The organism is Pseudogemmobacter sonorensis (assembly GCF_042762395.1).
GTDB classification, from domain to species: domain Bacteria; phylum Pseudomonadota; class Alphaproteobacteria; order Rhodobacterales; family Rhodobacteraceae; genus Pseudogemmobacter; species Pseudogemmobacter sonorensis.
Map to the genome: position 1 here is coordinate 166,750 of NZ_JBEFZE010000003.1, position 57,287 is coordinate 224,036.

Here is a 57,287-nt window from a genome sequence, read left to right on the forward strand (position 1 = left end):
GCGTCAACGACCTCGTCCTCAACGGCGATGCGGTGACCGGTGCGGTGATCGATGTCGGCGGCTTTCTCGGCATCGGCTCGAAAAGTGTCCTCGTGCCGGTCGACGATCTCACCGTCGTTCGCGACGCCGATCACGCGATCTTGCGTGTCGAGACTTCCCTGACCCGCGAGCAGCTTGAAGCCCTGCCCGAACATGCGGGCTGAGGTCCTCTGACCTGATCGGATGCGCGCCCGCGCGCATCCCTCATCGCGTGGCCGCAGGCGGCCCCGCACGGGTGCGACCCCATGCGCTGACCGGATGAGGCGCCCTCGCAGGCCCCTCCCCGGAACGAACCACCCCCAGCAACCCAAGCCCTCGAAAGGGAAAAGACAGATGAGCAACATCGTGGCTCCGCAAACCGAAACCGGCACCGCCCGTTTGATTTCGGGCAAGGATGACATCAAGGGCACAAAGGTCTACAGTCCGGCGGGCGACGACCTTGGCCATATCGACGATGTGATGATCGACGCCGCCTCGGGCAAGGTCGTCTATGGCGTGCTGCAATTCGGCGGCTTCCTGGGCATCGGCTCGGACCATCACCCGATCCCCTTCGGCAAGCTGCGCTATGACAGCGCCCGGGGCGGCTATGTCACCGATCTGACCAAGGCCCAGCTTGAAGGCGCCCCGGCCTATGCCGATGACTGGCGCTCGAACCGCGACTGGCAGCGCCGCTCCTACGATCACTACGGCGTCAGCCCCTACTGGCTGTAAGACTTCGCGGCGCGGACGGAGCCGACCCCTGCGGGGGCAGGTCTTCCGTTCGCGCTAGGCCAGGGTGGCGGCGCGGGCGGCGGCGACATTCACCGCGATCGCGGCCGCGCTGACCGGCTTGCGGATCACCGGCACATTGCGGAACGCCCCTTCCGGCAGGATCCGGTCGCTGTAGCCGGTCACGAAGATGAACGGGCTGCGGCGGCTAACCAGGGCGGCGGCGACCGCCTCGGCGGTCTCGTCGCCCAGGTCGAAATCCAGGACCGACAGGTCGGGGCGGAATTCGTCCAGGATCGACAGGGCCTCGCGCCCGCTCGCCGCGATCCTGATCTCGGCCGCGCCAAGCTGGCGCAGGGTTTCCGCTGTGTCCATTGCGATCAGGCTCTGGTCCTCGACCAGCAGGACCGACAGCCCGTCGAGCGAGGCGGGATGCGCCGCCCGCCCGGTGTCATTGCTCCTGTCATCGCGCTCGGGGCGCTCGGCCAGCGCGACATGCTGCGGCGGGATGGCGATCCGCGCCACCAGCCCCTCTGGGTCGAAATCGATCTCGGCGCGGCCGCCAAGGTCGTGCTCCACCGAGTTTCGGATCAGCCGCGAGCCGAAGCCGGTGCGGCGCGGGGGAAGGACCGGCGGCCCGCCGCGCTCGCGCCAGTCGATCACCAGGCCCGCGCTTTCGTCGAAGGACCAGCCCACGCGCAGCCGCCCCCCCGGCACCGAAAGCGCGCCATATTTCGCGGCATTGGTCATCAATTCATGCAGGGCGAGCGCCAGCACCCCATAGGTCTTGTCGGAAAGCAGAAGATCGGGGCCCTCCGCCACCACGCGGTCGGGCGTGGATTTGCTGCGATGAAGCGCCGCCTCGGCCTCGATCAGCGCACCGAGCGCGCCGCTGCCCTCTTCCAGCGACTGGTCATGCGCCGAGGCCAGCGCCTGAAGCCGCCCCTCCAGCAGTTCGGAATATTCGTCGACGCTGGCGGCGCCCGCCCCGGTCTGCAGCGTGATGGACCTGACCAGCGACAGCACGTTGCGGATGCGGTGGTTCAACTCCTCGTTCACCAGGCTGCGACGGCGGCCCGCCTCTTCGCGCGCATGGGCATCCGCCTCGGCCTCGGCCAGCATGGCGTCGCGCAGCCAGGAGCGCAGCGCCTCGGCTATGGCCAGATCGTCCCCGCTCCAGGGCGCGGGGGCCGCCTCGTGCCGCTCGGCGATGCCAGGGGCGGCGCTGCGGCGAAACAGGAAGAACGCATCCTGGTCGGACAGCGGGATGACCATGGCACCCGCGATGCCGCCGGGCGCGGTCAGCCCGTCGACCTCTGCGGCGATCCGCGCGCTTTGCCAGATCTGCCCCGGCCCGACGCCAGTTGCGGCCTGCAACAGGCGCGCGCCATCCTCGGGTGAAAGCGACAGCGGTGTCGCGGACCACTGCCCGCCGCGTCGGAACGCGGCCCCCGCGCATCCCATCAACTCGGCGATCCGGGGCAGGCGTTCGGCGATGCCGATGGTCGGCAGATTTTCGAAGGGCACACCCTCCATGAGCCGGTCGAGCCGGGCCCGGGTCTCGCCGCGCCTCCGCTCGGCCTCGCGTCGCTCGGTCGCGTCGAGCTGAAGCGCGAAGCAATGGCCGAACAATTCGGCCGCGATCCGCAGCGCGGGCGGCACCGCCTTCGGCTGCCGGTTGTGGCAGGCGATCAGCCCCCAGAGCGCGCCCTCGACGACGATCGAGATCGAAAGCGTGGCCCCGACCCCGATGCCGCGCAGATATTCGCAATGCCCGGGCGAGGGGGCGCGCAACTGTGCATGCGACATGTCCACGGCGGGCGCGTCCGGTTGCGCCGCCGCGATCAGCGGCACCGGCACGCAGGCGGTATCCGGGATGGCACGGACCGGATTGGCCAGGTAGAGCGCCTGCGCCCGGGGCGCGATCTTCCCGGTCGGAAGGTGATGGCCTGTCGGGCCGTCGGTGCCCGGGAGCCGCGCCTCGGCCACGGGTTTGCACCCGCCGTCGGGCATGAGGCGATAGACCGTTGCCCGGTCGAACCCCAGCATCGCCTGCGTAAGCCGCGCGCCAAGTTCCAGCAGTCGCGCGCCGTCCTTCGCCGCCTCCAACCGGCCGACCAATTGCCGCGTCAGGTTCAGCGCCGCCCTGTCCCGGGCGGGGCCGTCCCTGTCCGGCGCGGGGTCCGGCGCGGGCTCCAGCTCGATCAGTACCGCGCCCGCATGGCGGTGCATCGTCACGTCGAAAGCCGCGTCGGACCAGGGCAGCCGCAGCCCGGGCACCATGCCCGCGGGTCCGCGCGCGCCCGACATGCCGCCGCTTGTGGCCAGCGCATTGTGCAGATCGTGGATCGCCTGCCGCCCCAGCAGATCGGCCGCGCCAAGCCCGGGGAACATTTCGCCGGGGTAAAGCGTTAGCCCGACGAAATTGCGGGAATAGCAGCGGAGTTCCAGCGTGACGGGATCACAGGCCAGCATCGCGCCATGGGGAAGGATCGCACCGGAAACCGGGATCGGTTCGCTTGCGCGGGCGGCTGTCGCCGCCCCGAGGGTTTCGTCATCCATCGGAAATCACACACCCTTTCGCGGCCATCCCGCCGTGGCAGCCTGGCGGCCGCCCCCGGATCCGGGGCCATCGGCCCGTCGCGCGCCCGCCGACCATCGTGCGGGCCTCCGACATCGCCGTTGTGTTCGCGAGTAACATATCTTCCGCCCCCTATCTGTCCACAACTGGACACAGGACCGAAATCAGCAGGTTGAATCCGATGGCCCAAGGCGCTCCAGGCATCCCCGATCCGAAGTTGAACCAGTTGCTTTCCTGTCTCGGCCCCCGGGACTGGCAGTTGATCGCGCCGCATCTGCAGTCGCATGTGCTGTTCCCGGGCGATGTGCTGCACAAGGCGGGCGACGAGGTCACCCATAGCTGGTTTCCCTGCGGTCCCGCCAGCGCCGGTTTCCAGATCGGCGACGAGAACGGCAATGCCCCGGTGGCTGTGGCCACCATCGGGCGCGAGGGCGCGGTCGGCGGCATCGTCTCGAACGGGCGCGTTCCGGCCTATACCAGCGCCGAGGTCCGCGACGGCGGCCCGTTCTTCTCGATCCGCACCGCGCAACTCGAATCCCTCAAGGCGCTTTCGGTCGATCTGCGGCACTGGTTCGCGCGCTATTCGGATTGCCTGCTGGCCCAGATCTTACAGAACGCCGCCTGCAACGCCCGGCACACGATCCGGCAGCGGGCGGCGCGCTGGCTGCTCGACGCCGCCGCGCGCACGGGCGGCGCGGAGATCCGCCTGACGCAAGAGCAACTGGCCATGATGCTGGGCGTCGGGCGCACCTTCCTGACCCGCACGGTGCGCGAATTGCGCGAAAGCGGCCTGGTCGCCACCCGGCGCGGCGTCTTCATCCTGAAGGACGAACCGGCGCTGCGGGCCGCGGCCTGCACCTGTTCGAGCCATGTCGCCGACCATTACCGCGAGGTGATGGGCGGCATCTATTCGCATCCGGCGAACGGGGGGAGATAGCCATCGTGCCAAACCCGAGGCGGCCGAGCGGCCGGATCCTGCGGATCGCGATCATCGGCGCGGGACCGCGCGGTCTGGGCGCCATCGAGGCCGTGCTGCGCCACGGGCCGCCGCCCGGCCTTCGGGTCGAGATCACGCTCCTGGACCCGCTGCGCCCGGCCGGGGCGGGGCCGAATTTCGCCCCGCAGGACAGCCCGCTTTGCCTTTTGAACATCGCCTTGCGCGATCTCGACCTGCCGCCCTCGCCGGTGGGCTTCCCGGATTTTCGCGACTGGCTGGGCCCGGAAGGGCGCGACCCCGACCATTTCGCCCCCAGGGCGCGGTTCGGGGCCTGGACGGCGGCGCGGCTTGAGGCGCTTTGCGACCGGCTGCCCGGCTGGCTCTCGCTCAGCCGTGCGGGGGCGCGGGTCGATGGCATCGCGCCGGCCCAGGGCGGCTGGCGGTTGCGGGCGGCGGGGACCGCCCTTCCGGTGTTCGACGAGGTGTTGCTGGTCGCGGGCCAGCCCCCGACGCGCCCCGACCGCCAGATCGCGCTTTGGCAGCGCCATGCCGCGCGGTCGGGGGCGGAACTGCACGCGGCCCTGCCTGCCGAGGCCCTGCTTGCGGCGGCGAAGGGCTGGCGGGGCCGGACGGTGGCCATTCGCGGGCTCGGCCTTGCCACGCTCGACGCGCTGCGGGTGTTGACGCTTGGCCAGGGCGGAAGAATGGCGGCGGGGGGCTATATCGCTTCGGGCGCGGAACCGGCGCGGATCCTGCCTTTTTCGCGCGATGGGCTGCCGCCCTGGCCAAAGCCCGGCACCGCCGCGCTGGACCGGCGTTTCGATCTGACCCCGGCTGAAATCGCCGGTTTCGAACAGGCCTTGCGCCAGGCGATGGAGCGGCCCCGCCGCCAGGTGCTGACCACGCTTTGCGCCGCGCTGGCGCCGCCCGCGACCCGGATCCTGGGGCTTTGCGACGCGCAGGCGGGCGCCCGCAAGGTCGCCACCTGGCTGAGGGTCGAGCGCAACCGCCCCGGCACGCAGGAGACCCGCCCGGGCGAGGCCGTCCTGGCCCATGCCATCCGAATGGCCGAGGGCGCGGAGCCGCCCGATCCGGGCTTTGTCATCGGCCAGATCTGGCGCAAGTTGCAGCCCGCCTTTCGCAGGCATTTCGACCTGCGCCAGCCCGAGGGCCGGGTCGCCGCCGCCCTGATCGGCTTCGACGAGGGGCTGAAGCGCTATTCCTACGGGCCGCCGCTGTCGGTCGCGCGCGAGCTTCTCGCGCTGATCGAGGCCGGGCTGGTCAGCCTGCGGGTGGCCGAGGACCCGGATATCGGCATGGTGCCGGGGGGCTGGCGGCTGCGCCAGGGCCGCGATCATGTCGACGCCCCGGTGCTGGTCGATGCCGTCCTGCCCGCCCCGGTGGTCGAGACAGTTACCGACCCGCTGTTCACCGGCCTGCGCAAGGCGGGGCATCTGCATGCCCTGCCCGAGACCGGGGGCGCGCGGACCGATTGCTCGGGTCGGTTGAGGGATCCCGAGGGAAAGCCGCGGCCCGGGCTGTCGCTGCTCGGTCGGCTGGCGAACGGCAGCGTTGCGGCCTCGGATTCGCTGCACGACTGTTTCGGCGAAGGCGCGGACCGCTGGGCCGCGCGGGTGATGGCGGAGGCAGGCACCGCCGCTTTGCCGCAGGTCTGACGGCGCCCGGCCCGACCGCCCGCAGGCACCGCCGGAGCCGCTGCGAAAAAAACCTGCGACCCGACGGAACCTTTCGCCTTCGACGGGGTTCTCCCCTGATGGCCGCAGTCCGAAGGGTCCCCGTGACGACGGGGGCAATGCAAAATGAGTAGAATGAAATCAGGCGTCTACGAGGCGCTGATCTGTCTCGGCATTGCGGCGATCATCGCCGGGACCTTCCTGCTGGACGCGATCGTGCCGCTTGGGCGCAACGTCTGGCTTGCCTATTTCCTTGCGCTTGTCCTCAGCTTCAGCTCGCGCCGCTTCTGGATGCCTTTCGCCGTGGCGGGGGTGGTGGCGGTTCTGCTGGCCGTGGGCGTCGTGGTGGGGCCCGAGGGGGCGGACCCGAGCCTTGCGGCGCTGAACCGCAGCCTGGCCGGGGTGGTGGTCGCCATTCTGGCCGGGGCGGGGGCGCTGATGATCCGCAGCCGCCTGCGCCTGACCGAGATGGACTGGGAACAGCGCGCCGAGATGCGGCTGGCCAAGAAGCTGGAAGGCGACCTGTCGCGCGCCGAGATCGCGCGGCGCGGCCTTGAGGTCGTCGGCGACGAAACCGGCGCCCGCGTCGCGATCCTGTGGGAATTGCAGGGCGAAACGCTGCTTCGCGCGGGAGATTGGGGGGTGGCGACGCCGCCCGACCAGCCCCATGGCCCGGGCGGGCACCTGTGGCGCGCCCTGCGCGAGGGGCGCGGCATCGCGCTTTCGGCGCCGGGCGAGGCCGCCCTTGCCTGGGGCTCGGGCATCCTTCAGGGGCGCGCGGCGCATTCGGTGATCCTGCCCACGCGCGAGAACGGCCGGGTGAACGGCGTGATCGAGATCGGCTTCGACGCCGCGCCGCCGCAGCGGGTCCTGCATATGCTGGAGGATGCCGCCGCGAAGATCGGGGTCGAACTTCGCTCGGCCGGGTATCGCGAGGAACTGACCGCCCTTCTCGACGAGAGGCGGCTGCAGGCCGAAGAGCTGCAAAGCCATGCCGAGGAACTGGCCGCCACCAACGAAGAGCTGGAAGAGCAGACCCAGGCGCTGCAACAAAGCGAATCCCGGCTGCGCGACCAGCAGGCCGAACTGGAAGAACAGAACGCGCGACTGGAACAACAGACCGTGCAGCTTGAGGAACAGCGCGACGCCATGGCGCGTTCGCGCCGTCAACTGGCGGACCAGGCCGAGGAACTGGCGCGCGAAAGCCGCTACAAATCCGAATTCGTCGCCAATATGTCGCATGAGCTGCGCACGCCCTTGAACGCCCTTCTGATCATGGCGCGGCTTCTGGGCGAGAACCGGCAGGGCAATCTGACCGCCGAACAGCGGCAATGGGCCGAGACGATCGAAAGCTCGGGCAAGGACCTGCTGGGGCTGATCAACGACATCCTGGATCTGGCCCGGATCGAGGCGGGCCGCGTCGAGGTCACACCTGAGCGGGTCAGCCCCGGGGATATCGTGAACCGTATGGGCCGCGCCTTCACGCCCCTCGCGACCGAGCGGGGGTTGACCTTCCAGGCCGCCGCCGCGCCCGACCTGCCGGGGATCACCACCGATCCGGCCCGCGTCGAGCAGATCTTGCGGAACTTCATCGCCAATGCGTTGAAATTCACCCAGAGGGGCGGCGTGACCCTGGCCGCCCGCCGCGAGGGGGGCGGCGGGGGCATCGCCTTCAGCGTCGCCGACACCGGCATCGGCATCGCCACCGAACAGCACGAGGCGGTGTTCGAGGCCTTCCGCCAGGCCGATGGCTCGATCTCGCGGCGCTTCGGAGGCACAGGGCTCGGCCTTTCGATCTCGCGCGATCTGGCCGGGTTGCTGGGGGGGCGCATCACGCTCGACAGCACGCCGGGCCAGGGCAGCACCTTCACGCTGCACCTGCCGTTGCAGTTTGACGCGCAGGTGCCGGTCTCGCACCCCATGCCGTCCGGTCCGCCGTCCTCCGGCCTCCTGTCTTCCGGCCCGGCCCCGCTGCGCGGGCCCGCCGTGGGGGCGGAAGACGACGGCACCTTCGGCACCATCGCCGGGATCCAGGACGACCGCGACGGCATCGCCCCTTCGGACCGAAGCCTGCTGATCGTCGAGGACGATCCTGCCTTCGCCCGGATCCTGCTGGATCTGGCCCGCGAACTCGACTTCCGCGCCATCGTCGTCTCGACCGCCGACGATGCGATCCGCGCCGCGCAGCGCCACCGGCCGCGCGGCATCGTGCTGGATGTGGGCCTCCCCGACCATTCCGGCCTTACCGTGCTCGACCGGCTCAAGCGTGGGCCCGACACCCGCCACATCCCGGTCCATATCGTCTCGGCCGAGGATCACACCCGCGAGGCCTTGGCCCAGGGCGCGGTCAGCTACCTGATGAAACCCGTCGCGCGCGAGGCGCTGATCGGCGCGCTGGAAAGCATCGGCCAGCGCCTGAACCAGCGCCCGCGCCACCTGCTGATCGTCGAGGACGACCCGACCCAGCTTTCGGGCCTGAAGGCGCTGCTCGGCTCGGACGAGGTGGTCGTGCAGGGCGCCTCGACCGCCGCCGCGGCGCTGGCCGCCTGCCGCGAGACCACCTTCGACTGCATCGTGCTGGACATGACGCTGCCCGATGGCTCGGGCTTCGACCTGCTGGAACGGCTGAGCGCGGACGAGACCGCGCCCTTCCCGCCGGTGATTGTCTACACCGCCCGCGCCCTCAGCGAGGCCGAGGAACAGCGCCTGCGCCGCTATTCGCGCTCGATCATCATCAAGGGCGCGAAATCGCCCGAGCGGCTGATCGACGAGGTGACGCTGTTCCTGCATCAGGTGGTCTCGGACCTGCCCGAGCGCCAGCGCGAGATGCTGGCGGCGTCCCTCAACCGCGACGCCCAGCTTGAGGGGCGGCGCATCCTTGTGGTCGAGGACGACATCCGCAACATCTATGCGCTGAACGGCGTGCTGGAGCCGCATGGCGTCAAGGTCCAGATCGCCCGCAACGGCCGCGAGGCGCTGGAGGTGCTGGCCCGCGCCGCCGACGGGGCCGAGCCCGCGGTGGATCTGGTCCTGATGGATGTGATGATGCCCGAGATGGACGGCCTGACCGCCACGCGCGAGATCCGCCGGATCGAACGGTGGCGCAACCTGCCCATCATCATGCTGACCGCCAAGGCCATGGCCGACGACCAGGCGCAATGCCTGGCCGCCGGGGCGAACGACTACCTGCCGAAACCGCTCGACGTCGACAAGCTCTTGTCGCTGACGCGGGTCTGGATGCCCAGATGACGGGGGTGCTGCCCCCGGCCGCGACCCCGGACGAGATCGAGATCGACCTGTTCCTTGAGGCGCTGAACCGGCGTTACCATTACGATTTCCGGTCCTATTCCCGCAATTCGCTGATGCGCCGGGCCGAGGTCGCGCGCGACCGGCTGAATTGCCGCACCATCTCTGAACTGCAGGGCAGGCTGCTGCGCGAGCCCGATGTCCTGCATGAGGTGATCGACGCCATGACGGTGCAGGTCAGCGATCTCTTTCGCGATCCCTCCTACTACCGCGCCCTGCGCGACGAGGTGGTCGCGCATCTGCACACCTTCCCCTCGCTGAAGGTCTGGGTGCCGGGCTGCGCCAATGGCGAGGAGCTTTACTCGCTTGCGATCCTGTTCGCCGAGGAGGGCCTGCTGGAGCGCACCATGTTCTACGCGACCGAGATCAACCGGCGCGCGCTGGCCAAGGCCTCCAGCGGGGTCTACGACATATCGCGCATCCCGGGGTTCACCGCCAATTACCAGGCGGCGGGCGGAAAATCCTCGCTTTCCGACTACTACACCGCCGCCTACAGGGGCGCGGCCTTTCAGCGCGAGTTGCGCGCGCGCACGCTGTTCTCCGAACATGACCTTGCGACCGATCAGGTCTTTGCCGAGGTTCACCTGGTTTCCTGCCGCAACGTGATGATCTATTTCGACGAGACGCTTCAGAACCGCGTCGTCGGGCTTTTCGCCCAATCCCTGGTCCGGGGCGGGTTCCTCGGGCTCGGCGCGCATGAGACATTGCGCTTTTCCGTGCATGGTGACGCCTTTTCGGCCTTCAACGAGCGCGAGCGCATCTGGCGCCGAACGAACAGCACGGAGCTTCCCGATGCCTAACCGCCCGATCCGCTTCCTTCTGGTTGACGACATCCATGAGAACATGGTCGCGCTTGAGGCGCTTCTGCGTCGGGATGGGCTTGAGATCCACATGGCGCGCTCGGCCAGCGAGGCGCTGGAGATGATGCTGGTCGAGGATTTCCAGCTTGCCTTCGTCGATGTGCAGATGCCGGGGATCAACGGCTACGAGCTGGCCGAACTGATGCGCGGGACCGAGCGCACGCGCGAGATCCCGATCATCTTCGTCACCGCCGCCGACCGCAACGAGGCCCGCCGCTTCCGCGGCTATGAGGCGGGCGGCGTCGATTACATCTTCAAGCCGATCGACCCGGTGATCCTGAAATCCAAGGCCGAGGTCTTCTACCGGCTCGCGCGCCAGGCCAAGGACCTCGAATTGCAGCGCGACGAATTGCGCGAGATTGCCCGGGCCCGCGATCTTGCCAGTGCCTCGCTTCGCGCGCATGCCGACAATTCGCCGCTGGCGCTGGTGGAATGCGATGCCGATCTGACCGTGCGGGGCTGGTCCGGCGGCGCCGAGCGGATCTTCGGCATCCCGGCCGACAGGGTGATCGGCCGCTTTCTGGGCGATGCCGGATGCCTCCATGCCGATACGATGGCGATGCTGGCGGGCTGGATCGGCTCGCTCGACAGTCTGGCGCGCCACACCGCCGAGGTGGTCGCCCGCCGCGACGACCGCGACATCCATTGTGAGCTTTACGGCTCGGTCCTTGTCGATCCGGCCCAGGGGCGGCCGTCGCTTTCCCTCCAGATCCTGGACGTGACCGAGCGGCACCAGGCCGAGAAGGTGCGCTCGCTTCTGGTGGGCGAACTCAACCACCGGATCAAGAATACACTGGCCAATGTCCAGGCGATCATGCGCCAGACCGTCAGGACCTCGGGCGACCTGCGCTCGTTCAGCGAGCGGTTCTCGGGCCGGTTGCAGGCGCTGGCGCGCGCGCATTCCATCCTGTCGGACGTGACCTGGTCCAGCGCCTCGCTGGGGCAGGTGATCGACGACCAGATCGAGGCGGGAACGCTTGACGCCGAGAGTCTGGACCGCAGCGGGCCCGAGGTTTCGCTTTCCCCCGAGAATACGCTGCGGCTGGCGCTCGCGCTGCATGAGATGGGCACGAATGCCGCCAAATACGGGGCGCTTTCGCAGCCCGGGGGCCGCGTCGGGCTGAGCTGGCGCGCCGAAGGCGAGGATCTGGTGCTGGTCTGGCGCGAAAGCGGCGGGCCGAAGGTGGCGGTGCCGGTGGCAAGGGGCTTCGGCTCCACCCTGATCGCGACCGGGATCGGCGACAATCGCGCCGATGTCGTCTGGCATCCCGAGGGCGTGGTCTGGACCATCCGCATCAGCCGCGGCTTCGAGTTGCGGGCGGCGCGCCCGCCCGCCGATCCCCCCGCCACCGTCGCGGCCGAGGGCCGCGATCGCGAGATCCGGGGCTACCGCGTGCTGCTGGTCGAGGACGAGCCGCTGGTCGCGATGGATATCTGTGCGGGCCTGGAGGATGCCGGCGCGACCGTCGTCAGGATCGCGCGCACCGTGGAAGAGGCGGTGGAGGCCGCCAATACCGATGTGGTGGATGTCGCGCTGCTCGACGGCAACCTCCAAGGCGATCCGGTCGACCGCGTGGCGCAGGTGCTGCGCAACCGGGGCGTGCCGTTCTGCTTCGTCTCGGGCTATGGGCGCGAGCATCTTCCCGGCGGTTTCAGCGATGCGCCGGTGCTGATCAAGCCGGTCGATCCCGATGTGCTGATGGATATGGTGCGCAATATCGCGGCGGACCATGCAGCCGACAGCGCGATGCGCCAGCCGGGCCCGGTCGACGCCTGATCCGGCCGGGCCTTCGCTCGCCCGGCGGGGTCGGCAGGGGGCCGGATCGGCGACAGGATGCGGCAATCCGCCGGACATGGCGCGCGCCGGATGCCCGCGAATATGACGGGGGCGCCCGATGGCCAGCGGCGGGGATATTCAGTGGTGAGCCCGACAGGATTCGAACCTGTGACCCACTGATTAAAAGTCAGTTGCTCTACCAACTGAGCTACGGGCCCACTGCGGGCGCGTGTAAGGAAGGTCGAAACCGACGTCAACCCCGCGATTTGACTTATCCGCCCGGCGGCATTGAAAACCGCTGCGGGGCCGGGTCGAAGCGGTCGCAGGCGGCGCGGCCTTTCGGTTTCCGCCATGCGCTGGCGCTTGCGGGCCCCGGCGCCTCCTCCGGCGTCTCCCCCGGCCCGGCCCTCGAAAAGTTGACAGCGCGGCCTGCTGTGATGTAGGCACGATCCCCGGTCTACCCATCTCGTCGCACTTCGGCTCCTTGCGGGGCAGGGGCAGTCCGACGACAGGCAAGAGCCAGTTCCGACGTTCTTGGGAATGGAGCTTGCACAATGGGTTTTCTGCATTCGATGACCTGCACCACAAGCGGGATCCAAAGCACCGCGCCGGTGCAATGGCGTGGCTACGACGCCATCTGCGGCGTCTATTGGCAGGCCGAGGGCCGGGCGGGGGCGACGGGCTATTACCGCTCGCCCGATCCGCGGGTGATGCTGTTCTTCAACGATGTCTCCGACCATATCGGCATGTCGGATCAGGGCGCGGTGGACGATCCCCGGCTGAAGCCGCTTCTGCGCGCGGTCTTCGTGCCGGCGGGCATGCCGATGTGGACGCGGTTCCGCGCCGACCACCGCTTTTCGCATCTGGACCTGCATCTGCGGCAGAACTGGCTGGTCGAGCGGCTGGCTCCGGCACTTGGCGCCCCGGTGGCGGCGGGGCTCTTGATGCAGCCGCACCAGCTTCAGGACGTGGCCTCGGTCGCGGCCATCGGTGAGGCGCTGAAGCAAGAGGTCTGCGGCGCGCCCCGTCATCCCGTGGTGGCCGAAAGCCTGGCGGTGGCGCTGGTCGCGGCGATGTTGGAGCCGCCCCATGCCGCATCGCGCCACGAAGGCCCCTCGGGCGGGCTGACGCCCGCGCAGATGAAGCGGCTGGACCGGCTGGTGGAGCATGATCCGGGGCGTCGCCTGCCCAATGCCGATCTGGCCGAGGCGGTCGGCTTCTCGCCAAGCTGGTTCGCCCATGCCTTCAAGAAGACCACCGGAAAATCGCCGCTGCAATGGCAGCAGGAGCGGCGCATCGAGATGGTGAAGCGCGCGCTTCTGTCCGAGAATGCGGTGATCGCCGAGGTCTCGGGCCAGTTCGGCTTTGCCGACCAGGCGCATTTCACCCGCGTCTTCCGGCAGGTGACCGGCACCACCCCGGCCGCCTGGCTGCGCGAGGTGCGCAGCGGTCGGGCCCGCCCGCCGCAATAGGGGGGGCGGGCCCGTTCGATCTTACCAGCTCTTGCGCAGCGTCAGGCCGATCTCGCGGCCGGGATTATAGTAATCCGCCGTGCCCGAGCCGACGACATGTTGCTCGTCAAGCAGGTTGCTCACGCTCAGTTGCAACGAGGCGGTGTCGCTCAGATCCATCGCCAGCGAGGCATCGACCAAGAGCGCATCGTCGCTCTTGCGGGTATTGGCGGCGTCGAAGAAGTAGGATCCGACATAGCGCAGCCCCAGCCCCAGCGTCACGTCGCCCTGCGGCACCGCATCGGCCAGGGTGTAATTGGCCCAGACCGAGGCGATGTGGTTGGGCGCCGTGGTGAAGGCCTTGCCGTCCATCACCGCGCCGCGCACCACGCCGCGCACGATTTCGCTGTCCATGTAGGAGTAGGATCCGATCACGCTCAGCCGGTCGTTCACCTCGACCCGCGCCTCGAAATCGAAGCCGCGCACGCGCGATTCACCGATGGTCTCGCGGGTGATCGTGCCGTCCGGCTGCACCACGGCGATGGTGACATTCTGCTTCGACAGGTCGTAGAGCGCGGCCGAGAACAGGGCGTTGCTGCCCGAAGGCGCATATTTCGCGCCGATCTCGTATTGCTCGCCCCGCTCGGGTTCGACGCCGATCGAGGGCGGCGCCACCGATTCCACATAGCTGGCATAGACCGAGATTTCGTCGGTGACCTTGTAGGTCAGCGCCGCCCGGCCCGAGGTTTCGGCGAAATCACCGCTGCTGACCGCCGAGGTGAAAAGGTCGGTGCTGGTCACGTCGAGGAAGTCGCGGCGCAGGCCGAAGCTGGCGATCAGCCTTTCGTTGAACGACAGGTTCTGCGTCACGAACAGCGATTTGGTGGTATAGTCGGACTGGCTGCCCGAGTAATAGGACACCGAGCCCGGCGCCCCGCTATAGACCGGATTGGCCAGGTCGATCGGCGCGGCCAGCCCGTAGAAGCTGGCGCTTTTCGAGGTGGCGTCGCGGAATTCCACCCCGGCCAGCGTGCTGCTTGCGACATTGCCGAAGGTGGTGTCGTATTGCACGATGACATTGCCGATCAGCTCTTCGGCGCTGCTGTCGCCGCCGAAGTAGTAGCGCGCCAGTGAGGTGCCGGCCCGCCCGGCGTAATCGTAAAGATAGATATAGCCGAAATCGTCGGTCAGGTCGCTGTAGCGCAGGTTGCCGCGCAGGCTCAGCCCGCCGCCGAAATCATGGGTCAGCAGGACCGTGGCGCTGCTGCGTTCCACCTCGTGATAGTTGAAGTCCGGCTCGCCGAAGAATTCGCTGCGGTCATATTCGCGGTCCAGCGGATAGCCGCCGCTGTTGGGCGTGCCGCTGCGGTCGAGATGGTCGAGGATCAGGCTGAGCGAGGTGAAGTCGCTGGGCCGCCAGGTCACGCCGGCCATCAGGAAGGTCGAGTCGTCCTGGGAATTGGCGTATTCCAGCTCGCTGTCCTTCACCTTGCCGGTGATGCGGAAGGCAAGGTTGGAGGCGCCCGGGATCTCGTTGCCGAAGTCGAAGGTCACTTCCTTGCGCCCGAAGGAGCCGAAGCTGAGCGAGGTGTCGGCGATGCGTTCGAACTTGGGCTGGCGGGTGACGAAATTGACCGAGCCGCCGGGGTCCGCCACGCCGAAAAGCGCCGAATTGGCACCGCGCAGCACCTCGACCCGCTCATAGGCCAGGGGCTCTTCGCGCACGCCGCGCATCGAGCCGAGCGTCAGCCCGTCGCGGTAGGTGGTGGCCTGGAAGCCGCGAATCAGGAAATAGTCGTTGCGGTCGTCGGTGCCGTAATAGTCGGTATGGATCCCCGCCGAATATTGCAGGACCTCTTCGGTGGTCGCGGCGTCGCGCAGCTTGATCTCCTTCTCGGTGATGACCGAGACGGAGGCGGGCGTGTCCAGGATGCTGGTGGCGACCTTGCCGCCCACCCAAAGCTCCGAGGCCACGACGGAATTGGCGTCGTCGTCGGCGATGCCGAAGACTTCGAGGAAGATGGTGCCAAGCCGCACCACGCCGCTTTCGCTGTCCTCGGAGGTCTCTTGCGCCAGCGCGGGCATCGCCATGAGCAGCGCAAGCGCCGCCGTGCCCGATCGCAGCGCATTGATCATCCGGCCGCGGTTTGCGGCATTGTCGTTGGTTTTCGCTTTCAACTTCATTCTCCTGGCGGGGGGACGTGTGGCTGTCGCGCTGCGAAGGCGGATCATGTCCGCGTCCGCGCCACGCCTGTCGCGCCGCGAACCGAACCGAGCCAGGGCGGAGCCGCAGCCACACGGATTTCCGCGCTATAGCAACTCCCCCATCCGGGTTCTTGGATTAATCAACTTTTTTTGTAAGAATTAGTTGAAAACGACCGGTGCCGCGTCGAAAAGCCCGCCGCCCGGCTTGACCAGGGGCGGGGCCAGGCCGCAATCCATGCCCTTAATCGCACGAAAGGCCGTCTCATGCCCCGTCGCTTCAAAGGCGCTCTTCTCGCAATCCTGTGCGCGGTTCTCGTCGGGGTCTCGGCCCCGCTCGTGGCGCAGGATTACCCGATCTCGGTCGACCATGCCTTCGGCACCACGGTCATCGCGGCAAAGCCCGAACGGATCGCCACGGTGAACTGGTCGAACCATGAGGTGCCGCTGGCGCTTGGCGTGGTGCCGGTGGGCTTTGCCCGCGCCAATTTCGGCGATGACGACGGCAATGGCGTGCTGCCCTGGGTCGAGGCCCGGCTGGCGGAACTGGGGGCCGAGGTGCCGGTGCTGTTCGACGAAGGCGACGGCATCGATTTCGAGGCGCTGGCCGCCACCCGGCCCGATGTCATCCTTGCGGCCTATTCCGGCCTGTCGGCGGCGGATTACGAGACGCTCAGCCTGATCGCGCCGGTCATCGCCTATCCGGGGACGCCCTGGTCCACCGGCTGGCGCGACACGATCTTTCTGAATGCGGCGGGGATGGGCATGGCCGAGGAGGGCCGCGCCCTCGTGGCCGAGCTTGAGGGCCGGATCGCGCAGACCCGCGCCGCCCATCCCGAGCTTCAGGGCCGCACCGCGATGTTCGTCACCCACCTTTCGGCGATGGACCTCAGCCGGATCGGCTTTTACACCGACAACGATACCCGGGTGCAGTTCTTCCACGACCTCGGCCTCGTCTCGCCGCCGATGGTGGTCGAGGCGGCGCAGGGCGGCGCCTTCTCGGGCGAGATCAGCGCCGAGCGGATCGACGATCTGGCCGAGGTGGATCTGCTGGTCACCTATGGCGGCAACGATCTTCTGGCCAAGCTTTCGACCGACATCCTGGCCGCGCGGCTGCCCGCGGTGTCGCGCGGCGCGCTGGTCATGCTGGGGAACGATCCGATCGGCACGGCGGCCAATCCGACGCCGCTTTCGCTGCCCTGGGTGCTTGAGGAATATGCGGCGCGGCTTTCGGCGGCGGTGAAACGGGCCGAATGACGCGCAAGGCAGACAACGGCCCGGCCGCCGCCGCGCGGCGGCGCGCTTTGGCCGGGGCGGCGGGCCTGCTGGCGCTTCTGGCGCTGGCGGTCTTCCTGTCCCTGACCTTCGGCGCGCGCGATGTGGCCTGGGCCGATATCGCCGCCGCCCTGACCGGCCCGCCCGAGACCATCGCCGAGGCCGCCGTCGCGGCCCGCATCCCGCGCACCGCGCTGGCGCTTCTGGCGGGGGCGGCGCTCGGGCTTGCGGGGGCGGCGATGCAGGGGCTGACGCGCAATCCGCTGGCCGATCCCGGCATCCTGGGCACCAATGCGGGGGCCGCGCTTGCGGTGGTGATCGGGATGGCCTGGTTCGGGATGGAAAGCGCCACGCTTTACCTGTGGGTCGCCATCCTGGGCGCGGGCCTGGCCGCTGCCGGGGTCTATGCCATCGCCAGCCTGGGGATCGGCGGCGCGACGCCGCTGAAGCTGGCGCTGGCCGGGGCCGCGCTTTCCGCCGCCATGGCCTCATTCACCACGGCGGTCATCCTGCCCCGGGGCGATATCGGGGGGCTCGCGCAAAGCTGGATGATCGGCGGCGTGGGCGGCGCGCGATGGGACCGCATCCTGCTCGTCCTGCCCTTTCTGGCCGGGGGGGCGCTGGCGGCGCTCGTCTCGGCGCGCAAGCTCAACCTGCTCGCGCTTGGCGAGGAGGCGGCGCAGGCGCTTGGCGAGAATATCGTGCTGGCCCGGATCCTGGTGGCGGGCGCGGCCATCGTGCTCTCGGGCGTGACCACCGCGCTTTGCGGCCCGATCGGTTTCGTCGGGCTGGTGGTGCCCCATGCCTGCCGCCTTCTGTTCGGGGTGGATTACCGGCTGATCCTGCCCGCCTCGGCCCTTGCGGGGGGCGTGCTGTTGGTCATGGCCGATGTCGCGGGCCGCCTGATCGCCCGGCCCGGAGAGGTGGATGCCGGGATCGTCACCGCCTTCATCGGCGCGCCGGTGTTCATCTGGATCGTGCGTCGGCGCAGGGTGGCCGCGCTGTGAGCGGGACCCTCCAACCGACCGCGCCCCTGATCGCCGGGCAGAGGCGCGCGCGGATCCGGCGCCGCGCGCGGGTGCTGGGGCTGCTGGCGCTCGCGCTGGCTTTGGGATTTGCTGTGACGCTGATGCTGGGCCAGAGCCGGTTCTCCCCCGCCACCGTCTGGCGGGTCCTGGGCGGAGAGGATGTGGCGGGCGCCGGTTTCACCATCCGCAACCTGCGCCTGCCGCGCGCGGTGATGGCGATCCTGGCGGGCGCGGCCTTCGGGCTGGGGGGCGCGGCTTTCCAGACGCTCTTGCGCAACCCGCTGGCCAGCCCCGACATCATCGGCATCACCGCGGGCGCCAGCGCCTCGGCCGTGTTCTGCATCGTCGTGCTCTCGGTCACCGGCCCGATGGTCTCGATCTATGCCGTCGCGGCGGGGCTGGGGGTCGCGCTGCTGATCTACCTGCTGGCCTGGCGGGGCGAGGTCAGCGGCGCCCGGCTGATCCTTGTCGGCATCGGCCTGTCCGCCATGCTGCAAAGCATGACCGCCTATGTGCTGTCGCGCGCGCCGTCCTGGTCTTTGAACGAGGCGCTGCGCTGGCTTTCGGGCAGCGTCAACGGCGCGCGGCTGGAACAGGCGCTGCCGCTTGGGCTGGCGCTGGCCCTGTGCGGCGCGGTCCTGCTGTCGCGGGCGAGGGACCTTGAGATGATGCGGATGGGCGACGATGCCGCCGCCGGGCTGGGCGTCCGGCTGGGGCGGGTGCGGATCGCGACGATCATGGCGGGGGTGGGGCTGGTCGCCCCCGCCCCCGCCACCGCCGGGCCCGTCGCCTTCGTGGCCTTCCTGTCCGGCCCCATCGCGGCCAGGCTGACCGGGCGCGACGGCCCGGTCCTGCTGCCCGCCGCCGGGATCGGCGCGCTTCTGGTGCTGGTCTGCGATTTCACCGGCCAGTTCCTGCTGCCCGCCCGCTATCCGGTGGGGATCGTCACCGGAATCCTGGGCGCGCCCTATCTCGTCTATCTGATCCTGCGGGAAAACCGGAAAGGAACCGGGGCATGACGGTGCCGCTTTTGCAGACCCGGGACCTTGCCGTCGGCTACGGCGCCGCGCCGGTTCTGTCGGGGATCACGCTTAAGATCGCGCCGGGGCGGATCACCGCCATCGTGGGCGCCAATGCCTGCGGCAAATCCACCCTGCTGCGCAGCCTGGCGCGGCTGCTGCCCCCGCGCCGGGGCAGCGTGACGCTCGACGGCGTCCCGGTCCAGCGCATCGCGCCCAGGGCTTTTGCCCGCCGCCTCGGCTTTCTGCCGCAAAGCCCGGTCGCGCCCGAGGGGATCACGGTTCTGGACCTCGTCAGCCGGGGGCGCCACCCCCACCACGGCCTCTTCACCAGATGGAGCGGGGCGGACGACGCCGCCGTCGCCCATGCGCTTGAGGCGACCGGCACCGCCGATCTGGCCGAGCGCGACGTGACCGGGCTTTCGGGCGGCCAGCGCCAGCGGGTCTGGATCGCCATGGCGCTCGCGCAGGAGACCGAGATCCTGCTGCTGGACGAGCCGACGACCTTCCTCGACGTAAGCCACCAGATCGAGGTGCTGGAACTGCTGGCGGCGCTGAACCGCCGCCGCGGGACCACCGTGGTCATGGTCCTGCACGAATTGAACCTTGCGGCGCGCTATGCCGACCGCATCCTTGGGATCCAGGACGGCGGCGTCCATGCCGTCGGCACCCCGGACGAGGTGTTGACCGAAACCCATATCCGCGAGATCTTCGGGCTCGACAGCCTTGTCATGCCGGATCCCGTAAGCGGCCGACCGATGATGGTGCCGCGCGGCGCGCTCGCCTCTGCCCGCAGGAGGGAAACCCGATGACCTTGCCCCATATCGAGGCGCTTCTGCCGATCGCGCCGGAAACCGCGTTGCCGGTCTTCGACCACCGTGCGCGCGAGATCGGCTTTCTCGTCGAGCCGCGCGCGGACGGGATGGCCATCGCGCTGGCGGGGGGCGACATGCTGGTGCGGGCCGAGGGCGGGGCGACGCGGATCCGGGTCACCGCAGAGGATGCGCCGCATCTTCAGATGCTGCGCGACTACCTGACCGAAGAGCTTGCCGCCGTGGGGCTCGTGCCCGAATGGCAGGGCCGGCCCGCCACCGGACGGCCCGAGAACCACGCGCTGGCCCGCGTTGTCTCGTCCGAGCGGATCTCGCCCTCTTATTGCCGGGTGACGCTGGCGAGCGAGGATCTGGCGCGCTTTGCCTCGGGCGGGCTGCATTTCCGCCTGCTTCTGGGGCCCGAGGGCGCCGATTGGCCAGTCCTGGACGCCAATGGCGTCACCGAATGGCCGCAGGGCGCCGCCGCCTGGCATCGGCCGGTCTATACCACGCGCGAGATCGGGATGCGCGACGGCGTGACTCATCTGGATTTCGACGTCTTCCTGCATGATGGTGGCCGGGTCACCGATTGGTGCGGCGGGTTGCGCGCGGGGGCCGAGATCACGATTTCCGGGCCCGGCGGGCGCGGACCGCAAGGCGCGGGCTGGCAGGGCTTCGTCGGGGACGAGACGGCGGTGCCGGTGATCGCCCGGCTGCTGGCGCTGCTGCCGCCCGAGGCATCGGGCGAGGCGGTCCTGGTCGTGCCCTGCGCCGCCGATGTGCAGGATCTGGCCCATCCGCCGGGCGTCGCGCTTCGCTGGGCCCTGCGCGAGGCCGGGGAGACGCCGCTTTCCGCGCTGGAAGGGCTGCGCATTCCGGGCCGCGACGGCAATGGCGACCGGAGTGTCGAGCGGGCCCCCGGCGGCGACCGGATCGTCTTCTTCGCCGCCGAAGCCGCCGAGGCCCAGGCCGCGCGCAAGGCGCTGGCCGCCCGAGGCCTGGAAAAGGCCGAGATCAGCGCCGCCGCCTACTGGACGAAGGAATAGCGCGGCGGGGCCGTCTTTCCGGCTTTTGGACCCCTCGGTTCTGGCCTCGCCCGGCGGTGCGGAGGCTGCGGGGCGGGCCTGTGCCGATTTCCCGCAGGTAAAAGCCCCGCATCATGCCATCCGCTTCGGTGCCGAGCGCGGCCGGGCGGCGACCGGGGCCGGACCGGCGGCGGCTCAGAACAGCGGAACCTCTCCGACATAGCCCGATCTCGCGATCCAGGGCGTCTGCCGACCGCCGGTGGCCTCGACCACATCGCGTTTGATCGCAAGGTAAAGCTCGGCCAGCTCCAGCGCGCCATTGCCGTTGCCATCCGTCTGCGGCGCGGCGAAGGCGCGGACCAGCGCGGCGGTGAAGGCGCCGCCGCCAAGGGCGGCGGATTCGTAGCTGGGCTGGCGCGCCTTCGAGGCGGCGATCACCGCCACATGCGCTTCGGCGCCGGTCAGGCTGTCCAGGATATCCTCGTTGCGCGCCGCATCCGCCGCCCCGGAATGGCAGGCATCGACGAAGACGAAGACCCGCCCCGGCAAGGCGCCAAGCTGTCGCGACAGCGCATCCATGCCAAGTGCGGTGCCGGCGCGGCTGGCGCCGTCGGTCAGGAACAGCCGCCCGGTGCCGCCGCGCTCGTCCAGGACGCCATGGGTCGCGATGAAGACCATCAGCGTATCCTGCGGCGCCATCGACTGCGCCAGTTCGGCGATGCGGGCGCCCAGAGGCTGAAGCCCGTCCTCGGGTGCCAGCACCGTCACCGTGGTTTCGGCGTAAAGCCCGCCGCGTTCGGCGGCCCCGGCCGCGGCGGCGGCAAAGGCGCGGGCATCGCTTCGGGCGAATGACAGGTCGGGCAGGCGCGGGTCGGCGAAACCGTCGATGCCGATCGCCAGCACATGCAGCCGACCCGAGGGCGCGGCCCCGTCCGCTTGCACCCGCAGCGAAAGGCCGGGGCTGGTCAGCCCCCCGGCATCGCGCAGCCGAAGCGGGATCCAGCGCGTGCCGGGCGGGGGATCCGGCGTCAGTTCCAGCGCGGCCTCCGCGCCCGAAAGCGTGATGCGCTGGCGCAGGGCGCCGTCGTGGAAGATGTCGATCCCGGCCAGCCCGGCCTCGGCCGTGGCACGGATGGCAAGGCTGCCCCCGCCGCTCCAGGACGCGTCGAGTTGCGGCGGCAGCGCGTCGAGCAGGCTGGCCGCCGCCACCTCCGCATCCGGGCCATGCCCGGCGGCCAGCACCTCGGCGACCAGCCCCGGCACATGCAGCCTCGCGCCAAGCTGGTCCAGCGCATAGGCCGCCGTCTGGCCCGGAAAGCGGGCCGAGACGAAGGTCGCGCCCTCGGCCGTGGCATCGAAGCGCAGCGCGCTGTCGAAGGCCACCACCTCGTCGCCGACGTAATAGCCGTCGATCAGCCGATCCGCGCCGGTCCGGACATGGACATTGAAGCGGCCATCGAGCTGTTCCTGCAGCAGATGCCCGCCGGTCTCGGTCAGGGACAGCCGCCGGACCCCGCCCGGATCGGGCAGGGTGAAATGCCGGACCGGCGCCGCCCGCGCGACATCGACGAGCATCGCCCGGCCGTCGATCCCGAGCAGCACGAGAAGATCCTGCGACAGACGCTCCAGGTAAAGCGGGGCATGGGCGGCCAGGGGCGCGGTCTCCTTTGCTGGGCTTTGTTGCGCTATTCCTCTGACTTGCGGAATCATGTTTGTGGGTCAGGGGTTTGGGATAGGCATATGAGCAAGGCCGTCCCCCTTTTCCGCACGACGAACTGGTCCAGCTACGGCCAGGCTCTGAAGCGCCGCGGCTTGCTGCTGGTATGGCTTGACCCGCAGATGTCATGGTTTGCGGCCCCGAGCGGCAAGGCGGGTCATCCTGAGAGGTTCTCGGCGGCGGCCATTCAGTTCTGCCTCTCGATCAAGGTGCTGTTCGGGCTGCCGCTCCGTCAAACGACGGGGTTTGTGGAGAGCCTGCGGGCTCTGAGCGGGCTCGACTGGCCGGTGCCGGATTACACGGACGCTCTGCCGTCGGCAGAAGCACCTGAAGGTGCAGATCCCGTATCGTGCCGCGCCCGGGCCGCTGCATCTGCTGGTGGACAGCACGGGGATCAAGTTCTCGGGCGAAGGCGAGTGGCCGGTCCGCAAGCATGGGGCCAGCCGCCGCAGGCAATGGCGCAAGATCCACATCGGTATCGATGCTGAAACGCTCGAGGTGCGCGCCGTCGAGATGACCAGCAACCGCATCGGCGATGCGCCCGTTCCGCCCGGCCTGCTGGCGCAGATCCCGATGCAAGAGCGGATCGGCAGTGTCACCGCCGATGCCATCTATGACACCCCGGGCTGCCATGCCGCCATCGCGGCCCGGGGTGCCGATGCCATCATGCCACCACGACGCAATGCCAGGGCCTGGAAGGGCCACGATCCCGGCCTGCAGGCCCGCAACGAGGCCCTGCGCGCCTGCAAGCGCTTCGGCCGGGCGAGCTGGAAGAAATGGTCCGGATATCACCGACGAAGCCCCGCGTGGAGGCCAGGATGAGATGCCTCGAACTCCTCGGCGAACGCATCATGGCCAGAGACTTCGACAGGCAGCATGCAGAGGTTCAGATCCGCATCGGGTCGCAGGTTCTCTCGAACCAATGGCGTTCACCTGCTCCACATGAACCGCTTCACATCCCTAGGCACGCCCGAGACTGTCCGAATGCGCTGAAGACAGCCGGGAAAGGGAGACCTGCCGCCTCAATCCGAATTGCGCAACAAGGCCTCTTCGAATATTGCATCGCCGCCGGGCGGATGCGAGGGCGGCTCGGGGTGTCGGATTTCGAACTCCGCGCGGTTGCCGAGGATGCGGTGCGCGCGCTTTTCGAACGCGTCTCGCTGCATGAGCGGGTGGCGGGCGGCGATGCGCCGGATATCAGGATCACATTGACCGACGGGCAGGTGCTGGAGCGCCGCTTCGACGAGCCGCGCGGCGGGCTGGCCCGACCCCTGTCCGCCGATGAGATCGCCGCCAAGTTCCGCGATTGTGCGGGCGACATCCTGGGCGAGGCGGCGGTCACCTGCCTGATCGCGTGGATCGGCGGCCTGGCCGGGATCCCGGACATGGCCGACCTGCTGGGTGACATGGTGCCCGCCGCTTCCGGTCCGGGGCATCGGCGATGACGGTCACGGGCCATGCCGCCGATACGATACGGGGCGCGCCACCGGGATCGCCGCTCCGCGCCTTGTGCGAGGGCAGGGCCTGCCGGAGGCGCGCTTCACCCCCGCCTCGGGCGGCGCGGCATGCGGCGCCATGGAATCGGATCCCGCGCCCGCGACGGGCGGTCGGCTGGTGGAGGTTGGAGTTGAGCGATGAAAAGCGCATGCGCGGCCGCTGCGGTGCCGATGACGGGGGCAAGCGCGGGCCTGGGCCTGGCCTGCGCGCTCCGGCTGGGGCGGGCCGGGCGCGGGTGCGATCTGCGGGCGCGATCCCGACCGGCTGGCGGCGGCGCAAGCCGCGCTGGTCGCGGCGGGCGCGCCCGATCCGCTGGCCTTGCAGGCCGACCCCGGCAATGCCGCCTCGGTCGGGCGGCTGGTGCCCGAGGTGGCGGCCGCTTTCGGCGGGCTCGACGGGCTGGTCGTCAATTCCGTCCATATCGCCTTTGGCGGGCTTGAGGATCTGGAGGAGGCCGATTGGGAGGTGGCCTTCGACCTGCTGTTGATGAGCGCGGTGCGCCTGTCGCGCGCGGCCATCGCGCCGATGGCAGAAGCGGGCGGCGGCGACATGGTTTTCCTGACCAGGCCACCTTGCAGCAGGCCTCAAGCCATCTGCTTCTGTCCAGCGTTTTCCGCAACGGCATCGCGGCGCTGGCGAAAAGCCTTTCGCGTTCGCTCGCCGGGCGCGGCATCCGGGTGAACACCGTGGCGCCGGGCTATTTCGATACCGGCCGCGTCGGGGCGCGCATCGACGCCATGGTCGCGCAAGAGGGGATCGCCCGCGACCGTGCGGGCGCGGCCATCGCCGGGGGCGTGCCGATGGGCCGGGCCGACGAGCTTGCCGAACTGGTGGCCTTCGTGATCGAGGGCCGCGCGCCCTTCCTGAACGGCGCCAGCATCGCGATCGACGGCGGGGCGGGGCGGACGATCCTCCGACCGCCGCCCCGGAAACCCGCGCCGGGCGGCGGGGATCAGCCCTTGGCCCGGGCGTGATTCAGCGCATGTTGCAGGTGCTCGCGCAACTGGCTGGCGGCACCCTCGCGGTCCCCGGCCGAGATCGCCTCGATGATCGAAAGATGCTCGCGGCACCATTCGCGCACCCGGCGCCGGTCGACATAGGTCGCGAATTCCAGCAGCTTGCGCAGCCGGTTCTGCTGCTGCACGGCCTGCGTGAAGAAGATATTGCCCGAGAAATCCGCCAGCATCTCGTGAAATTCGGAATCCGTGCTGAAAAGCTGCGCGGGATCTATCCGGTTTATGTCGGGATGCGACAGCAGATAGACATGGTGCAGGCGCACCCGCTCCATCACCTCGGATTTCACCGTGAAGCCGGGTTGCAGGATCCCGGCGGGCTCCAGCACAAGGCGGAAGGCATAGCTGTTGGCCAGCCCGACATTGGTGTCGAGCGTCGGCAGAAAGGTCCAGCCGTGGCCCTTGTTGCGCGCGACCAGCCCGTCGTCGGCCATCCGCGCCAGCGTGCGCAGGATGACGATGCGGTCGGCCTCGTAGATGCGGGCGATGTCGCTTTGGGTGACCGAGCCGGGCAGCTCCCCGGCGATGCGGTCGCGCACCAGACGCTCGTAAAGGTCCTGCTCGGCCGAAGGGGGGACGTCGATGTCGAATTCGTGCAGTTCGATATAGGGCGTGGTCAGGAAGAAGCCCTGGTTGCGCCGGGCCTCGACCACGCCATGTTCGACCAGAAGCGACAGCGCGCTGCGGATGGGCGTGCGCGAGACGTTCAGAAGCTCGGCGAACTGCTGTTCGCGCAGGTGATGGCCGACGCCCATCCGCGCATCGCGGATGACGTTCAGGATCTGGTTCGCCAGGCGGAAGCGGTTCAACTCCGCCGATTTGCGGCCCGGGCCGTTGCGGTTCTGACCCTCGGGCGCGGAATCCCTGGTTTGCGCAGGATCTTCAGAGTGCATTATAATTCATCTTCTGCAATTCTGTCTTGCGGCAGGGGGGATCGTTGCCCCGGCCAAGCCCCCATTCCTTGCAACGGTATCGTCATGTTTGCAATGAATTTCATGCGATCTTGCCGATTATGCCGCCTGAGGCGCGGCGCTTGCCTGCCGGGATCTGTTTTTTGGTCATGTATATAGTGAATATAATTATACAATAAAATCGACGCATCCGGGGACGGCTAGCGCCTCGGGGCGATCGTTCCGGCCGCAGCCCGGGCGGTCGCCTGCGCGGGCGGGATCGGCCTGTCCGTCGGTTGCGGGCGACGCCGCGCCCGGGCAGGCGACCGCCTGGGCCTGCGACCGGCGGGGCGGCAATTCCGTGCCCGGTCCTGCGGTTTTCGTGCAGGGGAAGGACTCGGGCGAATGGGCGAGGGTTTCGCGGCTGTGCCATTGCTTAGTATTTTGTCATCAAGAGATACATTGTGAGGCGCGGGAGTGCGAGGCATCTCCGGCGTGCAGATTTGACGGTATCGCAAGGATTGTGCAAAAATAGCCGGATATGACGCAGCTTCGCGTCTGCGATTGCCATTTATGATTAATTTTTAATCTAAACTTGCGGAATCTCGCCCGCCCGGCTGCCGGATCACATCGGAATGACTTGCTATGGATCGTATAAAGTGAATCAAATAAAATCATTCGCGCCGTCCGATGCGATTCCCTGCCGAGACCAGCCATGATCACCAGGACCGCCCCGCCCGTATCGAACCGCCTGCCCGCGCCTGACATGGCCCTGGCGGAGCGGATGTTCGACGAGTTGCTGGCGCGGACCGGCGATGGTCCGGGTGTCACGCGCGAGGCCTTCGGCCGGGGCGAGCAGATCGCGCATGACATGCTCGCGCGTGAGGCGCGGCTTCTGGGGCTTGAGGTCACGGTCGATGCCGGGGGCAACATGCTTGTCACCCTGCCGGGTCGCGCGCCGGACGGAAAGCGGGTCCTGATGGGCTCGCATCTCGACTCGGTGCCGGTCGGCGGCAATTTCGATGGCGCGGCGGGCGTTCTTGCCGGCCTGGCCGTGCTGTCGGGCTGGTGCAAGGCCGGTCTGCGGCCGCGACGTGACGTCTCGGTGATCGCGATCCGGGCCGAGGAAAGCAACTGGTTTCCCTGGTCCTATGTCGGGTCCAAATCCGCGCTTGGCCTGCTGCCGGCCGAGGCGCTTGAGGTCAAACGCTCGGACACCGGGCGCAGCCTGCGCGATCACATGGCCGATCTTGGCCTCGATCCCGCGCAGGTCGCGGTCGGCGTGCCGCAACTGCGCCCCGAGACCCTGGCCGCCTATGTCGAGTTGCATATCGAACAGGGGCCGGTGCTGATCGGCGCCGATGTTCCGGTTTCGCTGGTCACCGGGATCCGGGGCAGCTTTCGCTACCGCGAGATGAAGGTGATCGGCGAATACGCGCATTCCGGCGCCGTGCCGATGGCCTGGCGCCACGATGCGGTGGTGGCGGCGTCGGAACTGGTCGTCTTCCTCCAGCAGGAATGGGAGCGGATGGAGGCCGAGGGCCATGACATGACCGCCACCGTCGGCATCCTGACCACCGATCCGGCCCAGCACGCCTTTTCCAAGATCGCGGGCGAGGTCTCGATGTCGATCGACATCCGCAGCCACGACAAGGCGACGCTCGACGAGATGCGCCGCCGCCTGCACCTTGCGCTGGACCGGATCGCCGCCGCGCGCGGCGTGCGGTTCGAGACCGGGCCCCTGACCACTTCGGCGGCGGCCCTGATGGATGGCCATCTGCTGAAGGTCTTCGGCGATGCGATGGCCGAACAGCGCCTGCCGCATCATGCGATGGCCAGCGGGGCCGGGCATGACGCGGCGGTCTTCGCGGGCGCGGGCGTTCCGTCGCTGATGTTGTTCGTTCGCAATCAGAACGGCAGCCACAACCCGGATGAGGCGATGGAAATGGCTGATTTTGACAAATCGGTCCAATTGCTCGGGGCTGGTGTCTGGGCGCTGGCCGAGGAATGCGACAGCGGAGAGAAGCCTTGAAACCCGGTCCCGTCATTGCCGTCATCGACCCGACCCCGGTCCCGGCCGAGGATTGCCGCGCCGCCGCCGCGGTGCTTGCCGCCTGGCGGGCGGGCGGGGTTCCTGCGCGTGGCCTCAGGCTTGTCGCCGCGCGCGATGCCGATTTCCCGCGTGGCGCGCGCGAATTCGTGACCGCCGACCGGCGTCCGATGCCGAATGGCTGTTTCTGGTTGGAACGCGCCACGGGCGGGGTCTGGCTGCCGCCAATGTCCGAAACCCCGCTGTCGGGGCCTGTGGTGCTGGCCGCCGCCTCGGAGGCGGATCTGCCCGAGGGCGTCGATCTGGTCTTGCGGCGCGATGAAATCCCGCTTGTCGTCGACGAATTCGGGCGCCCTTGGCTGGAGGGGCCGGTGCCCGGCCTGCCCGAGGCGATCCCGCAGGCGCGGCCCATCCCCCGGGGTGCTGCGCTGCGCATCTGCGTGATCGGCTTCGACGACCATCTGCGCCGCGTCAATCCGACCGTGATCGCGCGTCTTGCCGATGCCGCCGATGCCGGGGGCTTCCGGCTGGAGATCTCGACTGTCCCGGCGGAAACCGTCGTGGCCCTGGGCATCCCCTCCGGTATCGACGGGCTGGTCCTGCCCGGCGGCGGCGACATGGGACAGGTCGAGGCATTGGTGCGCGGCGCGCAGGACGCCTGGGAGACGGACCTGCCGCTTCTGGGTCTTTGCCTCGGCATGCAGGGGATGACGCTTGCGGCCCTGCGGCGCGGCGGCTGGCCGGATGCGAATCTGGAAGAGATCGTGGGCCCCGGCCCCGGCAACAGCCGCAACGGCTTTGTCCGCATGAAGGATGCGGGCGGCAACGACCGCGACCGCAAGGGCGATGCGACGCTTGTTCCCGCGCCCGGCAGTCGGCTTGCGGCGCTGCTCGGCGGGCCGGTCGCGGTGCGCATGCACCACCGTTTCTGCATGAACCCGGAGGGTTACGGCGTGGCCGCCGCCGCCGGTCAGCTTGCCACCGCCTTCGACCCGCTCGGCGTGGTCGAGGCGGTCGAATTCCCCGGGCGGCGCTTCCAGATCGGGTTGCAGGGCCATCCCGAGATCAGCGTGTCGCCCGGGCTTGAAGGGTTGTGGCGCGGCTTCCTGCGCGCTTGCGCCGAACGGGCCGCCACCGCGACGGCGGCGCGCTAGGCCCGGACAGACGGCCCTTCGCGCCTCGACGCGCGAAGGGAAACCATAAAACCAAAATGCGGCCCCGCCGCCCCCAACAGAGGAAAACCTGCCGTGAAAAACCTGACTTCTCTTGCCCTTGCCGCGCTTGGCGCGATCGGCGTCCCGGTCGCGCCGGTGCTGGCGCAGGACCTGCTGGAGCGCGTCACCTCCGGCGCGACCATCGCCGTCGGCACCGCCAACGAGGCGCCGTTCTCTTCGATCAACGCCTCGGGCGCGCTGGAAGGCTCGGACATCGCGCTGCTCGAGGCCATTCTCGCCCAGATGGGCCCTGCCCAGACCGAGGGCAGCCTGACCGAATTCGGCGCGCTGATCCCGGGCCTTCTGGCCAGCCGCTTCGACATCATCGCGGCGGGCCTCTACATCAGCCCCGAACGCTGCCAGCAGGTCGCCTTCGCCGAGCCGGTCTTCGCCATCGGCAACACCTTCATCGTGCCTGCGGGCAATCCGAAGAACCTGCACAGTTTCGAGGATCTGATCAACGACCCGTCCCTGAAGGCGGGCCATACCATGGGCTCGCGCCTGCGCACCACCGCGATCGAGGCCGGTGTCCCCGAGGACCAGCTTACGCCCTTCCCCGACGGCCCGGCGCTGATCGCCGCCGTGAAGGCGGGCCGCGTCGATGCGGTGCTGTTCCCGGCCCTCTCGGCGCAGACCCTGCTCGACAAAGCCAACGATCCCGCGGTCGAGCGCGCGATCCCCTTCCATGACCCGATCATCAACGGCAAGCCTGCCGTGTCCTACGGCAGCTTCGCCTTCCGCAAGGAGGATGCCGCCTTCGTCGAGGCCTTCAACGCCATCCTGGTGCCCTTCGTGCAATCCGAGGAATATGCCGAGATGGTGCGCCCCTTCGGCTTTACCGCCGAGGACCTGCCCGTCGACGTCACCACCGCGAGCATCTGCGCGGGCTGATAGGGCGCGATCCGCCGAGGCAACAGGACGGAACCATGGAAATCCTTTGGGAATACCGCGAGCAACTCTGGCGCGGCCTGATCGTCACAGTGACGATCACGGCGGCGGCGGCGGTGCTGACCATGGCCATCGCCCTGCTGCTTGGCGGGCTGGCCTCGGCCCGGGCGCGCTGGATCGCGCGTCCGGCCCGCGTGCTGATCGAGGTGTTTCGCGGCATACCGGCGCTGGCGCAACTGTTCTGGCTGTTCTTCGTGCTGCCCGCCTTCGGCATCCGGCTTTCGCCTTTCTTCTGCGGGGTGGTCGGCCTGTCGCTGTGCTTCGGCGCCTATGGCGGCGAGATCGTGCGCGGTGCGGTCGCCGCTTTCGGCAAGGGCCAGCGCGAGGCGGCGATCGCGCTGAATTTTCCGCGCTGGCGCTTCGTGCTGACGGTGATGGCGCCGCAGCTTGTGGTCACGCTGACGCCGATGTTCGGCAACCTGCTGATCGAGCTTCTGAAGGCCAGTTCGCTGGTTTCGCTGATCACGCTCAGCGATCTGACCTTCCAGGCCAAGAGCATCATGCGCATCCAGTTGAACAGCACCGAGGTCCTGATCTTCCTTGTCGTGGCCTATTTTCTGCTGGCCCGGGTGATCAGTCTTGGCACGCTGCGGCTGGAACGGCTGGCGGGCGGCACCTGGCGGGGAAGGGGCTGAGCGATGAATTTCTCCTGGGACGTTGCCGCCGCCGCCTTTCCCAAGCTGATGGCCGGGGCTGTCGTCACGCTTCAGGCGACGGTGTTGGGCTTTGTGCTGGCGCTGCTGATCGGGCTGGGGCTGACGGCGCTGCGCCGCAGCCGCCTGGCCTTCATCGGCGCGACCGCCTTCTGGGTGATGGAGGTTCTGCGCTCGACCCCGCTTCTGGTGAAGGCCTATTTCCTGTTCTTCGGCCTGCCCGCCTGGGGCATCACGCTGGAGCCGCTGACCACCGGGGTCATCGCGCTTGGGCTGCATCACGGCGCCTTCGCCTCCGAGACGATGCGGGCGGGGATCGAATCCATTCCCCGCAGCCAGTGGGAGGCGGCGGCCAGCCTGAACTTCCCGCGCGGCGCGCTTTACCGCCGGGTGATCCTGCCGCAGGCGCTGCGCCCGGTGCTGCCCGCCTTCGGCAACATGATGATCAGCATGATGAAGGACACGCCGGTCCTGTTCTCGATCTCGGTCACCGAAATGATGTTCGTGGCCAATGAAATCGGCGCTCTCGAATTCCGCTACACCGAGGCGACGACGCTCGCCGCGCTGATCTTCCTGGCCTTCAGCCTGATCGGCGGGACGCTGGTGCGGATGCTGGAGCGTCGGCTGCAACGCAAGGGATATGCCACATGACCGAGGCGACCACGCCCCCGGCGATCGTCTTCGACGACGTTTCCAAACGCTTCGGCGAGACCGTCGTGCTGGACCATTTCGACCTGACGGTGCCGCAGGGGGAAAAGCTGGTGCTGATCGGGCCCTCGGGGTCGGGCAAGTCGACGCTGTTGCGTCTTCTGATGACGCTCGACACCATCGACGCGGGCCGGATCCGGCTGGGGGGCGAGTTGCTGGCCGACATGACCGGCGGGGTCGAGCGGCTGAAATGGACCAACGCCCATCTGCGCCGGATGCGCAATCTGGTCGGCATGGTCTTTCAGCAGTTCAACCTTTTCCCGCATATGACCGCGCTGGAAAACGTGGCCTCGGGGCTGCGCTACGTCAAGGGCGTGGCGAAAGAGGCGGCGCAGGACCAGGCGGCGCAGCTTCTGGGCCGGGTGGGGCTTGCCGACAAGCTGGGCCATTACCCGATCCAGCTTTCGGGTGGCCAGCAGCAGCGCGTGGCCATCGCACGGGCGCTGGCGCTGTCGCCGCAGGTCATGCTGTTCGACGAGGTGACCTCGGCGCTGGACCCCGAACTGGTGAGCGAGGTGCTCGACGTGATGCGCGAACTCTCGCGCGAGGGCGGGCTGACCATGATCGTCGTTACCCATCAGATGGGGGTCGCCCGCGCGCTGGCGGATCGGGTCTGCTTTCTGGAAAAGGGCAGGCTGGTCGAGCAGGGCCCGCCCGGCCAGGTGCTCGACGCGCCGCAGAATCCCCGGACCCAGGCCTTCCTGCGCGCGGTCCAGTTGACTTGATCCGCCCCCCGCGCCGGGCGGGGCGCGCGCATTCCCGGACCGGCGCGACCGGCGGTCCGCAACACTCCGGGCGCTTTGGCGGCCCGATCACCCATGAAAGGTCTGACATGACGGACAGCATCCTTGCCTCATTGCCGCTTGGCGCGGAATCGGTGTTTCCCAAGGCCGAATACGACCGGCGCGTCGCCAAAGCCCAGGCGGGCATCGCCGAGGCCGGGCTGGACCTGCTGCTTCTGTCGGGCGCCGAGAACATCTTCTATCTCTCGGGCCAGCAGACCCCGGGCTATTACATGTTCCAGTGCCTTTGCGTCCCGGCCGTCGGCGCGCCCTTCCTGGTCCTGCGCGGGCTGGAATCGATGAATGCCCGGGTGAACAGCTATCTGGAAGACATCACCGGCTATGCCGACGACGTTACCCCGGCCCAGGCCCTGGGCGATGTGCTCAAGGCGCGCGGCTGGGTCGGCAAGAAGATCGGCGTCGACCGCAACAGTTGGTTCTTCACCGTCAACATCCACGACCAGCTTGTCGCCCAGATCGGCGCCCTGGGCGACGGCTCGGGCATCGTCGAGAAGCTGCGCCGCATCAAGTCGCCGCTGGAGCTGGAACAGATGGAGCTGTCGGCCAGGGCCAATGACGCAGGCATGCTGGCCGGTCTCGCCGCCTCGCGCGCGGGGGTCAGCGAGAACGACATCGCCGCCGCGATCATGTCGGCCGCCATCGCCGCCGGGTCGGAATATGTGGGGATGGAGCCTTTCGTGACCTCGGGCCCGCGCTCGGGCATCCCGCATTCGACCTGGCGGCGGCGCAGGATCCTCCAGGGCGACCTGATCGCGCTTGAGACCGCGGCCTGCTACAACCGCTATCACACCGCGCTGTTCCGCACGGTGGCCGTCGGCAAGATGCCCGAGGACGCCAAGCCGATGTATGACACCTGCGAAGAGGGCCTTGCCATGGTGGAGACCATGCTCCGGCCCGGCAACTCCTGCGCCGATGTCCACAACGCCGTGCAGGCGATCATCGACAAGGCGGGCTATGCCGAGGGCTATCGCAAGCGCACCGGCTATGGCATCGGCATCTCTTTCGCGCCCGACTGGGGCGAGGGCAATATCATCGGCCTGTTCCGGGGCATCGACATTCCGCTGGAGCCGGGGATGACCTTCCACGCGCCGATCACGCTGCGCGCCTACAACCGCTTCACCGTCGCGGTCAGCGAGACCTTCGTCGTGACCGAGACGGGTTGCCGCGCGCTCGGCTCGGTGCCCCGGGGGATCTACGCGGTCTGACGGCAGGGGCCCGCGTTCCCCGAACGCGGGCCTTCGCCACGGCGGGGTTCCGGCTTAGAACATCCGTCCGCCAAGCGGCAGGTCCAGATCCGGCCGGATCAGCACCACCTCGCCCGCCGCATCGGGCAGGCCGAGCACCAGGACCTCGCTTTTCACCGGGCCGATCTGGCGCGGCGGCATGTTCACCACCGCCAGCACCTGCCGCCCGGGCAGATCCTCCAGCCGGTAATGCGCGGTGATCTGGGCCGAGGAGCGCCTGACGCCGATCTCCTCTCCGAAATCGACCCACAGCTTGTAGGCGGGCTTGCGCGCCTCGGGAAAGGGTTCGGCCTTGACGATGCGGCCCAGCCGGATGTCGATCTTCAGGAAGTCGTCGTAGCTGGCGTCGCTCAACGCCCCAGCTCCCGCCCGCGATCGGCGGCGGCCCGCACCGCGCGGCGCAACAGCGGGGGAAAGCCGGTGTCGGGATCCATCAGCACCGCCAGCGCCGCCGCCGTGGTCCCGCCGGGCGAGGTCACGTTGACGCGAAGCTGCGCCGCGCTCTCGGCGCTCTGGAACGCCAGTTCGCCCGCGCCGCAGACGGTCGCGCGGGCAAGCTTCATCGCCACTTCGGGCGCCAGCCCCTCGGCCTCGCCCGCCGCGGCCAGGGCCTCGATCAGGTGGAAGACATAGGCCGGGCCCGAGCCGGAAACCGCGGTCACCGCGTCGATCTGGGCCTCGTCCTCCAGCTCGACCACCTCGCCCACGGCCTGCATCAACCGGCGCGCCTGCGCGATCTCCGCCGCCGAGGCATGGGCATTGCCGACCAGGCCCGAGATCCCGCGCCCGACCATGGCCGGGGTATTGGGCATCACCCGCACGATGGGCGTCGCGGGGCCGAGCGCGGCCTCCAGCGTGGCGATGGTCGTCCCGGCGGCGATCGAGATGAACAGCGTCTTGCCGCCGCCAAGGGCGCGCAGCGCGGGCAGGGCATCGGCCATCATCTGCGGCTTGACCGCCAGCAGCGCGATATCGGCGCGGGCGGGAATGGCTTCGTTCAGATGCGTGCCCGCCGCCTTCAGCCAGTCCGAGGGGCGGGGCTCGACGACATGGATGCTGTGCGCCGGAACGCCCGCGCCCAGCCAGCCGTCCAGCAGGGCCGAGCCCATCTTGCCGCAGCCCAGAAGCAAAAGGCCGTTCTCCAGCCCGATTTCGGAGGACATCTTCCCGCCTTTCCCTGTCTTGCTGCCCGCCGCCCGCCGCGCCGCGTTCAGGCGCGCCCGTAAGCCTCGGCGATGGCGACCTTCAGCGCGGTTTCCGGGGTCTTGTCGCCCCAGAGCACAAGCTGGAAGGCCGGATAGAACCGCTCGGCCGCCAGGACCGCGCCGCCGATCAGCCGGTCGATCTGCTCGGGGCAGGCCATCTGCCCGCCCGCAAGGCACAGGCCATAGCGCCAGACCATCAGCTTCTGCTCGCCCCACCAGGTGAAGGCGCCGGTCCAGACCATGTCGTTGCAGCGGTTGATCAGATCGTAAAGCGCGCCCATCCGCCCCTCGGCCGGGTCGATCTCGAAGGTGCAGATCAGTCGCAGCGTCTCATCCTGTTCCGACCAGGCGAGGGTCAGCGAATAGGTGCGCCACTGGCCCTCGACCGCCATGGCGATCTGGTCGTCGGTGACGCGATCAAATTCCCAGGCGTGATGCTCTGCCAGGGTCTCGACGATATCGATGGGATGCAGTTCATCCGACGAGAGATAGTCCTGCGTGAACGCCATGCCCTGCCCGTTTCTTGCGCCCCGGTGGGTGGAAACCCCCAGAAGCTGGGTTTCCGGCAAATTGCAGCGGAGCGACGCGAACAAATCACCAGATATTGATCGCATCGTGGAAGCAAAGCCGAATCCTGTAAAGTGGTTTCTTGTGGACGGAGCTGTGGAAAACACCGCTTCTTGTGGGTGAAATGGAAAATCCACCCATATCGAGGCGCTTTCGCGCGTTCTGCGGGTGGAAAAAGCCCCCATGCGCGCGGCGCATGGGGGCAAGGCAGGACGGGGTCGGGTAAGGCAGACCCGAAGAAAGACAGCGCCAGGCACGAGGGGGACAGGCCCGGCTCGGGGACCGAAGGGGACAGACCACCGCCGCGACAATCAAGACCAGCCCGAGGATTCATCCATATGACAGTCGGGCGCATGAAAGCCGGGATCCGGGCGGCCTTCCGGCGCTTTCTTTCGGCATCGACCCGGCCCGCGGCGGCCGCCCCGGGAAGCCCTGTCCAGCGCGGCCCCGCCAGAGGGGGCGACGGCGACCGGGGCCTGCGGTCGGGCGAAGGGCCGGGCCGCAGGGAATCGGCGGCAAGCCGCGATCCGCTTTACGCGCGGGTCTTCCGGCTCGCGTCTTTTCGAGACGGCCAGGTCATCCCCGCGATCCGCTTTGCGCGCGGGCCTTCCTGTCGGCCCGGCCCGCGCGCCGCCTCAGCCCCTGCGCGAGCGGATGAAGCCGACGATATCCTTGGTGCGGTCGAGGATCGGCGCGGCGATGGCATCGGCGCGCCCGGCACCCTCGCCCAGAAGACGGTCGATCTCGGCCGGGTCCCGCATGAGCCGGTTCATCTCGGTCGAGATCGGCGCCAGCACAGACACCGCCAGTTCCGCCAGCTTCGGCTTGAAGCTGCCGAATTGCGCCCCCGCGAATTCGGCGATCACCGCCTCGGGCGTGGTGGCGGCAAGGCCCGCGTAGATATTGACCAGGTTGCGCGCCTCGGCCCGGTCCTTCAGCCCCTCGACGCTTTCGGGCAGGGGCGCGGGATCGGTCACCGCCTTGCGGATCTTCCTGGCGATGGTGTCTGCATCGTCGGTCAGGTTGATGCGGCTTTGATCCGAGGGGTCGGATTTCGACATCTTCTTCGCGCCGTCGCGCAGCGACATGACTCGGGTTCCGGCGCCCTCGATCACCGGCTCGGTGATCGGGAAGAATTCCTCGCCGTAATCGTGATTGAACTTGGCGGCGATGTCGCGGGCAAGCTCAAGATGCTGCTTCTGGTCCTCGCCCACGGGGACATGGGTGGCGTGGTAGAGCAGGATGTCGGCCGCCATCAGCGAGGGATAGGCCAGCAGGCCGAGGCTGGAATTCTCGGCGTTCTTCCCGGCGGTCTTGTCCTTGAACTGGGTCATCCGATACATCCAGCCGATGCGGGCGACGCAGTTGAGGATCCAGGCCAGCTCGGCATGTCCCGTCACCTGGCTCTGGTTGAACAGGATCGAGCGCGCGGGGTCGATCCCGGCGGCGATGAAGGCGGCGGCGGCCTCGCGCGTCTGGTGGCGCAGCCGCTCGGGGTCCTGCCAGACGGTGATCGCATGCAGGTCGACGAGGCAGTAGATCGTCTCGATCCCCTCTTCCTGCTTCTCGACGAAGCGCCGCAGCGCGCCGAGGTAATTGCCCAGGGTCAGCCCGCCCGAGGGCTGGATCCCGGAAAAGATCCGCGGCGTGAAGGATTTCGAGGTCTGGACTGCGGGGTGGACCGCCGGGGCACCTTGCGAGGCCATGTTGCTCTCCGTCTGGAAAATTCGCTCGGCCCGGCGTAAGGCAAGCGGGAATGGGCGTCAACGTCCCGGCCGGGGCGGCGCCGCCCGGGCCGGATCGCGAAGGCCGCCGGAACAGCGGACAGCCCCAGAGACAGCGGAAGGCCGAAGATGAACCAGATCCAGACCCCCGCCCCGGTGAACCCGCTGCCCTGGATCGTCTGGGCGCTGGCCCTGCCGATCATCGCGATGGAGATCGTGGTCTCGCTCGGCGCCTCGGGGCTGTTCGGCACGCCGGGCGATGCAAGCTGGCGGATCGAGGCGCTTTACCGCCTGGTCTGGATGCCGCAGTTCCTGACCCAGGCCCTCGCCGACGGCCGCTGGATTCCCTACGAGCCCTGGCGGCTGGTCGGCTATACGCTGATCCACGGCAGCAGCATGAGCGCGATCTTCGCGGTGGTGATCCTGCTGGCCATGGGCAAGGCGGTGGGAGAGAGCTTCGCCTGGTGGGCGGTGCTGGCGGTCTGGTTCGGATCGGCGGCGGTCGGCGTTCTGGTCTACAGCCTTGCCGTGCCGGGGGCGCAGGCGCCGGTCGCGGGGGCCTTCCCCTCGGCCTACGGGCTGATCGGGGCCTTCACCTTCCTGATCTGGATGCGGCTGGCGGGGACGGGCGGCAACCAGTATCGCGCTTTCACCATGATCGGCTTTCTGATGCTTGCCCAGCTTCTTTTCGCGCTGATCTTCGGCAACAGCTATATCTGGGTGGCCGAGCTTGCCGGTTTCGCCACCGGCTTCCTGCTGTCCTTCCTTGTCAGCCCCGGCGGCTGGGGCCGGGCGGTGGCCTGGCTGCGCCGCCGCTGATGGGGCATCAGTCCCCGGGTGTCCCGGTGGGCGCCTTGGGAGGCTTCCTCTTGCCGCGCCGCATCGCCGCCCGGATTTCCGAGGGCTGCATCGCGCCGGTCAGCGCGGCGGCGGCGAAATAGACCGCCATCCCCCCCGAGATCATCGCCAGCAGCGCAAGGCTGCGCGTGCCCTGGGCCAGCGCCCGTTCCCCGAACGCCGCCCAGATCCCCCAGAGCACCAGCCCCATCAGCGCCGCCGAGACCAGGATCCGGGGCAGGCGGCGGCGGAACCGCGCGTCCAGCCGCACCGCCTCGCCCATCCCGCGCGAGCCGCGCCAGAGCTGCCAGACCATCACCCAGGACGAGATCGTCGTCCCCGCCGCCGCCGCCAGAAAGCCGATCAGCGGCATCAGCCCGAAGGCGAAGACCACATTCACCGCCATCGAGACCAGGGCATAGTTGAACGGACGGCGGGTGTCCTCGCGCGCGTAGAACAGCGGCTGCAACACCTTGTGCAGCACGAAGGCGGGCAGGCCGAGCGCATAGACCGCCAGCGCCAGCGCGGTCTGGCGGCTGTCTTCCGCGGTGAAGGCGCCGCGCTCGAACAGGACCGAGACGATGGGCAGCGCGATCACCACCAGCGCGACCGCCGCCGGAACGGTCAGGAACAGCGCGAATTCGGCGCTGCGGTTCAGGCTGGCCCGCCCGCCGCTGGTGTCGCCCGCGCCAAGCCGCCGCGACAGGTCGGGCAGCAGCACGACCCCCACGGCGATGCCGACGACGCCGAGCGGAAGCTGGTAAAGCCGGTCGGCATTATAGAGCCAGGCGATGGCGCCGTCGGTAAAGCTGGCGACCTGGCGACCGACCAGAAGGTTGATCTGCACCACGCCCCCCGCCAGCACGGCGGGGGCGGCGATGATGAAAAGGCGGCGCAGTTCCGGCGTCAGGCGCGGTCGGCGGAAGGCAAGCTGGAACCCGCTGCTGCGCAGGATCGCCCAGACGAAGACCAGTTGCAGCACGCCCGACAGCATCACCGACCAGGCCAGCGTCCGCCCCATGTCCCAGCCCATCCGCTCGGCCGCGATCAGCGCCAGCACCATGAAGCCGTTCATCAGAACCGGCGCCATCGCGTTGGCGCGGAACCGCCCCATCGCGCTCAGCACGCCCGAGATCAGCGCGGTGAGCGAGATGAACAGGATATAGGGAAAGGCGATCCGCCCCAGCACCACCGCCAGCTCGAACCGCTCGTCGCCGCGAAAGCCCCAGGCCATGGCCAGCACCAGCCAGGGCATCGCCAGATGGCCGATCACGGTGAAGGCGGTCAGGAAGGCCGCCATGAACCAATAGGCGTCGCGGGCGAAGCCCTCGGCATCCTGCTGCGCTTCCAGCTTCTTGGAAAACATCGGGATGAAGGCCAGCCCGAACGCGCCCTCGGCGAAGAAGCGGCGGAACATGTTGGGCAGGCTCTGGGCGACGTAATAGGCCTCGGCCACCGGGCCCGCGCCCAGCCACGCCGCGATCAGCACGTCGCGCACGAAGCCCACCACGCGCGACAGAAGCGTCCAGACCCCCACGGTCAGGAACCCCGCGACCAGACGGATCGGCTTCATCTTGCATCCTTTGCGTGGAAAAACGGCATTGCGGGGCAGGGCGGGGCGGGGCAGGGCGGGGTGGCGCCCGGCAGCGGGCGGGCCCGGCGCCGTGATGCGGCAGAAGTCGCCGGGGCGCGGCGGCTCATTCCCGGGCCTTTGCCCGTTCGGCGCCTTCCGAGATCGCCTGGCGCAACTTCTGCTCCAGGCTGTCCTGCCGGGCCTGCTGGTGCAGCTTCAGCCCGAAACTGTCCTTGACGTAGAAGCTGTCCACCACCTGCGCGCCATAGGTCGCGATCATGGCCGAGGCGATCGAGACATTGCTGGCGGCCAGCGTGCGGGTCAGGTCGTAAAGCAGGCCGGGGCGGTCGCGGGTGTCGACCTCGATGATGGTGTAGATGTCCGAGCCGTCGTTGTCGAACATGACATGGGTCGGGAAGCGGAACTCGCGCTCGCGCCGCTTGACCTTGTCGCGGTCCTTCAGGGCCTCGCGCGCGATGACCTCGCCGCGCAGGGTCTTGCCGATCATCTGGCGCAGGCGCGAAAGCTTCGAGGCCTCATAGGGCTTGCCCTCGGCATCCTGGATCCAGAAGACGGCGGTGGCATAGCCGTCCTTCGAGGTATAGGTCCGCGCATCGCGCACATTGGCGCCGACCAGCGCCAGCGCCCCCGCCAGCCGCGAGAAGATGCCCGGATGGTCGGCCAGGGCGAAACAGACCCGCGTCGCGTCGCGGTCGGGGTCGGGATGCAGGTCGATGCGGATCTCGCTGTCTCCGATCCCGCGCAGCAAAAGCGCGAAGACCAGATGGGTGTCGCCGGGCAGGCCCTGCCAGTAGGGGGGATAGTGGCGGGCGATCTCGGCGCGGATCTCCTTGCTTTCCCAGGTGGGGCCCTCCCAGTCGGGGCCTTCCCGGTCGGGGCCCTCCCAGTCGGAAAGCCTTTCGCGCAGGGCGCGCTTGGCCTCGTTCTCGCGGTTGTCGCGGTTCACGCATTCCAGGCCGCCCGACAGCGCCTCGGCGGTGACGTTGTGAAGCTGGCGCAGCAGCGCGGCCTTCCAGTTGTTCCAGGTGCCCGGCCCGACGCCGCGGATGTCGCAGACCGTCAGCACGGTCAGCAGGTCCAGCCGCTTCTTGGTCTTCACCGCCTTGGCGAAGTCGCGCACGGTGCGGGGATCGCCGATATCGCGCTTCTGCGCCATGTCGGACATCAGCAGGTGGTGGCGCACCAGCCATTCCACCGTCTCGCATTCCTCGTCGCTCAGCCCCAGGCGCGGCGCCACGCGGCGGGCGATCTGGGCGCCCAGGATCGAATGGTCCTCGGGGCGGCCCTTGCCGATGTCGTGCAGCAGAAGCGCGACGTAAAGCACGCGGCGGTTGACGCCGCCTTCCTTGAGGATGCCGGTGCTGAGGTAAAGCTCGTCCGCAAGCTCGCCCCGTTCGATCTGCGCCAGGGTCGAGATGCACTGGATCGTATGCTCGTCCACCGTATAGTGGTGATAGACGTTGAACTGCATCATCGCCACGATCGGCTCGAATTCGGGGATGAAGGCGGAGAGCACACCCAGTTCGTTCATCCGGCGCAAGGATCGTTCGGGATTGCCGTGGCGGATCAGCAGGTCGAGGAAGATGCGCCGCGCCTCGGGGTTCTCGCGCATGCCGTCGTCGATCAGGTCCAGATTGGCGGTGACCAGGCGCATCACATTCGGGTGCAGCAGATAGCCGGTGCGCAGCCCTTCTTCGAAGACGCGCAGAAGGTTCAGCTTGTCCGAAAGGAAGGCCTTGGGGTCCTTCACGTCGATCCGGCCCTGGACCATCTTGTATTCTGGCTTGACGCGCTTGCGCATCTTGAAGATGCCGGTGATCGAGGCCTCGCGCTTGGCGTGGCGGGCTTCAAGCTCGGTCAGGAAGATGCGGGTCAGTTCGCCGACGCGGGTGGCATGGCGGAAATAGTCCTGCATGAAGATCTCGACCGCGCGGCGGCCCTTGTGGTCGTGATAGCCCATGCGGGCGGCCACTTCGGGTTGCAGGTCGAAGGTGAGCTGGTCGGTGGCACGGCCGGTGATGTAATGCAGATGGCAGCGCACCGCCCAGAGGAAATCCTCGGCGCGGCGGAAATGGCCGTATTCCTCCTGCTCGAAAAGCCCGGCCTGCACGAGGCCCGCGGCCTTGGGCACGCGGTGAAGGTATTTGCCGATCCAGTAAAGCGTCTGCAGGTCGCGCAACCCGCCCTTGCCCTCTTTCACGTTGGGCTCCAGCACATAGCGCTGGTTGCCCTGGCGCTTGTGCCGCTCGGCCCGTTCGGCAAGCTTGGCCTCGATGAATTCGGGGCCGGTGTTGCGGAAGAGCTCGGCCCAGAGGCGGGTGTCGAGCTCTTGCGCCAGCGCGGTGTCTCCGGCCAGGAAGCGGTGCTCCAGCAGCGCGGTGCGGATGGTGATGTCGGCGCGGCCCAGCCGGATGCAGTCCTTCACCGTGCGCGAGGCATGGCCGACCTTCAGCTTCAGGTCCCACAGCATGTAGAGCATGGTCTCGATCACGCTCTCGGCCCAGGGCGAGATCTTCCAGGGGGTCAGGAACAGCAGGTCCACATCGGAATGCGGCGCCATCTCGGTCCGGCCATAGCCGCCGACCGCCAGGACCGCCAGCCGCTCGGCGGTGGTCGGATTGGGCAGCGGATGCAGGTGGCGCGCCACGGCGAAGGCCGCGCCGACCAGCCCGTCGGTCAGATGGGCCTGGCCGGTGACCAGTTCGCGCGCGGCCAGGGGCTGGGCGAGGAAGGCCTCTGCCAGCGCGGCATTGCCCTGGGCGCGGGACTCGGTCAGCTCGCGCACGGCGATGGCGCGGGCCTCGCGGGTGTCGCGCTGCGCTGCGATGGCGTCCAGGATGCGCCGCGACAGGGCTTCGGCGTCGATGATGCTGTCGGCGGCCAGCAGCATGCCCAGCACCCCCGGCGTCTCGGCATCGGGGGTGGCGGCGGTCGCGGGCAGGGCGGGGGCGGTGGTCATGGCGGCGGCGGCACCCGGCCCGGCCTCAGAAGCCGGAACCGGAGAAGCTTCGGGGTGCGGGATCAATCACGACCACCTGGTTGTTGCGGATTTCGGCGATGGCGAGGCCCCGCTCGTTGGTGCCGTTCGAATGCAGCCGGAAGATGCCCGAGACGCCGACGAAGCCCGACCCCTGGGTCAGCGCGGCGGTCGAGAAGCCGCGCCCCTGGCGGGCCAGCGCGCCGATGGCCGCGATCCCGTCATAGGCCAGTCCGGCGATCGGATGCGGCGGGCTGCCATATGCGGCGCCGTAGCGGGCCTGGAACTGGGCGTAGAGGTTGGGATCGGGCAGGGTGAACCAGCCGCCCTGCACGCCGGGCAGGCCGAGCGTCTGGCTCGGCACGTCCCAGCGGGTCAGGCCGAGGAATTTCGTGGTCTCCCGATCGGCGCCGTTCTCGACCAGAAGCTGGCTCAGCAGCGGCAGCGCACCCGCGGTGTCGGCGGTCAGGAAAAGCGCGTTCGCCCCGGTTTCGCGCGCGGTCCTGACGATGCCCGGCGCGGCCGAGGCGACTCCCGCCTGGCTGAATTCGTAGGAAGAGACCGCGACCACCGTGCCCCCGGCGGCGGCGACGCCGCGCTGGATCGCCGAGCCGCCCAGCTCGCCCGCGGTGTTGCGCTCATGCACGATCATGATGCGGGTCTTGCCGTTGCGCACGGCGTAAGAGGAAAGGCGGCGGGCGGTGTTGTCGAAGGTCGGGCCCAGGACGAAGACATTGCCCCCGGCGATATCGGGGTTGTTCGAGAAGGCCAGCACGTTCAGCCCGCGCCCGGCCAGCGCGACGCCTGCCGCATTCGCCTCCTGCGCGAAGACCGGGCCGAGGATCACCTCGGCGCCCTCGTCCGCGGCCTGAAGCGCCATGGCCCGGGCCTGGGCGGGATTGCCGCCGGTCTGGTAGATGCGCAGGTCGATGGTGACGCCCGAGAGATCGGCCGCCGCTAGCCGCGCGGCATTGACAAGGCTGTCGGCCAGGATCTGGTCGCTGGCATTGCCGGAGCCGCCGGGGACCAGCAGCGCCACCTTGACCGCGCCCGGGCGAGTGTCGCGCGGCGCGGAGGACTCGCCCGCGGGCACGCAGGCGGCGGCAAAGAGCGCGAGGAAGACGAAAAGGAAGCGGCCCAAGGACTTGCGGGCCGAACGGAATGCGGACAACATGGAACTCCCTCACGCAAGGAAAGGCGCGGATATCGTGGGCAAGTTAGTCGGTTCCGGTGCGGAAGTAAACTTGCAGGGGCTGCGGGGGTGACGGGTTTCTTGGCGGTTCGCGGCCTGTCGCGGAGGGGCGGGTCGGCGGTTCCCCGCGCAGCGGCGGCGGAGGGCGGGGCGGGGGAAGCCCCGGGCCCGGCGACGCGGGGACCGGGCGGGGCGGGCATTCCGCCGGGCCTGTGGCTGGTGGCGACGCCGATCGGGGCGGCGCGGGATATCACCTTGCGCGCGCTCGATATTCTGGCCGGGGCGGACATGCTTGCCGCCGAGGACACCCGGACCCTGCGCCATCTGATGGAGATCCACGGCATCGCGCTGGCCGGGCGCCCGCTGCTTGCGGTGCACGACCACAACGAGGCGGCGGTGGCGCCAAGGATCCTGGGCGCGCTGGCGGCGGGGAAATCGGTCGCCTACGCCTCCGAGGCGGGAACGCCGCTGGTGTCGGACCCCGGCTTCGTCCTCGCGCGGGCGGCGGCGGCGGCGGGGCACCCGGTCCATGCCGCGCCGGGGGCCTCGGCGGTCCTTGCCGCGCTGAGCGTGGCGGGCCTGCCGACCGACCGCTTCCTCTTCGCGGGGTTCCCGCCCGCCTCCGGCGGCGAACGGCGCCGGTTCCTCGCCGGGCTGGCGCAGGTGGCGGCGACGGTGGTGCTCTACGAATCGCCGCGCCGGGTGGCGCGGCTGCTGGGCGAGCTTGCGGCCGATTTCGGCGCCGACCGGCCCGCCGCGCTGTGCCGCGAACTGACCAAGCGCCATGAAGAGGTGATCCGGGGCACGCTGGCGACGGTTTCCGTCGCGCTGGAGGGGCGCGAGATCAAGGGCGAGGTCGTGCTGGTCATCGATCGCGCGCCTCCCCGCGCCGCCAGCCCCGAAAGCATCCAGGCGGCCCTTGAAGAGGCGCTGAAATCCATGAGCGTTAAGGATGCGGTAAGTTTCGTGGCGCAAGATCTGGGTGTGACCAGAAAACTGGTCTACCGGATGGCGCTGGACAGAGAGGGCTGAACGGCGCGGCACACGAAAGGTCGGACATGCCGTTTGATTTCATTCTGGACCAGACAGTCCCCCGGACCGCCATCGGGCCGGACCATGCCCGGATCGGGCCCGGCGTGGCCCCTGGCCCGTCGCCGGAAACCCTGCGCCGCGCGGCCCGGGGGCTGGCGAATTTCCATTCCGGCCATTCCGCCGAAGAGGCGGTCGCCCGGCACTACGGCGGGAACGGCGGCGAGATCGCCGCCCGGCGCTGGCGCGCGACCGGAGGAGAGGTGGATCTGATCGTGGACGATGCCGATGGCACGCTGGTTTTCGTCGAGGTGAAACACGCGCCGACCCATGATCTGGCCGCGACGCGGATCGGCCCGTCACAATGGCGGCGGATCGCGGCCACGGCGGATCGCTATCTTGCCCGGCGCTACGGCCATCTCGACGTGGACATGCGATTCGATCTGGCTTTGGTCGACCGGATGGGCCGGGTCGAGATCGTCGAGAATGCCTATATGGCGGGCCTGGCCTGAAACCCGGCCGAAGGGGTGAAAGACGTTCCGCCGAACTGGCTTGACCGGGAAGCCTGTTCCCGTGACGCGGCGTCGTTTGCATCCCCCGGGCGCTTGGTCCATCAAGGACGCCGGAACAGCCGCCGGAGCGCATCATGGCCCTTAAAGTCGCCTTGCAGATGGACCCGATCGGGTCGGTCAATATCAATGCCGATTCGACCTTTCGCATCGCGCTGGAGGCGCAGTCGCGGGGACATTCGCTGTTCTTCTACACGCCCGACAGGCTGGCCTTCGTCGAGGGTTGGGTGGTCGCGCGCGGCTTCCCGATCGAGTTGCGGTACGAAGAGGGCAATCACGTCAGCTATGGACCCGAGACCGAGGTGGATCTGGCCGAATTCGATGTGGTCTGGCTGCGCCAGGATCCGCCCTTCGACATGGGCTATATCACCTCGACCCATCTGCTGGAGCTGATCCATCCCGGGACCCTGGTGGTCAACGATCCGTTCTGGGTGCGCAACTTTCCCGAAAAGCTGCTGGTCCTGCGTTTTCCCGACCTGACGCCGCCGACCGCGATCGCCCGCGATCTGGACACGATCCGCGCCTTCAAGGCCCGCCATGGCGATATCATCCTCAAGCCGCTTTACGGCAATGGCGGGGCGGGGGTGTTCCGGCTGGACCCGAACGACCGCAACCTTGCCTCGCTGCATGAGCTTTTCACCTCGATGTCGCGCGAGCCGATGATCGTGCAGAAGTTCCTGCCTGCGGTCTCACAGGGCGACAAGAGGGTGATTCTTGTCGATGGCGCGCCCGTGGGCGCGATCAACCGTGTGCCCCAGGCGGGCGAGACGCGGTCGAACATGCATGTCGGCGGGCGGCCCGAGAAGATCGGCCTGACCGCGCGGGACCTTGAAATCTGCGCCCGCATCGGCCCCACCCTGCGCGACAACGGCCAGGTCTTCGTCGGCATCGACGTCATCGGCGACTGGCTGACCGAGATCAACGTCACCTCGCCGACCGGCATCCAGGAGTTGGAGCGGTTCGACGGCACCAATGCCGCCGCCCGCATCTGGGAGGTGATCGAGGCCAGACGCGCGGGATGAGCCGGGCCCAGGCCGCGCTGAACCGGCTGGGCCGCGCCGTGCTGCGCCCCCTCGGCGCGCGGCTCGGCGCCCGTCGGGTGCCAATCCGGGCGCTTCGGGTGGCGATGGTTCTGGCGGCGCTTGGCCAGGGCGTGCCGCGCGGCGTCCGGCGGGAGGGCGACTGGTTCCGGCCCGGGGGCGGGAGGCGGGACGGGGCGCGGGGGGATCGGATCATCCTCTGGCTGCACGGCGGCGCCCATGTCGCGGGCAGCCGTTTCACCCATCGCGGCCTGGCCGGGCGGCTGGCGCGCGCGAGCGGCATGGCGGTGGTCCTGCCCGAATATCCGCTGGCGCCCGAACATCCCGCCCCGGCCGGGTTCGAGGCCGTCCTGGCATTCTGGCGTGATCTGCGGCGCAGCCGTCCCGCCTGCTCGATCATCCTGGGCGGGGACAGCGCGGGGGGCGGGCTCGCGCTCGCGCTGCTGTCGCATCTGGGCGGGTCGGGCGAGGATCTGCCCGCGGGGCTGCTTCTCGCCTCGCCCTGGACCGACCTGACGCTTTCGGGCGAGAGCCTCGTCACCAATGCGGCCCGCGACCCGATGATCCCGGCGGAGGTGATGCCTGGCCTGATCGAGCGGCTGCGGGGCGATCTTGCCGCCGGGGATCCGCGGCTGTCGCCGCTCTTCGGCCGGTTTCCCGCGCCGCCGCCCGCGCTGATCCTCGTGGGCGATTCCGAGGTGCTTCTGAGCGATTCCCTGCGCATGGCCGAGAAACTGCGGGCGGGCGGCGGGCGGGTCGAGCTGGATGTCCTGCCCGATGCCCCCCATGCCTTGCCCTGGCTCGCGCCCTGGCTGCCCGAGGCGCGGGCGGCGATCCGGCGGATGGCGGGGTTTGCTTGCGCGCTCGACGGACAGGCGGAGGAATAGACGGCCACGGCTGGCGGATGCGGCGGGGCTGTCCGGGTCTTGGATCGGTGCCGAACGCGGATGGCCCCCAGTGCTCCTGTGCCGGGTTGGGGGTGATTTTCGCGGCTCTCGCCTTGTCCCGGCGCAGCCTTGCGTGGGTCGGGCGGGCCCGGGCCGCGCATTTTCCGTCGCCCCGTCTTCCCCCATCCCCCGTCCTCCCCCAATCGCCCCGTTCTCCCCATCGCCCCGTCTTCCCCATCGCGGGGTCTCTCCCCGGGGGCTCCGTCTTGCGGTGCCTTTCCAAGCCCCTCTCGTTACGTCGCTAGATCTCGCGCCCGGAGGTCAGGCGGAAGCTGACCGCCTCGGCGACATGCGGCGCGCCGACCGCATCCGACCCGTCCAGGTCGGCGATGGTGCGCGCGACCCGCAGCAGCCGGTGATAGCCGCGCGCCGAAAGGCCCATCCGCTCGGCCACGCGCGAGATCAGGGCCCGGCCCGCCGCATCGGGGGTGGCGAAGCGTTCCAGCGCCGCGCCGTTCAGATCGGCGTTCGAGCGCGCGGCGCCGCTGCCGGGGGTTTCGTCATGGCCCAGCCGCTCGGTCTGGAGCGCGCGCGCCTCCAGCACCCGGGCGGCGACTTTGGCGGTGGATTCGCCGCGCGCGGGCAGGTCGAGGTCGCTCCAGGCCACCGGCGGCACCTCGACCCGCAGGTCGAACCGATCCATCAGCGGGCCCGAGATCTTGCCCAGGTAATCCGTGCCGCAGACCGGCGCGCGGGCGCAGGCCCGGGCGGCATCGGCCAGATGGCCGCAGCGGCAGGGATTGGCGGCGGCGACCAGCAGCAGGCGGCAGGGATAGCGGATATGGGCATTCGCGCGCGCGACCATCACCTCGCCGGTCTCCAGCGGCTGGCGCAGCGTATCCAGGACCTGGCGCGAGAATTCCGGCAATTCGTCTAGAAACAGCACGCCGTTATGCGCCAGCGCGATTTCGCCGGGCCTGGCGCTGCGCCCGCCACCGACGATCGCCGCCATCGAGGCGGTGTGATGCGGCTCGCGGAACGGGCGCTCGCGCGAGATGCCGCCGCCGGAGAGCAGCCCGGCCAGCGAGTGGATCATCGAGGTTTCCAGCGCCTCGGCGGGCGACAGCGGCGGCAGGATGCCGGGCAGCCGCGCGGCCAGCATGGATTTCCCCGATCCCGGCGGGCCGACCATCAGCAGGTGGTGGCGCCCGGCCGCCGCGACCTCAAGCGCGCGGCGGGCGCGTTCTTGGCCCTTGACCTCGGCCAGGTCGCGCCCGGGCGGGCGGGGCAGCGCCGCGCCCGCCTCGGCGGGGCGCAGGGGCGACTGGCCGGTGTAATGGCGCACCACCTCGGCCAGGGACCCGGCGGCGATCACCTCGGCGGCGCCGACCCAGGCCGCTTCGGGGCCGCAGGCGCGCGGGCAGAGCAGCGGCCGCGCCTCGATGGCGGCGGCCATGGCGGCGGGCAGCGCGCCCAGGACCGGCACCAGCCGCCCGTCGAGCGACAATTCCCCAAGCGCCACCGTCTGCTCCACGATATCGGCGGGAATGATCCCGAGCGCGGCCAGCAGCGAAAGCGCGATGGCAAGGTCGAAATGGCTGCCCTCTTTCGGCAGGTCGGCGGGCGAGAGATTGACGGTGATCCGTTTCGAGGGCAGCGCGATGGACAAGGATTGCAGCGCGGTGCGGACCCGTTCGCGCGCTTCGGACACCGCCTTGTCGGGCAGGCCGACCAGGGTGAACAGCGGGCTTCCGGCCGAGACGGCGCATTGCACCTCGACCATGCGGGCCTCGACCCCTTCGAAGGCCACCGTATAGGCCCGCGCCACCATCCCCGACCCCGCTGCGTTCACCCTGGTCAACGGGATAGGTCGGAATGGTTAGGGAAAGGTAAATTTCACGCGGCCCCGGACGAGACCCCGGGGCGAGGCCCCGGACGATCAGCCCGCCGCCCTCAACCCGCCGCGCCGCGATAAAGCGCCATGAAGGCGGGCCAGGCCTCGGGGTCGGCGGCGGTCTTGTCGCGGCAGAACGGGTTGCAAAAGCCGATCCGCCGCCCCGCGATCTCCAGCACGTCGCGCACGGGCGCGCCCGAATAGGGGCAGGCGGCGTTCTCGGCCTCGTGCCCCTTCACGGCGCGGGCGGCAAGCGGCACCGGCCCGGGCCAGTCGCGGCGCGGCCAGTCGCGGCGGTAGAACGGCTGGTCGGGGCCGTCCACCAGCCCCATCGCCCGCCAGCGCCGGAACGAGGGATGCGACAGATGCGCGTTCACATAGGCCGAGGCGCGCGCCCCCACCGGCAGGCCGTAGCCCGCGATCCGGGCGGCGACTGGCGCGAAGAACGCATCCGCCGCCGAATAATCGCCGCAAAGCCAGGGCGTTTTCGACCCCGTGGTCTCGCGCGCCCAGTCCCACAGCGCCTCGATCCGCGCCAGATCGGCCAGAACCGCCTCGCCCGGCGCGCAGCCGGTGTAGGAGGCGCGCAGGTTCATCGGGCAATGATCGCGCAGGGCGGCGAAACCGGCGTGCATCTCGGCCGCGAGCACCCGGGCGGTGGCGCGGGCATGGGGATCGCGCGGCCAGATCGCGGCCTCGGGGTGGCGGGCGGCCAGTTCCTCGGCGATGGCGATGGTCTCGGGGATCACCGTCCCCTCGGGCGTGCGCAGGGTGGGGGCGGTGCGGCCGGGGAAATAGCCCTGTGCCAGAAGGCGCGGCAGTTCGTCGGTATAGAGCCGCGCGCGATGGGTGCGGACCGCGATCCCGAAGGCGTCGAACAGCAGCCAGCCGCGCAGGGACCAGCTTGAATAGGCGCGGTCGCCGATCACGAGGTCATGGGTCATGCTCTGGTCCTTTCGGGGGCGGCTTGGGTCGGGGGCGGCTCGGGGTCTGGCGGGAGACTAGCCCCGGCGCCCCGGTGGCGGAAACGATGCTTTGTGGCCCCGGCCATCACGGAATGTGATGATCCGGGCGCGCGGCGGAAGGGCGCCGCCGATGCGGGGAATTGAGTTCCCCCGCGCCCGCGCCTAAGGTCCGCATCCTCAGCCCGGAGGTGCCCATGCTGGTCGGAAAGCGGATACTCTTGATCGTCGGCGGCGGCATCGCGGCCTACAAGGCGCTGGAACTGGTGCGGCTTTTGAAGAAATCCGGCGCTTCGGTCACGCCGGTCCTGACCCGGGCGGGGGCGGAATTCGTGACGCCGCTGTCGCTTTCGGCCCTTGCGGGAGAGCGGCTTTACCAGGATCTGTTCGACCTGACCGACGAGGCCGAGATGGGCCATATCCAGCTTTCGCGCGCCGCCGACCTGCTGGTGGTGGCGCCCGCGACGGCGGATCTGATGGCCCGGATGGCGGGGGGGCAGGCGGGGGATCTGGCGGCGACCTTGCTGCTGGCGACCGACAAGCGCGTCCTGGTCGCGCCCGCGATGAATGTGCGGATGTGGGACCACCCCGCGACCCGGCGCAACCTTGCCACATTGCGCGAGGACGGGATCCTGGTCGTCGGCCCGGACGAGGGCGAGATGGCCTGCGGCGAATACGGCCCCGGCCGGATGGCCGAGCCCGCGCAGATCCTGCGCGCGATCGAGGCGGCGCTTGCCGAAACTCCGCCTGCCGAGGGCCCGCCTGCTGATGGTCCGCTGGCGGGGCGCCATGTCCTCGTCACCTCGGGCCCGACGCATGAGCCCATCGACCCGGTGCGCTATATCGCCAACCGCTCCTCCGGCGCGCAGGGCACGGCGCTGGCGGCGGCGTTGCGCGACCTTGGCGCGCGGGTCAGCTTCGTCACCGGCCCGGCCGAGGTCCCGCCGCCCGCGGGCGTCGATGTCGTCCGGGTCCAGACCGCCGCCCAGATGCTTGCCGCGGTCGAGGCAGCACTTCCCGCCGATGCGGCGGTGATGGCGGCGGCGGTGGCCGACTGGCGGGTGGCCAATGCCGGGGCGCAAAAGATGAAGAAGGACGGGTCGGGCCGGATGCCGGTGCTGGAATTCGCCGAGAACCCCGACATCCTTGCCCGCGTCTCGCAATCCGCCCGGCGGCCCGCGCTGGTGGTGGGCTTTGCCGCCGAGACCGAGCGGGTGGTCGAGCATGCCACCGCCAAGCGCGCCCGCAAGGGCTGCGACTGGATCCTGGCCAATGACGTCTCGCCCGCGACAGGGATCATGGGGGGGGCGGAAAATGCGGTGACGCTGATCACCGCCGAGGGGGCCGAGACCTGGCCGCGCATGGCCAAGGCCGAAGTGGCGGCGCGTCTGGCGGCGCGGATCGCCGGGGCGCTGGCCGACCCGGAGGGCGCGGCGCCAAAGCCCCGCATCGAGGCGCCCGGGCCGGGTGCCCGGCACGATCCGGGGCCCGGCAACGAAATCGGCCCCGACAGCGGACAGGCCGCAGGACGGAATCGCCAAGCCAAGGGAAAGGCCAGGGCATGAATGTGACGATCAAGCTTCTGCGCGAGGATTGGGCCGACCCTTCGGTGCCCTTGCCCGCCTATCAGACCGCGGGCGCGGCGGGCGCCGATCTTTGCGCCAACCTGCCGCCCGGGATCCGGGAGGAGGGGCTGATCCTGCCGCCGATGGGGCGCGCGATCTGCCCGACGGGGCTGCGGGTCCAGATCCCCGAGGGATACGAGATGCAGGTCCGCCCGCGCTCGGGCCTTTCGACGAAACACGGCATTTCGATGCCGAACACGCCGGGCACGGTGGACAGCGACTATCGCGGCCCCCTGGGCGTGCCGCTGATCAACCTCGGCCCCGAGGCCTATACCATCCGCCATGGCGAGCGGGTGGCGCAGGCGGTCATCGCCCCGGTGCTTCGCGCCGGGTGGGAGGTGGTCGCCGCGCTGGACGAGACCGCGCGGGGTGAGGGCGGTTTCGGCTCCACCGGCAAGGGCTGAGGCGCGGCGCGCCGTGCTCGGGGTCCTGGGATTCGCCGTGCTCTGGCTGGCCTCGGCCTGGTGGCGCTGGCCCCGGGCGGCGACCCTGGGCGCGCTCGGGCTTTGGTGGCTGGTCCTGGTGCTGGTCACCGCGCCCGGGCTGGGCGGGGCGGTGGCCGGGGGCTGGGGCGAGTTCCGGCTTTGGGTGCTGGCCGGGCCGGTCGCGGTGCTGGCGCTTGGCTATCGCGCCGGACTGCGGGCCCTGCGGTCAAGGGCCATGCGGCGCGCGGCGCCGGACGGGGGCGCGGTTCCGGCCCCAGAGGCGGACCGCCCCGCCACTTTCGAGCCGGCCGAGGTCGAACGCTATGCCCGCCATATCCTGCTGCATGAGATCGGCGGGCCGGGCCAGCAGCGGCTGAAGGCGGCGCGGGTGCTGGTCGTGGGCGCGGGCGGGCTGGGGGCGCCGGTGATGATGTATCTGGCCGGGGCCGGGGTGGGCACCATCGGCGTGGTCGATCCCGACCGGGTCGAGCCCTCGAACCTGCAACGCCAGATCATCCACACCACGGCGCGGATCGGCCAGAGCAAGGTGGCATCCTCGGCCGAGGCCATCGCGGCCCTGAACCCCCATATCCGCGTCGAGACCCATGAGCTCCGGCTTGAGCCCGCCAATGCCGCCGCCCTGATCGGCGCCTATGACCTGGTCCTGGACGGCAGCGACAATTTCGACACCCGTTATCTGGTGAACCGGGTCTGCGCGGAACTGGCCCGCCCCCTGATCGCGGGCGCCATCGCGCGGTGGGAGGGGCAGCTTTCGCTTTACGATCCGGCGCGCGGCGGGCCCTGCTACGAATGCGTCTTTCCGGTCCGGCCCGCGCCCGGCCTTGTGCCAAGCTGCGCCGAGGCCGGGGTGGCCGCGCCCCTTCCGGGCGTGATCGGCGCCATGATGGCGATGGAGGCTGTCAAGCACCTGACCGGCGCGGGCGATACGCTGCGCGGGCGCCTCCTGATCCAGGATTCGCTTTACGGCGAAAGCCGGGTGGTGGCGCTGCGCCCGCGCCCGGATTGCCCGGTCTGCGGCGGCGGTCGCCCGAAGGTATAGGGGGCACCCTTGCGGGCGGCGCCTGCGGGGTATTTATTCCGGGTGGAAGTCCAATGCCGGAGGAAAGCGCCGTGAACATTCTGCTGCAAGACTGGGAGACGCCCTTCGGCCTGCCGCCCTTCGCATCGCTGCGCGACGAGGATTTCGCCCCGGCCTTCGAAGAGGCCTTCGCCCGCGCCCGCGCCCGGATCCAGGCGATCGCCGAGGGGCCGGGCCGGTCCTTTGCCGAGGTGATCGAGGCGCTGGAACTGTCCGAGGGCGAACTCGACCGGGTGGCGGGGGTGTTCTACAATCTGGCGGGCGCGGATTCGAACCCGGCGCGCGAGGCCTTGATGCGCGACCTTGCGCCGAAGATGAGCGCGTTTTCCTCGGAAATCACCAACAACAAGGCGCTTTTCGGCAAGATCGAAACGCTTTGGCAGGGGCGCGAGGCGCTGGATCTGACGCCCGAGCAGCTTCGGGTGCTGGAGCTTTACCGGCGCATGTTCCTGCGCGCGGGCGCGCAGCTTGAGGGCGCCGCGGCCGAGCGGCTGACCGAGGTCAAGGCGCGGCTGGCGACCCTGGGCACCGAATTTTCCCAGAACCTTCTGGCCGATGAGCGCGACTGGTTCATGGAACTGGACGAGGCCGATCTGGAGGGGCTGCCCGATTTCGTCGTCGACACCGCGCGGGCGGCGGGGAAGGCGCGCGGGCTGGGGCCTCTGGTCACGCTGAACCGCTCGTTGATCGTGCCGTTCCTGCAATTCTCGCCCCGCCGTTCCCTGCGCGAAAAGGCCTATGCGGCCTGGGTCGCGCGTGGCGCCAATGGCGGCGCGACCGACAACCGCGCCATCGCCGCCGAGATCCTTCGCCTGCGCGAAGAGCGCGCGCATCTGCTGGGCTACGAGGATTTCGCGCGCTACAAGCTGGAGCCGGAGATGGCCAAGACGCCCGAGGCGGTGCACGACCTTCTGATGCGGGTCTGGGCGCCCGCGCGGGCGCGGGCCGAGGCGGATGCGGCGGTGCTGGAGGCGATGCTGCATGCCGATGGCATCGCGGGCCCGCTGGAGCCCTGGGACTGGCGCTATTACTCGGAAAAGCGCCGCAAGGCCGAGCATGACCTGGATGAGGCGGCGCTGAAGCCCTATCTGTCGCTCGACGCCATGCTGGCGGCGATGTTCGATTGTGCCAACCGGTTGTTCGGGCTGGAATTTAGCGAGATCGAGGGGCCGTTCTACCACCCGGACGTGCGGGGCTGGGAGGTGACGCGGGCGGGCGGCCATGTCGCGGTTTTCCTGGGCGATTACTTCGCGCGCGGCTCCAAACGCTCGGGCGCCTGGTGTTCGGCGATGCGCAGCCAGCGCAAGCTGGGGGGCGATCAGCGGCCCATCGTGGTGAACGTGTGCAATTTCGCGGCGGGCGCGCCTTGCCTGCTGTCCTATGACGATGCGCGCACGCTGTTCCACGAATTCGGCCATGCCCTGCACCAGATGCTGTCGGATGTGACCTACGGTTTCATCTCGGGCACCAGCGTCGCGCGCGATTTCGTCGAATTGCCCAGCCAGCTTTACGAGCACTGGCTTGAGGTGCCCGAGGTGCTGGAGCGCCACGCCCGCCACTGGCAGAGCGGTGCGGCGATGCCCAGGGACCTGCTGGAGCGGCTTCTGGCGGCGGGCACCTACGACCAGGGCTTCGCCACGGTGGAATTCCTGGCCTCGGCCCTGGTGGATCTGGCCTTCCACAGCGGCCCCGCCCCCGCCGATCCGATGCAGAAACAGCAAGAGGTCCTGGCCGGGCTGGGCCTGCCCCACGCGATCCGCATGCGCCATGCCACGCCGCATTTCAGCCATGTCTTCTCGGGCGACGGCTATTCCGCGGGCTATTACAGCTACATGTGGTCCGAGGTGATGGATGCCGATGCCTTCGCCGCCTTCGAGGAGGCGGGATCGGCCTTCGATCCCGAGACGGCGCAAAGGCTGGAGCGGTTCATCCTGTCGGCCGGGGGATCGGAGGAGGCCGAGGCGCTTTACCTGCGGTTCCGGGGCCGGATGCCGGGGGTGGAGGCGCTGCTGAAGGGGCGCGGCCTGCTGGACGCGGCCTGAGGGGGGGGGAAGGGGGGGGGGGGGGGGCCCCCCCGGCGCCTTTGGCGCCTTCACCCCCGGGATATTTTTGCAAAGAAGAATGGGGCGGGGTGGAAGGGGGCGGTTGCATCGGGGGTTCGCCGGTGCTTGACTATGGGTCGGCGCGGTCGCGGCATGGGGCGCTTGTTATGGGGGCTCTTGCTCCGGCGGGGCAAACAGTATACTTGTGCATACAATAGGCCCGCCGCCGCCCACCGGAGATTCCCTTCGCAGAGATCCCCCGGCTGGCGCCGGGCCCGTTCCAGACTTGAACCGCAGGGATTGTCATGAGCTTTTACGCAGACTACCTAACCGAGATCGAGACCCGCAAGGCGAGCGGCCTGCACCCCAAGCCGATCGACGACGGCGCGCTGGTGGCCGAGCTGATCGCCGAGATCGAGGACAAGGACAGTGCGCATCGCGCCGATGCGCTGCAATTCCTGATCTACAACACGCTGCCCGGCACCACCAGCGCGGCGGGCGTCAAGGCGGCCTTTCTGAAGCGGATCATCCTGGGCCAGGTCTCCGTGCCCGAAATCACCCCGGCCTTCGCGCTTGAGCTGCTGTTGCATATGAAGGGGGGGCCATCGGTCGAGGTGCTGCTGGATCTTGCGCTTGGCCAGGATGCCGGGATCGCCGTCCAGGCGGGCGAGGTGCTCAAGACCCAGGTCTTCCTCTACGAGGCCGATACCGACCGGCTGGCCGCGGCCTTCAAGTCGGGTAATCCGGTGGCGAAGGACATCCTTGAAAGCTATGCCAAGGCCGAGTTCTTCACCAAGCTTCCGGAGATCGAGGAAGAGATCAAGGTCGTGACCTATGTCGCGGCCGAGGGCGATATCTCGACCGACCTGCTGTCGCCGGGGAACCAGGCGCATTCGCGCTCGGACCGGGAATTGCATGGCCAATGCATGATCTCGCCCGAGGCGCAGAAGGAAATCGTGGCGTTGCAGAAGCAGCACCCGGACAAGCGCGTGATGATGATCGCCGAGAAGGGCACCATGGGCGTGGGGTCGTCGCGGATGTCGGGCGTGAACAACGTCGCGCTCTGGACCGGCCGCAAGGCCAGCCCCTATGTGCCCTTCGTCAATATCGCCCCCGTGGTGGCCGGGACCAACGGCATCTCGCCGATCTTCGCCACCACGGTCGACGTGACCGGCGGCATCGGCATCAACCTGAAGAACTGGGTCAAGAAGACCGATGCCGTCGGCAATCCGGTCCTCAACAACGACGGCAACCCGGTCCTCGAGCAGAAATATTCGGTCGAGACCGGCACCGTCCTGACCATCGACACCAAGGCGAAGAAGCTCTGCGACGAGACCGGCAAGGAACTGGTCGACGTGGCCGCCGCTTTCACGCCGCAGAAGGTGGAGTTCATGAAGGCGGGCAGCTCCTACGCCATCGTCTTCGGCAAGAAGCTGCAGACCTTCGCGGCGCAGACCCTGGGCGTCGAGGCTCCCGCGGTCTTCGCGCCGAACAAGGAGATCTCGGTCGAGGGCCAGGGCTTGACCGCGGTCGAGAAGATCTTCAACCGCAATGCCGTGGGTGTGACGCCGGGCAAGATCCTGCATGCCGGATCGGATGTGCGGGTGCGGGTCAATATCGTCGGCAGCCAGGACACCACCGGGCTGATGACCGCGCAGGAACTGGAGGCGATGGCGGCCACCGTCATCTCGCCCACCGTGGACGGGGCCTATCAATCGGGCTGTCACACGGCTTCGGTCTGGGACAAGAAGGCACAGGCGAATATCCCCAAGCTCATGTCGTTCATGAACAATTTCGGGGTGATCACCGCGCGCGACCCGAAGGGCGTCTATCATTCGATGACGGATGTGATCCACAAGGTCTTGAACGACATCACCGTGGACGACTGGGCGATCATCATCGGCGGCGACAGCCACACCCGCATGTCCAAGGGCGTGGCCTTCGGGGCGGACTCCGGCACGGTCGCTCTGGCGCTGGCCACGGGTGAGGCCACTATGCCGATCCCGCAATCGGTGAAGGTCACGTTCAAGGGCAAGATGAAGCCCTGGATGGATTTCCGCGACGTGGTGCACGCGACCCAGGCGCAGATGCTGAAACAGCATGGCGACAACGTGTTCCAGGGCCGCATCATCGAGGTGCATATCGGCACGCTTCTGGCCGACCAGGCC

Annotated in this window: 46 protein-coding genes, 1 tRNA gene and 1 pseudogene (2 of these 48 only partly in view); 34 read left to right on the forward strand and 14 right to left on the reverse strand. The window is 69.2% G+C overall.

Features of this window, described 5'->3' with window-relative positions:
- Positions 1-203, forward strand: the final stretch of a protein-coding gene (locus ABNX41_RS03850; RefSeq protein WP_438668405.1) for a PRC-barrel domain-containing protein. It extends 718 nt beyond the left edge of the window; the window shows 203 of its 921 coding nt (coding positions 719-921); its start codon lies off the left edge, out of view; the stop codon is at positions 201-203.
- 169 nt (positions 204-372) lie between these two features.
- Complete coding sequence (locus ABNX41_RS03855; RefSeq protein ID WP_438668406.1) at positions 373-750, forward strand: PRC-barrel domain-containing protein; 378 nt, start codon at positions 373-375, stop codon at positions 748-750.
- Positions 751-804: 54 nt separating this feature from the next.
- Here the strand turns inward: ABNX41_RS03855 and ABNX41_RS03860 are convergent, their stop codons facing one another.
- On the reverse strand, positions 805-3,309 hold the full coding sequence (locus tag ABNX41_RS03860) for an HWE histidine kinase domain-containing protein (RefSeq protein WP_438668407.1): 2,505 nt from the start codon (positions 3,307-3,309) through the stop codon (positions 805-807).
- A 200-nt stretch (positions 3,310-3,509) separates the two neighbouring features.
- On the opposite strand from ABNX41_RS03860, the gene ABNX41_RS03865 reads away from it, so the two are divergent.
- From ABNX41_RS03865 to ABNX41_RS03885, 5 genes are all read left to right on the forward strand, one after another.
- Positions 3,510-4,265, forward strand: a complete 756-nt coding sequence (locus ABNX41_RS03865; protein ID WP_438668408.1) for a Crp/Fnr family transcriptional regulator — start codon at positions 3,510-3,512, stop codon at positions 4,263-4,265.
- A 5-nt stretch (positions 4,266-4,270) separates the two neighbouring features.
- On the forward strand, positions 4,271-5,941 hold the full coding sequence (locus tag ABNX41_RS03870) for an FAD/NAD(P)-binding protein (protein WP_438668409.1): 1,671 nt from the start codon (positions 4,271-4,273) through the stop codon (positions 5,939-5,941).
- A gap of 153 nt (positions 5,942-6,094) precedes the next feature.
- Positions 6,095-9,208, forward strand: a complete 3,114-nt coding sequence (locus tag ABNX41_RS03875; RefSeq protein ID WP_438668410.1) for a response regulator — start codon at positions 6,095-6,097, stop codon at positions 9,206-9,208.
- Positions 9,205-10,065: a CheR family methyltransferase gene (locus ABNX41_RS03880; RefSeq protein ID WP_438668411.1), complete on the forward strand. Its 861-nt coding sequence runs from the start codon at positions 9,205-9,207 to the stop codon at positions 10,063-10,065. Before ABNX41_RS03875 ends, ABNX41_RS03880 begins: the two co-directional genes overlap by 4 nt.
- The gene (locus ABNX41_RS03885) at positions 10,058-11,902 is read left to right on the forward strand and encodes a response regulator (protein ID WP_438668412.1); all 1,845 of its coding nucleotides are present in this window, start codon (positions 10,058-10,060) and stop codon (positions 11,900-11,902) included. Before ABNX41_RS03880 ends, ABNX41_RS03885 begins: the two co-directional genes overlap by 8 nt.
- Before the next feature lie 142 nt (positions 11,903-12,044).
- Here ABNX41_RS03885 and ABNX41_RS03890 read toward each other — a convergent pair.
- A tRNA-Lys gene (locus ABNX41_RS03890) sits at positions 12,045-12,120 on the reverse strand.
- 336 nt (positions 12,121-12,456) lie between these two features.
- On the opposite strand from ABNX41_RS03890, the gene ABNX41_RS03895 reads away from it, so the two are divergent.
- On the forward strand, positions 12,457-13,374 hold the full coding sequence (locus tag ABNX41_RS03895; RefSeq protein WP_438668413.1) for a helix-turn-helix domain-containing protein: 918 nt from the start codon (positions 12,457-12,459) through the stop codon (positions 13,372-13,374).
- Positions 13,375-13,395: 21 nt separating this feature from the next.
- Here ABNX41_RS03895 and ABNX41_RS03900 read toward each other — a convergent pair whose 3' ends face one another.
- The gene (locus ABNX41_RS03900; protein ID WP_438668465.1) at positions 13,396-15,489 is read right to left on the reverse strand and encodes a TonB-dependent siderophore receptor; all 2,094 of its coding nucleotides are present in this window, start codon (positions 15,487-15,489) and stop codon (positions 13,396-13,398) included.
- A 333-nt stretch (positions 15,490-15,822) separates the two neighbouring features.
- Here ABNX41_RS03900 and ABNX41_RS03905 point away from each other — a divergent pair, with 333 nt between their 5' ends.
- Genes ABNX41_RS03905 through ABNX41_RS03925 form a run of 5 tightly spaced genes read left to right on the forward strand, consistent with a single transcriptional unit; the run spans position 15,823 to position 20,735 of the window.
- A complete protein-coding gene (locus tag ABNX41_RS03905) occupies positions 15,823-16,812 on the forward strand; it encodes an iron-siderophore ABC transporter substrate-binding protein (RefSeq protein ID WP_438668414.1) in 990 nt (329 codons plus the stop codon).
- Positions 16,809-17,837, forward strand: coding sequence for a FecCD family ABC transporter permease (locus ABNX41_RS03910; protein ID WP_438668415.1), 1,029 nt, complete (start codon positions 16,809-16,811; stop codon positions 17,835-17,837). Before ABNX41_RS03905 ends, ABNX41_RS03910 begins: the two co-directional genes overlap by 4 nt.
- Positions 17,834-18,877, forward strand: coding sequence for a FecCD family ABC transporter permease (locus tag ABNX41_RS03915; protein ID WP_438668416.1), 1,044 nt, complete (start codon positions 17,834-17,836; stop codon positions 18,875-18,877). The genes ABNX41_RS03910 and ABNX41_RS03915 overlap by 4 nt, the downstream gene beginning before the upstream one ends.
- Positions 18,874-19,689: an ABC transporter ATP-binding protein gene (locus tag ABNX41_RS03920; protein WP_438668417.1), complete on the forward strand. Its 816-nt coding sequence runs from the start codon at positions 18,874-18,876 to the stop codon at positions 19,687-19,689. The genes ABNX41_RS03915 and ABNX41_RS03920 overlap by 4 nt, the downstream gene beginning before the upstream one ends.
- A complete protein-coding gene (locus tag ABNX41_RS03925) occupies positions 19,686-20,735 on the forward strand; it encodes a siderophore-interacting protein (protein WP_438668418.1) in 1,050 nt (349 codons plus the stop codon). Before ABNX41_RS03920 ends, ABNX41_RS03925 begins: the two co-directional genes overlap by 4 nt.
- A gap of 174 nt (positions 20,736-20,909) precedes the next feature.
- Here the strand turns inward: ABNX41_RS03925 and ABNX41_RS03930 are convergent, their stop codons facing one another.
- Entirely contained in the window at positions 20,910-22,424 is a 1,515-nt protein-coding gene (locus ABNX41_RS03930; RefSeq protein ID WP_438668419.1) for a caspase family protein, read from the reverse strand.
- A gap of 30 nt (positions 22,425-22,454) precedes the next feature.
- Here ABNX41_RS03930 and ABNX41_RS03935 point away from each other — a divergent pair.
- The 4 genes and pseudogenes from ABNX41_RS03935 (at position 22,455) to ABNX41_RS03950 (ending at position 24,902) form a co-directional block, all read left to right on the forward strand.
- Positions 22,455-23,424: pseudogene (locus ABNX41_RS03935) on the forward strand (IS5 family transposase).
- A 68-nt stretch (positions 23,425-23,492) separates the two neighbouring features.
- Positions 23,493-23,876: an MmgE/PrpD family protein gene (locus ABNX41_RS03940; protein WP_438668466.1), complete on the forward strand. Its 384-nt coding sequence runs from the start codon at positions 23,493-23,495 to the stop codon at positions 23,874-23,876.
- A 292-nt stretch (positions 23,877-24,168) separates the two neighbouring features.
- Complete coding sequence (locus tag ABNX41_RS03945) at positions 24,169-24,609, forward strand: SDR family NAD(P)-dependent oxidoreductase (RefSeq protein ID WP_438668467.1); 441 nt, start codon at positions 24,169-24,171, stop codon at positions 24,607-24,609.
- Positions 24,501-24,902 carry an SDR family oxidoreductase gene (locus tag ABNX41_RS03950; protein WP_438668420.1) on the forward strand — a complete coding sequence of 134 codons (402 nt, stop codon included), beginning with the start codon at positions 24,501-24,503 and terminating at the stop codon, positions 24,900-24,902. Before ABNX41_RS03945 ends, ABNX41_RS03950 begins: the two co-directional genes overlap by 109 nt.
- Here the strand turns inward: ABNX41_RS03950 and ABNX41_RS03955 are convergent.
- Positions 24,881-25,834: a GntR family transcriptional regulator gene (locus ABNX41_RS03955; protein WP_438668421.1), complete on the reverse strand. Its 954-nt coding sequence runs from the start codon at positions 25,832-25,834 to the stop codon at positions 24,881-24,883. The two genes, ABNX41_RS03950 and ABNX41_RS03955, sit on opposite strands and share 22 nt — an antisense overlap.
- A 712-nt stretch (positions 25,835-26,546) precedes the next feature.
- Here ABNX41_RS03955 and ABNX41_RS03960 point away from each other — a divergent pair.
- The 7 genes from ABNX41_RS03960 (at position 26,547) to ABNX41_RS03990 (ending at position 33,412) form a co-directional block, all read left to right on the forward strand.
- A complete protein-coding gene (locus ABNX41_RS03960) occupies positions 26,547-27,863 on the forward strand; it encodes a Zn-dependent hydrolase (protein WP_438668422.1) in 1,317 nt (438 codons plus the stop codon).
- Entirely contained in the window at positions 27,860-29,035 is a 1,176-nt protein-coding gene (locus ABNX41_RS03965) for a glutamine amidotransferase-related protein (protein ID WP_438668423.1), read from the forward strand. The genes ABNX41_RS03960 and ABNX41_RS03965 overlap by 4 nt, the downstream gene beginning before the upstream one ends.
- Before the next feature lie 93 nt (positions 29,036-29,128).
- The gene (ehuB, locus tag ABNX41_RS03970) at positions 29,129-29,986 is read left to right on the forward strand and encodes an ectoine/hydroxyectoine ABC transporter substrate-binding protein EhuB (protein WP_438668424.1); all 858 of its coding nucleotides are present in this window, start codon (positions 29,129-29,131) and stop codon (positions 29,984-29,986) included.
- Positions 29,987-30,021: 35 nt separating this feature from the next.
- Positions 30,022-30,678 (forward strand): amino acid ABC transporter permease, encoded by a 657-nt coding sequence (locus tag ABNX41_RS03975; protein WP_438668425.1) that lies wholly within the window; start codon positions 30,022-30,024, stop codon positions 30,676-30,678.
- A 3-nt stretch (positions 30,679-30,681) separates the two neighbouring features.
- Complete coding sequence (ehuD, locus tag ABNX41_RS03980) at positions 30,682-31,347, forward strand: ectoine/hydroxyectoine ABC transporter permease subunit EhuD (RefSeq protein WP_438668426.1); 666 nt, start codon at positions 30,682-30,684, stop codon at positions 31,345-31,347.
- Positions 31,344-32,129 carry an ectoine/hydroxyectoine ABC transporter ATP-binding protein EhuA gene (gene ehuA, locus ABNX41_RS03985; protein WP_438668427.1) on the forward strand — a complete coding sequence of 262 codons (786 nt, stop codon included), beginning with the start codon at positions 31,344-31,346 and terminating at the stop codon, positions 32,127-32,129. Before ehuD ends, ehuA begins: the two co-directional genes overlap by 4 nt.
- Positions 32,130-32,236: 107 nt before the next feature.
- On the forward strand, positions 32,237-33,412 hold the full coding sequence (locus ABNX41_RS03990) for a M24 family metallopeptidase (RefSeq protein WP_438668428.1): 1,176 nt from the start codon (positions 32,237-32,239) through the stop codon (positions 33,410-33,412).
- A 54-nt stretch (positions 33,413-33,466) separates the two neighbouring features.
- On the opposite strand, the gene ABNX41_RS03995 is transcribed toward ABNX41_RS03990, so the two are convergent.
- The 4 genes from ABNX41_RS03995 to trpS all read right to left on the reverse strand — a co-directional run bounded on the left by ABNX41_RS03995 (position 33,467) and on the right by trpS (position 36,929).
- Positions 33,467-33,805: a tRNA-binding protein gene (locus tag ABNX41_RS03995; protein ID WP_438668429.1), complete on the reverse strand. Its 339-nt coding sequence runs from the start codon at positions 33,803-33,805 to the stop codon at positions 33,467-33,469.
- Positions 33,802-34,614 carry a pyrroline-5-carboxylate reductase gene (gene proC, locus ABNX41_RS04000; RefSeq protein WP_438668430.1) on the reverse strand — a complete coding sequence of 271 codons (813 nt, stop codon included), beginning with the start codon at positions 34,612-34,614 and terminating at the stop codon, positions 33,802-33,804. Before proC ends, ABNX41_RS03995 begins: the two co-directional genes overlap by 4 nt.
- Positions 34,615-34,661: 47 nt before the next feature.
- Positions 34,662-35,165, reverse strand: coding sequence for a type III secretion system chaperone family protein (locus ABNX41_RS04005; protein WP_438668431.1), 504 nt, complete (start codon positions 35,163-35,165; stop codon positions 34,662-34,664).
- A 693-nt stretch (positions 35,166-35,858) separates the two neighbouring features.
- A complete protein-coding gene (gene trpS / locus ABNX41_RS04010; RefSeq protein ID WP_438668432.1) occupies positions 35,859-36,929 on the reverse strand; it encodes a tryptophan--tRNA ligase in 1,071 nt (356 codons plus the stop codon).
- A 147-nt stretch (positions 36,930-37,076) separates the two neighbouring features.
- Here trpS and ABNX41_RS04015 point away from each other — a divergent pair, with 147 nt between their 5' ends.
- Positions 37,077-37,766, forward strand: a complete 690-nt coding sequence (locus ABNX41_RS04015) for a rhomboid family intramembrane serine protease (protein ID WP_438668433.1) — start codon at positions 37,077-37,079, stop codon at positions 37,764-37,766.
- 7 nt (positions 37,767-37,773) lie between these two features.
- On the opposite strand, the gene murJ is transcribed toward ABNX41_RS04015, so the two are convergent.
- The 3 genes from murJ to ABNX41_RS04030 form a co-directional block, all read right to left on the reverse strand.
- Positions 37,774-39,357: a murein biosynthesis integral membrane protein MurJ gene (murJ, locus tag ABNX41_RS04020; protein ID WP_438668434.1), complete on the reverse strand. Its 1,584-nt coding sequence runs from the start codon at positions 39,355-39,357 to the stop codon at positions 37,774-37,776.
- Between the two features lie 124 nt (positions 39,358-39,481).
- Complete coding sequence (locus tag ABNX41_RS04025; RefSeq protein ID WP_497883247.1) at positions 39,482-42,337, reverse strand: [protein-PII] uridylyltransferase; 2,856 nt, start codon at positions 42,335-42,337, stop codon at positions 39,482-39,484.
- Between the two features lie 25 nt (positions 42,338-42,362).
- The gene (locus ABNX41_RS04030) at positions 42,363-43,529 is read right to left on the reverse strand and encodes a penicillin-binding protein activator (protein ID WP_438668435.1); all 1,167 of its coding nucleotides are present in this window, start codon (positions 43,527-43,529) and stop codon (positions 42,363-42,365) included.
- A 228-nt stretch (positions 43,530-43,757) separates the two neighbouring features.
- Here ABNX41_RS04030 and rsmI point away from each other — a divergent pair, with 228 nt between their 5' ends.
- From rsmI to ABNX41_RS04050, 4 genes are all read left to right on the forward strand, one after another.
- Positions 43,758-44,579, forward strand: coding sequence for a 16S rRNA (cytidine(1402)-2'-O)-methyltransferase (gene rsmI, locus ABNX41_RS04035; protein WP_438668469.1), 822 nt, complete (start codon positions 43,758-43,760; stop codon positions 44,577-44,579).
- Positions 44,580-44,605: 26 nt separating this feature from the next.
- Entirely contained in the window at positions 44,606-45,088 is a 483-nt protein-coding gene (locus tag ABNX41_RS04040) for a YraN family protein (protein WP_438668436.1), read from the forward strand.
- A gap of 134 nt (positions 45,089-45,222) precedes the next feature.
- Positions 45,223-46,167, forward strand: coding sequence for a glutathione synthase (gene gshB / locus ABNX41_RS04045; RefSeq protein WP_438668437.1), 945 nt, complete (start codon positions 45,223-45,225; stop codon positions 46,165-46,167).
- The gene (locus tag ABNX41_RS04050) at positions 46,164-47,072 is read left to right on the forward strand and encodes an alpha/beta hydrolase fold domain-containing protein (RefSeq protein ID WP_438668438.1); all 909 of its coding nucleotides are present in this window, start codon (positions 46,164-46,166) and stop codon (positions 47,070-47,072) included. Before gshB ends, ABNX41_RS04050 begins: the two co-directional genes overlap by 4 nt.
- A 301-nt stretch (positions 47,073-47,373) precedes the next feature.
- On the opposite strand, the gene ABNX41_RS04055 is transcribed toward ABNX41_RS04050, so the two are convergent.
- Together ABNX41_RS04055 and ABNX41_RS04060 are read right to left on the reverse strand one after the other, a co-directional pair.
- Positions 47,374-48,903, reverse strand: a complete 1,530-nt coding sequence (locus ABNX41_RS04055) for a YifB family Mg chelatase-like AAA ATPase (protein WP_438668470.1) — start codon at positions 48,901-48,903, stop codon at positions 47,374-47,376.
- 122 nt (positions 48,904-49,025) lie between these two features.
- Positions 49,026-49,910 carry a glutathione S-transferase gene (locus ABNX41_RS04060; RefSeq protein WP_438668439.1) on the reverse strand — a complete coding sequence of 295 codons (885 nt, stop codon included), beginning with the start codon at positions 49,908-49,910 and terminating at the stop codon, positions 49,026-49,028.
- A gap of 215 nt (positions 49,911-50,125) precedes the next feature.
- Between ABNX41_RS04060 and coaBC the strand changes: the two genes are divergently transcribed.
- The 5 genes from coaBC to ABNX41_RS04085 all read left to right on the forward strand — a co-directional run.
- A complete protein-coding gene (gene coaBC, locus ABNX41_RS04065) occupies positions 50,126-51,493 on the forward strand; it encodes a bifunctional phosphopantothenoylcysteine decarboxylase/phosphopantothenate--cysteine ligase CoaBC (protein ID WP_438668440.1) in 1,368 nt (455 codons plus the stop codon).
- Positions 51,490-51,957, forward strand: a complete 468-nt coding sequence (gene dut / locus ABNX41_RS04070; protein ID WP_438668441.1) for a dUTP diphosphatase — start codon at positions 51,490-51,492, stop codon at positions 51,955-51,957. The genes coaBC and dut overlap by 4 nt, the downstream gene beginning before the upstream one ends.
- A gap of 13 nt (positions 51,958-51,970) precedes the next feature.
- Positions 51,971-53,038 carry a HesA/MoeB/ThiF family protein gene (locus tag ABNX41_RS04075; RefSeq protein ID WP_438668442.1) on the forward strand — a complete coding sequence of 356 codons (1,068 nt, stop codon included), beginning with the start codon at positions 51,971-51,973 and terminating at the stop codon, positions 53,036-53,038.
- A gap of 71 nt (positions 53,039-53,109) precedes the next feature.
- Positions 53,110-55,119, forward strand: a complete 2,010-nt coding sequence (locus ABNX41_RS04080; protein ID WP_438668443.1) for a M3 family metallopeptidase — start codon at positions 53,110-53,112, stop codon at positions 55,117-55,119.
- 305 nt (positions 55,120-55,424) lie between these two features.
- Positions 55,425-57,287 carry the 5' portion of a bifunctional aconitate hydratase 2/2-methylisocitrate dehydratase gene (locus ABNX41_RS04085; RefSeq protein WP_438668444.1) on the forward strand. Its footprint extends 927 nt past the window's final position, so only the first 1,863 of its 2,790 coding nucleotides appear in the window; the start codon lies at positions 55,425-55,427; its stop codon lies beyond the right edge, outside the window.

Coding starts and splice junctions, on each gene's coding strand:
- ABNX41_RS03855 (WP_438668406.1), top strand. CDS start 373: ATGAGCAACATCGTGGCTCCGCAAACCGAAACCGGCACCGCCCGTTTG.
- ABNX41_RS03860 (WP_438668407.1), bottom strand. CDS start 3,309: ATGGATGACGAAACCCTCGGGGCGGCGACAGCCGCCCGCGCAAGCGAA.
- ABNX41_RS03865 (WP_438668408.1), top strand. CDS start 3,510: ATGGCCCAAGGCGCTCCAGGCATCCCCGATCCGAAGTTGAACCAGTTG.
- ABNX41_RS03875 (WP_438668410.1), top strand. CDS start 6,095: ATGAAATCAGGCGTCTACGAGGCGCTGATCTGTCTCGGCATTGCGGCG.
- ABNX41_RS03880 (WP_438668411.1), top strand. CDS start 9,205: ATGACGGGGGTGCTGCCCCCGGCCGCGACCCCGGACGAGATCGAGATC.
- ABNX41_RS03885 (WP_438668412.1), top strand. CDS start 10,058: ATGCCTAACCGCCCGATCCGCTTCCTTCTGGTTGACGACATCCATGAG.
- ABNX41_RS03895 (WP_438668413.1), top strand. CDS start 12,457: ATGGGTTTTCTGCATTCGATGACCTGCACCACAAGCGGGATCCAAAGC.
- ABNX41_RS03900 (WP_438668465.1), bottom strand. CDS start 15,489: ATGATCAATGCGCTGCGATCGGGCACGGCGGCGCTTGCGCTGCTCATG.
- ABNX41_RS03905 (WP_438668414.1), top strand. CDS start 15,823: ATGCCCCGTCGCTTCAAAGGCGCTCTTCTCGCAATCCTGTGCGCGGTT.
- ABNX41_RS03910 (WP_438668415.1), top strand. CDS start 16,809: ATGACGCGCAAGGCAGACAACGGCCCGGCCGCCGCCGCGCGGCGGCGC.
- ABNX41_RS03920 (WP_438668417.1), top strand. CDS start 18,874: ATGACGGTGCCGCTTTTGCAGACCCGGGACCTTGCCGTCGGCTACGGC.
- ABNX41_RS03925 (WP_438668418.1), top strand. CDS start 19,686: ATGACCTTGCCCCATATCGAGGCGCTTCTGCCGATCGCGCCGGAAACC.
- ABNX41_RS03930 (WP_438668419.1), bottom strand. CDS start 22,424: ATGATTCCGCAAGTCAGAGGAATAGCGCAACAAAGCCCAGCAAAGGAG.
- ABNX41_RS03955 (WP_438668421.1), bottom strand. CDS start 25,834: ATGCACTCTGAAGATCCTGCGCAAACCAGGGATTCCGCGCCCGAGGGT.
- ABNX41_RS03960 (WP_438668422.1), top strand. CDS start 26,547: ATGATCACCAGGACCGCCCCGCCCGTATCGAACCGCCTGCCCGCGCCT.
- ABNX41_RS03975 (WP_438668425.1), top strand. CDS start 30,022: ATGGAAATCCTTTGGGAATACCGCGAGCAACTCTGGCGCGGCCTGATC.
- ehuD (WP_438668426.1), top strand. CDS start 30,682: ATGAATTTCTCCTGGGACGTTGCCGCCGCCGCCTTTCCCAAGCTGATG.
- ehuA (WP_438668427.1), top strand. CDS start 31,344: ATGACCGAGGCGACCACGCCCCCGGCGATCGTCTTCGACGACGTTTCC.
- ABNX41_RS03990 (WP_438668428.1), top strand. CDS start 32,237: ATGACGGACAGCATCCTTGCCTCATTGCCGCTTGGCGCGGAATCGGTG.
- proC (WP_438668430.1), bottom strand. CDS start 34,614: ATGTCCTCCGAAATCGGGCTGGAGAACGGCCTTTTGCTTCTGGGCTGC.
- ABNX41_RS04005 (WP_438668431.1), bottom strand. CDS start 35,165: ATGGCGTTCACGCAGGACTATCTCTCGTCGGATGAACTGCATCCCATC.
- trpS (WP_438668432.1), bottom strand. CDS start 36,929: ATGGCCTCGCAAGGTGCCCCGGCGGTCCACCCCGCAGTCCAGACCTCG.
- ABNX41_RS04015 (WP_438668433.1), top strand. CDS start 37,077: ATGAACCAGATCCAGACCCCCGCCCCGGTGAACCCGCTGCCCTGGATC.
- murJ (WP_438668434.1), bottom strand. CDS start 39,357: ATGAAGCCGATCCGTCTGGTCGCGGGGTTCCTGACCGTGGGGGTCTGG.
- ABNX41_RS04025 (WP_497883247.1), bottom strand. CDS start 42,337: ATGACCACCGCCCCCGCCCTGCCCGCGACCGCCGCCACCCCCGATGCC.
- ABNX41_RS04030 (WP_438668435.1), bottom strand. CDS start 43,529: ATGTTGTCCGCATTCCGTTCGGCCCGCAAGTCCTTGGGCCGCTTCCTT.
- ABNX41_RS04040 (WP_438668436.1), top strand. CDS start 44,606: ATGCCGTTTGATTTCATTCTGGACCAGACAGTCCCCCGGACCGCCATC.
- gshB (WP_438668437.1), top strand. CDS start 45,223: ATGGCCCTTAAAGTCGCCTTGCAGATGGACCCGATCGGGTCGGTCAAT.
- ABNX41_RS04050 (WP_438668438.1), top strand. CDS start 46,164: ATGAGCCGGGCCCAGGCCGCGCTGAACCGGCTGGGCCGCGCCGTGCTG.
- ABNX41_RS04055 (WP_438668470.1), bottom strand. CDS start 48,903: ATGGTGGCGCGGGCCTATACGGTGGCCTTCGAAGGGGTCGAGGCCCGC.
- ABNX41_RS04060 (WP_438668439.1), bottom strand. CDS start 49,910: ATGACCCATGACCTCGTGATCGGCGACCGCGCCTATTCAAGCTGGTCC.
- coaBC (WP_438668440.1), top strand. CDS start 50,126: ATGCTGGTCGGAAAGCGGATACTCTTGATCGTCGGCGGCGGCATCGCG.
- dut (WP_438668441.1), top strand. CDS start 51,490: ATGAATGTGACGATCAAGCTTCTGCGCGAGGATTGGGCCGACCCTTCG.